The sequence below is a fragment of the Phyllobacterium zundukense genome (genome assembly GCF_025452195.1).
Taxonomy (GTDB): Bacteria; Pseudomonadota; Alphaproteobacteria; order Rhizobiales; family Rhizobiaceae; genus Phyllobacterium; species Phyllobacterium zundukense_A.
Window position 1 is genome coordinate 3785643 of sequence record NZ_CP104973.1, and the last position, 57671, is coordinate 3843313.

Consider the following 57671-nt stretch of genomic DNA (forward strand, 5'->3'; position numbering starts at 1 on the left):
GGCGTCATCGATGAAAGTGTCGAGCGGCATGACCGAGAGAATAGCACGCGCGGCTCGCGGCGCGGTCACTGCATCAATGCGCAACAACCGGCCGAGCCGTGTCTGGCGCGCAATGGAATCCCCCGGAAAATTCGTATCGCATATGACCAACCGGTCGCCGTGGCCCATGGCTCTCAGAGCATAAAGCACATCCGCATTCAGCAATGGATCCAGATTCTTGAGCATGTTTCCTCCCGATATGTCTGATTATTTCGCGCGATTTTGCAGAAATTGATTGAAATCTTCGGCCGTCGCATAGGACTTCTGTGTGCCCTCTCGCGTAATTGAGTCAGCGGCATAGAGCGCCGCTTTCCTGAGCGAGGCCTCGAGCTCCCGGCCCTCCACGTAATAGCGAGCGAAGCTGCCGATGAAAGCATCGCCGGCGCCTGTCGTGTCTTTCGGCTTGACTTTGAGAGGCTCGATCAATGTCGAGGAACTTGCCGTGATCAAGCGCGCACCGCGGGAGCCGAGGGTGACGATGACCGTGCGGATACCCTTGTCGATCAAGGAACGCGCTGCCGTTTCAATCTCGTCGTCTGTCCCGGTCGGCATGCCGGTCAGCAGCGCCAATTCGGTTTCATTGGGAACGACGAAGGTTGCCTTGGTGACCTGTTTCGGATCGAGATCGGGCGCGGCTGGCGCGGGATTGAGGATCGTTTCGATGCCATGCCGGTCGGCAAAGGCAATCGTGTAATACACCGTCTCGAGGGGCACTTCCAATTGCATCAGGATGAGGTCGCAGCGCTTCAGGTCTTCTGCGGCAGCATCGATATCGGCCGGCTTCAGATCATTGTTCGCGCCCTTGATGATAAAGATCGAGTTCTCGCCGCTTTCATCGACAAAGATCGGCGCAACGCCGCTCGATTTGCCCGTAACGGTCCCGACATGCGAGACATCGATACCGTTGCTCTTGAGGTTGTCGATGGTGCTTTGACCGAAAACGTCGTCACCAACCTTGGTGACCATCATCACATCGGCGCCAAGTCTTGCAGCAGCGACCGCCTGATTGGCGCCCTTGCCGCCAAATCCCATCGAAAACGCCGGCGCTTCCAAAGTTTCTCCCGGCGCAGGCATGCGGATGATCGATGTGACGAGATCGGTCATGTTGCTACCAACGACCGCGATGCGACGTGCCATATCTGGTTCCTCTTTGGTCAATAGTCTTTTGCCAATGATCTATAGCAATGATTAGCCGGAAAGAAACAGGTCTTGTCATGAAATGACTGGCTGGGGCGGGAGGGTTCGAACCTCCGAATGGCGGTACCAAAAACCGCTGCCTTACCACTTGGCTACGCCCCAAAATGTCAGCGTCGGTTTGAATAATCCGCGTGACAGCGCGGCCTTATAACCTCTGGTTCCAGCTTGCGCAATGTGAATGATCGGAGAGTTTGTACCTTTCCCGCAATTGTTTCCGCGTTTTTCCATGACCAAAGCCAGGACAGGGCATTGGACCTAAGTCGGGGTTCTGTTCAGAAATGCATATCGCTAGGCTGGAGCACTATTGCGTTTTGATGGCGAAGCAGCAGCACCGTGCCAGCCGGTGCAATCAGGGGGATGGGCCACCCTGGCTGAGGCATACGGCCAATATTGTCAAAACTTGGAGTGAAGCGAATGTGGTATCTGCCGCTGAGCATCACCCTGGAAGTGAAAAAGAATCGGATCAGCTGGTCACTGACAATCCGATTCTCATTTTCACTAACCTAGGAATGGGAGGTGGGTTTCGGCCTGCCTACTATCCAAGCGGGAATATAGCACTTCTCAAGGAATTTCCAAGAGTGCTAAGTGACCGCTCCGAGGTCGTCTAATTACGGGAATCAGCATTGGCCGCCATCATCGCTCCTTTTCTTGCCGCTGCCGTCGCAAGTGCCGTCTTGCTGGCGATCATCATGCGGGCTCTTCCCGCAGGTTTCCTCGGCGCGGCGGTGACCGAACGCTCCAATCACACCCAAGCGGCACGGCAATTGGGCGGCCTCGCCATCGTTCCAGGAATCATCGCCACGCTGTGGATCTTTGGTCCTGCAGCCGGCCTTGACCGGCAGTTTCTCAGCGCAACGAGCCTTGCGGCAGCTCTGCTGTGGGTTGTCGGCTTCCTCGATGACCGCCATCACCTGCCCGAGACAATCCGGCTGGCATCGCAAGTCGCAGCCTCGGCGATTGCAGTCCATGGGCTCGGGGCAGACTTTCGCCTGCTGCCGGAACTCATGCCTTTCCTTGTGGAACGTGGCCTTCTCGTTCTCGCCCTCGTCTATTTCATCAATCTGACCAACTTCATGGACGGCCTCGACCTGATGGTCGTCTCAGGCCTCGGTATTCCTCTCGCTCTCCTTGCCGGGTTTTCGATCTTCGGACTTGCCATGCTCGGGACCGGTAGCCTTGCCGCTTCGATTGCAGGAGGGCTATTAGGCTTCGCCGTCTTCAACCGGCCGAAAGCGAGTGTATTTCTCGGTGATTCCGGCAGCTTGCCCATCGGCTTGCTCAGTGGGCTTGCCTTCTTTCGGCTTGGTCATGATCTGTCGATCTGGGCCGGGCTCGTCCTGCCGCTGTTTTTCATCGCCGATGCAACATCAACGCTGTTCATGCGTCTGGCGGCCGGCGACAACATATTCGCCGCTCACTCCAAACACGCCTATCAGGTGGCGAAGCGCTCCGGCTGGTCGGTCTGGGGCATTGTCATCAGCGTTGGCGTGCTCAATGTCGTACTTGGAGCCTGCGCTGTTGCAGCGGCACAACACGGTCTATTCCGTGCCGCGGGTATTCTCGCGGCGCTGATGGGCGTCGGGTTCGTTTTGCTCCGGTTTCGAGCCAAACCACGTTAGAAGCCTGAACGAAAGTTTCGTCAGGGGCTGGCGAAAATGGTGGTTTTCGAGCACCGAAGCGCAGCGTACATTTAGGTACGTGAGCATCGGAGCGCAGAAAAACTCCATTTGCAGCCCTCCATGGCGAACTTTCGCTCAGGCTTCAGGATCTGGCGTACTCGAACAGGAGCTTGCGCACAGCATCCGCATCCTGCTTTTCGATCAGTTGCCGCAACTCCGTAATCGCTTCGGGCAAATGGTTCACGGAATTGGCGCCGCGCTTGGCGCGCAGGATTTTGGAATGATTGGTCGGCGACACGCCGGTCGGATCGTAGAACAGCTCTTCATGCAGCTTCTCGCCATCGCGTATGCCGACGGTGACGATTTCGATATCACCCTCGGGATGGAGGGTGTCCTTGATCGAAAGACCAGCAAGAAGAATCATGTTTTCCGCAAGATCGCGGATGCGCACGGCCTCGCCCATTTCGAGCAGCAGAATATCCCCGCCCTCGGAAAGCGCGCCCGCCTGGATGATCAGTTCCGCAGCTTCGCGCACCGACATGAAATAGCGGGTCATGTCGTCATGGGTGACCGTCAGCGGACCGCCATGGGCAATTTGCTCGCGAAACAGCGGCACGACCGAACCGCTCGAACCGATCACGTTGCCGAAGCGAACCGAAGCGAATACCTGCCCGCTGCCCTGCCTACTCGCTTCATCGCCATGATAGCGTACGATAAGCTCGGCCCAGCGCTTGGTAGCGCCCATGACATTGGATGGCCGCACGGCTTTGTCGGACGAAATGAGGACGAAATTTCTGACCCCTGCCTCGCGCGACAAAGCGGCAAGCACCTCGGTGCCGACGACATTGTTTCTCGCGCCCTCGACAACATTTTCCTCCACCAGCGGCACATGCTTGTAGGCGGCACAATGATAGACGTTCTCGATCTTGTGCGCTGCAAGCACGGTTCGGATCAACGGCGCATCGGCGATCGAACCGAGCACGGGGATGATCAGGCAATCGCTGACCGCGGCAAGCTCGCGATGGAGTTGATAGATACTGTGCTCATTGACGTCGAAAATTACCAGCTTCGCCGGCGCCAGCTTGACGATCGTGCGGCAAAGCTCCGACCCGATCGATCCGCCAGCTCCGGTCACAAGAATGGCGCGGTCTTCCACGGTCTTGTCGAGCAGTGCCGGATCAGCCGGTACAGGCGAGCGGCCGAGCAGATCGTCGATGTCGATATCGCGCAAATGGCTGATCAGGTATTTTCCTGCGGTCAAATCCGAAATCGCCGGAAGAATTCGGACCTTTACATCCAGAGATTTCAACCTGCCGATCAGACGGCGGCGCTGGATACCGCTCAGGGCGGAGGTCGTCACGATCAACTCGTTGATGCCGAAATTGTCGATCAGCGTTTCGAGCTGCGACGTCGGGTAAACGCGGATGCCAAGAATATCCATGCCATGCAGGCCCTTGTCATCATCGACAAAACCCGCGACGAAGACTTCGTTCTGCGACCTCAAGGCGTTTGCCAATTGGCGGCCGGCATCGCCCGCCCCGAATATGAGACACTGCCGCGCCAGCAGCTTTTCACGTAGAGGGCTCCATAGAAGCCATTTTGCGGCAAAACGGCTGCCGCAGATGAGTCCGATGCTGAGCACCCAATAGAGAAACGGTATGGCGCGAGGCACGCCTTCGGCGCCGGTCATCAGCGTCAGGAAGGCGAGGCAGACCCAGAGAATGACGGAGATCGTTACGGCCTGGATCATCGTCCAGATTGCCTTGTCAGGAAGGTAGCGGATGACAGACCGATACAGCCCGAAACGCACGAACACCGGCAGACCGATAAGCGGCGCAGCGACCATCAACAAGGCTTGCTCGCTGTTCGGGATAAAAAATTCACCAAATCTCAGCAAATAGCTGAGCCAAATAGCGAAAGTCAGCGTCACCATGTCAAAAATGACAAGGAGTATCTGCTTGTAACGACGCGGCATCATCGAGACGCTTTGCCGAAAGATTTCCAATTTCATTAATCCTCAGTGCTCGGAGAATAAAGACCTGCCGGTTCGGTGTGTATCGCACCTGATATAAACGCAAGACCAGTAACATAGGGCGTTATAAATGCAATGCCGGTTTCAACCGTCAACCAGGACGTGCTTGGAAATCAACAGAAACTCGGCTATATTGAGAGCTGGAGTAAGGGGCAGACTTTCGCCCACCCCTCCTTTCCTAGCTGATGAAATGGACCCGGATCACGAGATGCCAACTCGTCCGGGTCTTTTTTCACTTCTAGGGTGATGCTCAGTGGTAGATACCACATATCGCTTTCACCTCCGGTTTCCTGGCGAGGCCCTCGCCTCGGTCGAAGCGGCCTATCCCCTTCGAATGCACCGGCTGGCTCGATGCTGCTGCTTTCGCCTGAAACCTTCAAACCATGGTTGGATTGTTCGCCTGGCGCAACGAATGCAGGGTTGCATCGATCTGCGAAAAACACGTTGCAAGGTTGTTGGAGCTGCTTCCTCGCTGGCGTTTTATCCACCACCTAGCAGGTGGCCTTAGAGTCTGTGGTCTTGATGCAGCTGAAAGGACAGCCAGATGGACCAGACGACGACAAACCTCAAATTGCCGTATATAGCGCCGTCGCAGGCGCAGAAACATGTCACCCACAATGAGGCTATCCGCGCGCTCGATGCGCTGGTGCAGCTCTCGGTGATGAGCCGCAAACTGAAAAATGCCCCGCCTGAGTCTTCGGAGGGCGACCGTTACATCATCGCGTCCGAGGCCGTCGTACCGTGGGCGGGCAAGACGGACCAGATCGCCGCGTGGCAGGATGACGCCTGGGCGTTCTTGCAGCCGCAGGAGGGCTGGCATGCCTGGGTTGCAGAAGAGCAAACCTTCGTCGTTTTCGAACGCAATTCCTGGAGAAGGGTAACGACCGGCACCAACCCGGTAGATTCCGTCGGTATCAACACGGTCGCCGACGAGAACAACCGGCTGGCGTTAAAAAGCCCTGCCTCGTTGTTCGATCATATTGGTGGCGGGCATCAGCTGAAAATAAACAAGGCGGATGACGGCCATGCCGCCTCGTTGCTTTTCCAGTCCAATTATCAGGGCAGGGCCGAGATGGGCACAATGTGGGGCCGTGATTTTCATATCAAGACCAGCTCAGACGGCGATCATTGGCAAGACGCCGTGGCCGTCGACAGCACCACAGGGATTGTCCGTTTTCCCTCGGGCATCGCTCATTCGGCAACCGGCAAGAAGCAGTCCGGTCTGATTTTCGTCCCTCCAAGCGACACCGGCACGGTGATTTTCCAGCCGCTGGGGGTTCGCGCCCAAGCCCTGAAGACCGCCAAACTGGCTTCGATCAGCGCTGATATCGTGACTTTCACCAGCAATACCGCCGGCGAATTCTTCGGCGCCGCCATGCGCGGCCTATCGATGGTTCGCATCTGGAATGCAACCAAAACACCTGCGCTACCGGCCTTCGCCAAATGGGATACTGCAGCCAATCAGCTGCAAGTGAGCAACGCCGACGACGTCAAGCTATGGTCCGAGGGGGATACGATCCAGCTTGGCGATCCGGTTACCAACCTCATTGCCATTGATGTCTCGCCGCTGATGCAGAAACTTCTGGGTAGCGTATTCCGGCAGGACGGCCTTCTTCTCGATGCGGGAAACACGGGGACTATCACCGTCGCCTGCAGCGATCACTCCCCTGCATCCGCATCCAACCTCGTTTACTTCAAAATGGATGAGACTCGTAGCTTCAGCCTGATTGGCGTTTATGGGTGAGCAACTCTACTGTGCGTGGTTCGACAAGCTCACCATGAGGGATGTGAGTTGATTGCCTGATCGTCACTCAGCCTCGGTGTTCGTGGCTCCTGCAAAACCACAAACCTCCCTCATGGTGAGCTTGTCGAACCACGCACAGCAGCAATGCAGGAAGAATTCTCTCAGCTTCCCCGATAGGTCGAATAACCCCAAGGCGTTACCAGCAGGGGCACATGATAATTGCCATCGGCATTCGCTATTGAAAACCGGATAGGAATATCGTCAAGGAACGGAGGCTCGTCACGGGCAATTTGCGACGCCTTGAAATAATCCTCGATGAAGAACGTCAACTCGTACTGCCCCACCCTCATCTCATCCGGCGATAGCAGCAGCGCATCTGTCCTGCCATCGGCATTCGTAACCGCAGTCTTGAGCAAATGACGACCGGTTTCGTCGATCCGGTGCAGTGTCAGCGCCATGCCGGCGGCCGGCTTTCCCGCCGCCGTATCAAGCACATGTGTGGATAACTTTCCCATCAAGAGCTCCTCATGCAAATAAATCATCGAGACGAAAGCGTGCGATCAAAGCGATCTGCCGCAGCGCTTCGATCACCTCTTCTCCCGAATTGTGGTTCAGGCGTTGGCGGAACGCCGCCATGATCGAGTGCTTGTCGTGCCCCCGGACCGCAAGAATAAACGGGAAGCCGAAACGGCTCTGATACGCGTTGTTCAGCCGATGAAACTCTTCGAACTCAGCGTTCGTCAACCTGTCGAGACCCGCGCCCTTCTGCTCGCTCGTCGATTCCGCGGTTAGATTGCCCTGCCGTGCCGCCTTGCCCGCGAGATCGGGGTGTGCCCGTATGAGCCCGAGTTGCGCCACCTGCCCTGAGGCGTTCACGGCATTGACCATCGCAGCGTGCAGGTCCGCGGTGCTGGCAAAAGGCCGTAACTTCGCGACAGCCTCCGGAACCCAAGGCGAGTGCTCGAATATGCCGCCCAGCGCTGCAACGAAATCCGTGGCATCGAGGGAGTTGAGCTTGTCTAATGTCATATGCTGCATAGAGGTTCCAATATAACAAGATAGCAATGCTGCTGTGCGTGGTCGACAAGCTCACCATGAGGGAAGTGGTGGATTGCACGATACTCACCTCCATTGCCGAGCTGACTCTCTGCAACTCACTTATCGCCCTCATGGTGAGCTTGTCGAACCACGCACAGCGGCATTGCAATCGATCATACGCCAATCACTCCCTTTGCATGCCGTACCGAGCGCAACACCGCCTCGGGTGTCGCCGGGGAATCCAGCTGCGGCACCCCGCCACGGATCGAAGCGATTGCATCGCGAATGGCCAGCCAGACCGAGATGCCAAGCATCAAGGGCGGCTCACCGATCGCCTTGGATCGAAACACCGTTTCTTCCCTGTTGGGCATATTGTCGAGAATGCGCACATTGAACTCAGGCGGTACGTCGCGCGAACCAGGTATCTTGTAGGTCGATGGCCCAACAGTCCGCAGCTTGCCCGCTTTATCCCACCATAGCTCCTCGCACGTTACCCAGCCCATGCCCTGCACGAAGGCGCCCTCGATCTGGCCAAGGTCAATGGCAGGATTGAGCGGTGAGCCCACGTCCTGAAGGATATCGGCGCGCAGGCAACGCGTCTCGCCCGTAAGCGTGTCGACAGCAACTTCCGCAACCGCAGCGCCATAGCTGAAATAGAAGAAAGGCCGGCCTTTCATCGTCTTGCCGTCCCAGTGAATCTTCGGCGTTGCATAATGTCCGGCTTCCGAGAGCTGGATGCGCTTGGCCCAGGCCATTTTCGCCAGTTCACCGAAGGATACCGAGCGATTGTCGGCGTGGACGCGGCCTTCGCGATAGACGATCACGTCTTCTTCGACATCGAAATGCTCGGCAGCCACCCGTGTCATGCGCGCCTTGATGGCCATCGCGGCCTTGAACGCCGCCATGCCGTTGAGGTCCGAGCCGGTAGAAGCCGCAGTCGCACTGGTGTTCGGCACCTTGCCTGTCGCGGTGGACGAAATGCGGACCATGTCGAGCTCGACCTGAAACACCTCGGCCACCACCTGCGCGACCTTCACAAACAGGCCCTGCCCCATTTCGGTGCCACCGTGATTGAGGAAGATCGACCCATCCAGGTAAACATGGACCAGCGCACCCGCCTGATTGAGCGAGGTCAGATTGAAGGAAATGCCGAATTTGATCGGCATCATCGCCAATCCGCGCCGGATGACAGGACTGGCAGCATTGTGCGCGTCGATTTCAGCGCGGCGATAGTCCCACTCGGCGGAGCCAAGCACCGCATCCGTCACCTCGACCAGACGATTGTCCTCGACCTGCTGGCCATAGGGCGTCATGTCGCCGGTCTCGTCGCCATAGTAATTGACCGCCCGGACCGCATTGGGGTCGAGCTTCAACTCGCGGGCGATCGTATCGATAACGGCCTCGATGGTGATAATTCCCTGCGGTCCGCCAAAGCCGCGAAACGCCGTGTTTGACACGGTATTGGTCTTGCAGGCATGCCCGATGAAGCGCGCGTTCGAAATAAAATAGGAATTGTCCGTGTGAGTCAGCGTGCGCGTGATCACCGGTCCCGTCAAATCCGGCAGATTGCCCGCCCGCGCCAGATACTCGACGTCGAGACCGAGAATGCGGCCCCTGTTGTCGACACCGGCCTTCCAGTTGGCGATGTAATCGTGGCGCTTGCCGGTCGCTACCATGTCATCGCGGCGTTTCAGCCGCATCTTGCAAGGTTTGCCGGTCTTGGCTGCGACTAGCGCGGCAGCTCCGGCAATAATCGTCGGCTGACTTTCCTTGCCGCCAAATCCGCCGCCCATGCGTCGCACCTGACATTCCACAGCGTTGGCGTGTACGCCGAGAATACCGGCAACATGGTGCTGTACCTCGGTCGGGTGCTGGGTCGAGGAATGTACCAGCATTTCACCGTTCTCGCCGGGAATGGCATAGGCGATATGGGTCTCGAGGTAGAAATGGTCCTGCCCGCCGATGTGCAGCTTACCGGAAATGACATGCGGCGCGCCTGCAAGAGCAGTTTCGACATCGCCCTCGATGACCTCCTGCGGCGGCAGAACGTAGCTTTTTCGCCGGTGCGCCTCTTCGATATCAAGCACGGGCTCGAGCGTCTCGATATCGAGCTTCACCTTTTTGGCGGCGCGATACGCCGTTTCAAAATCCCTCGCGGCAACGACCGCGATCACCCGTCCTTCGTGATCGACAATATCTTCGGCAAAAAGCGTCTCGCCGTGAAGTATTGGCCCGACTTCATTGTGGCCGGGCACATCCTTCGCCGCCCAGACACCGGCAACACCATCCATCGCCAGCGCTTCGGAAGCGTCGAAGCCGTTCAGCTTGCCATGCGCCACCGGCGAGAGGACGAAGGCCGCGTGGAGCGTGCCAGGCAGTTCCGGCATATCGTCGATGTAGTTCGCCTCGCCAGCGACATGGCGCGCGGCCGAATCGTGCGCGATGCCTTTACCGACAATGCTGCGCTGAACGATCTTGGCGTCGACGTTCATAGCGCCATGACCTCCACTGTCTCGCCAGCCACATCACGCCAGAACCGCTCAGCAAGGTTCGCGGCAACCTGCAAACGATATTCGGCACTGCCGCGCCAATCGCTCAGCGGTTTAAACTGCGCAGTGATGGCACTTGCGCATGTTTCGATCGCTCTCTGGTCAAACATACTGCCGACCAACGCCTGTTCAGCCTTCGGCGCGCGCTGCGGCGTTGCTGCCATGCCGCCAAATGCGATGCGAGCGCTGCGAACCTGACCTTCTTCACGGACAATCGAAAATGCCGCACAGACAGTCGAAATGTCCTGGTCGTAGCGCTTGGAAATCTTGTAGACGCGGAACTCCTGGCCCTCCACGGGCTTCGGGATCGATACCGAAGCAATCACCTCATCGGCGCGCAGTTCGGTCTTGCGATAGTCGAGGAAAAAATCTTCGAGCGCCAGAAAACGATGCCCGCTCAAGGATGCAAGTTCGATCTCGGCCCCAAGCGCAATCAACGCCGGCGGCCCGTCGCCGATCGGGCTTGCGGTGCCGATATTGCCGCCGATGGTTCCCATGGAGCGTATCTGGGTCGAACCGAAACGCCGGATCAAGGTCGCGAAAGAGGGGTAGTACTCAATGATACCGGCGAGAATCTCTTCCCACGTTACCGCCGCGCCAAAGCTCAGATGATTTTCGGTCTCGCGCATGGCACGCAGTTCGCGCACGCGGGCAAGTGAGATCACTTCGCTCCAGTCGGAATGATAATCCGCCAGCGCGACGCCAAGATCGGTGCCGCCACCGAGCAATATGGCGTCGGGCATCTCCTTGCGCAGTTGCAGCAGATCATTCAGCGACTGTGGCTGATGGAATGTCGAACCGGCGGCCGAAATCGTCTTACGTGGTTCGATCTTGGCAAAGGCGGCGACATGTGGGCCCGCAATCGTCGCATTTCCAACCTTGCGCGCGGCCTCGACGATCGGCCGGTACCCGGTACAACGGCACAGATTGCCCGCCAGTGCATCGTGGATGTCGGAATCCGTGACTTGTGTCTTGCGAGCCGCAAGACCTGCTCCCGCAGCACTTCCTTGGGCTGAAAGACCTGCTCCCGCAGCGCTTCTTTGCGCTGCAAGACCCGCGAGCGAAATCACGATACCCGGCGTACAGAAGCCGCACTGGGACGATCCATTTTCCGCCATCGCAGCTTGTACCGGGTGCAGCTGCTCAGTCTTCAAACCCTCGACCGTGACCACAGCGCGGCCGTCGATCTGCCCCATGGCGAGAATGCAGCTGTTGGCCGCTTGATAGTGCACGGCCCCCTCATGGTGAGCGTCGTCGAACCAAGGGTCGCCGATCAGCACCGAGCATGCCCCGCAATCGCCCTCGGCACAGCCCTCCTTGGTGCCGGTCAGCCGCGGCCCGCTGCGCAGCCAGTCCAGTACTGTCGTATCCGGCCGAACCGAGGCTTCCTGCTTTTGACCATTCAGAAAAAAACGTATCGTTTGTGACATGTTGCCAGCTTCAACCGGCTGGGCTTGGGCGTCAAGGGAAATGCCATTTATCTCCCCCTTGTGGGGGAGAAAGCGATTTCAGCATCTTAGCCTCTTTGCTAAGTGCTAGAAATCGCCAGAGAGCGGATTTGCTTCACTGAACTACCCCCTCACTTGGATTTTCTAAGAATTTAGCAAAGAGGCTAAATTCAAGAAAATCCTTTCTCTTCCACAAGGGGAGAGATAGACGGCATCCGACGTTGCGGATAACTACAGTTTTTCAATCCTGTAGACCACGTCGTCAAAGAAAAACTCCTCGATATTGTTACCCTCGCCACCACGATCAACGACGAGAAAATCCGACGTTTCTTCCAGTGAGATCAGTGGATGATGCCAGGCGTTGCGGGCGTAGTTGACGCCTTGATTGCCTTGGCACAGAAAGGCGACAGGCGTTCCCGGCTTGCCGCCGTCGTCCTCGGCCACCGCAACCAGAAACGGCCGGTTCTGCAGCGGTATGAATGCCTGGCTGCCAAGTGGATGACGTTCCAGCATTCTGATATCGACCGGCAGCGTAAACGCCTTGCCCCGGAAGATATTCACGAGCACCCGCGCGCCATCGCCCGTCACATCGACATTGGCGAGATCGTGGTAGCGCTCTGTCGTGCCTCCATTGATCAGGCGCAATTCAGCGTCTTGCGTCTCGATCACATCACCGAACTGCGCAAACGATGCCTTGGTTAGTGGTCGGACATCAAGAGCGATAGTTTCCATCGTGGAGACCTTGTGAAAAATTCAGCCTGATCGGCCAGTTGGTGTGATTTTCGAGAACCGAAGCGCAGTGGACATTTTCGTCCACGAGCACCGGAAGCGCAGAAAGTCGCATCAGATGGCCATCAGGGTGGATTTGTCAAAGGTCTCGATGGTTTTCATGCCAGTGTTTTGCAATGTCTATACGGCGTGTGATCCACACATCCTCGTGGTGCTGGATGTAGTCGAGAAACCGCTCCAGCGCCGCCGCCCGTCCCGGACGTCCTGCCAACCGGCAATGCAACCCGACCGACATCATCTTTGGCGCGCCGTCCTTGCCTTCGCGAAGCAGGCAATCGAACGTATCTTTCAGATAGGTAAAGAACTGATCGCCGGAGTTGAACCCTTGCGGCGTTGCAAAGCGCATGTCATTGGCGTCGAGCGTATAGGGCACGATCAGGTGCGGTCCCTTTGGCCCTTCCACCCAATAGGGCAGTTCGTCGGCGTAACTGTCAGCAGAATAGACGAACCCGCCCTCCTCCATGACGATTTTCAGCGTGTTGTCGGAGGGCTTGCCCTGATAGATCCCGAGCGGCCGCGAGCCGGTGATTTCCGTGTGCAGGCGCACAGCCTCGAGGATGTGCTGGCGCTCCAGGTCTTCCGGGAAATCCTTGTATTCAAGCCAGCGCAGGCCATGGCTGGCGATCTCCCAATCAGCCTCTTTCATGGCTGCAACCGCTTCCGGATTGCGTGCCATGGCGAGCGTCACGCCATAGACTGTCACCGGCAGGTTACGACGCGTGAACATGCGCCACAGCCGCCAGAAACCGGCGCGTGACCCATATTCATAGATCGATTCCATGTTGAGATTGCGCTGGCCCGGCCAGGGTTGTGCGCCGACTATCTCCGAAAGCAGGCATTCGGATGCCGCATCATTGTCGAGGATCGAGCTCTCTGCGCCCTCTTCGTAATTGACAACGAATTGCACAGCCAGCTTCGCGCCACCCGGCCATTTCGGGTCGGGCGGATTACGGCCATAGCCAATGAGATTGCGGGGATAGTCTGGCATTGAGGAATGGTGTTACTTGGAATGCTTTGGCTTGTCGTCGCGACGCTCATCGCGTGTGACGAACATCACAAAGGCTACCATGAGCAGCCCGCCAACCGGCATAATCATGAAGAGCATAAACTGTTCCAATGTCACGGTTTTAACCCTTTCAACGTTCGTCTCGCATACAAATGTAATGCAGTCGCAAACATAATACAAATAGCTGTGCCTAGGCCGATTAAAGCACTTGGCGCACTTTGCGTTATAGATGCTTGAGGTAAGAGGTGCCAATCCGCCCACGGCATACGAGGCAACGGATAAGCCGTTTAGCCAAGTCGCCGTGAGCTTTTTTTGCTCATTATAAACAGTCGCCAAAACGTCCAATATGACACCAGTCAAAAGCAATAATCATGAAAACTACATAGTAAAAAACGGCGGACTATAAATGAAGCGCCGGTTTTCGCCGGCGCTCTGACAAGTATCACCGGCGCTTGAGCAGGGATCCAACGGCCGGAACAACCGCTGCCGCCAGCGCGAGCTTCAACATATCGCCGACGATGAAAACACCGACGCCATAGGCCAGCGCCTTTTCGAAGCCGAAGAGATAAGCCATCCACAGGAAGCCCATGCCGAGGATAATCACCTCGCCCGCCAGCATGGCGAGACCAAGGACAATCGGGTTGCGGGTAAAGCCGTTGTCGGCAGCGCGGCCGACGATCCAGGCGGCAGCGATATACGACAGGAGATAGCCGCCCGTCGGTCCAACCATGTAGGCCAGCCCGATGCCCTTTTCCGGTGTCCCGGTGAACACTGGCATGCCGAGCGCACCCTCGAGCAGGTAAAGCGCCATCGTCGCAACCGCGAGCCGCGAACCATAAGCCGCCGAGATCGCGAACACCGCAAATGTCTGCATCGTCACGTTGACAAAGACCATGTCGACCTTGGTCTTGGCGGCAAGCGTCATCAGCGCAGTACCGACGAGGGCGAGCGAGACAAACCACACGGCTTTGGCGAGCTGGCCTTCCGGCTGGAACGTCTCGGCGAGAGAACGAGTTTGGGCAGCAATCATTTTCTTATCCTCCGGAAGGCCGTGAATTCCTGTAAATTCACGCCTCAAGCTTTCACCATTTCATGAAAAATGTATATTGAGGATCATGCCGCACTGCAATACGTCGAAAGCCGCATAACCAGGTGTATCCGAATAAATGAATCTCGTTTTCGACAAGGTATTTGCGCCGCACTACGGCGAAGCCATTGATATTGCGCCGAATGTCAAACGTATCACGGTCAACAATCCAAGCCCGTTCACCTTCCACGGTACGAACTCCTATCTGATCGGCAAAGATACGCTCGCGCTAATCGATCCAGGTCCCATCGACGAAGCGCACAAGGCGACGCTCCTGCGCACCATCGCCGGCCGGCCGGTCAGCCATATTTTCGTCAGCCACACACACCGCGATCATTCGCCCCTGGCAAGCGTGTTGAAGGATGAACTCGGCGCAACTCTCGTGGCTGAAGGTCCGCACCGCCCCTCCCGCCCGCTGCACACGGGAGAGATCAATTTTCTCGATGCGAGCGGTGACACCGATTTCGTGCCGGACATACATGCCGCCGACAATTCGCTTATCGAAGGAGACGGCTGGGGGCTTCGAAGCATCCATACTCCCGGCCACACGGCAAATCACGTCGTTTTCGCGCTCGAAGGTACGGATATCCTGTTTTCTGCAGATCACGTCATGGCCTGGGCAACCACCATCGTCGCGCCGCCCGATGGCTCGATGTCGGACTATATGGCGTCGCTGGACCGCCTGCTTGAGCGCCACGACAAGGTGTACTTTCCTGGCCACGGCGGCCCGGTTACCAAACCGAAAACCTTCATGCGCGGCCTGAAAGCGCACAGGAAAATGCGCGAGCGCGCAATTCTGGAACGGGTGCGTGCCGGAGACCGCACCATTCCTGCCATGGTCAAGGTAATCTACCGCGAGACCGACCCGCGCTTGCACGGCGCCGCGGCCCTCTCCGTGCTGGCGCATCTTGAGGATATGGTCGCGCGGGGCCTCGTGCAGACCGAAGGTAGCCCGGCGATCGACTGCGTTTATTGGGCGTGACGTAACCAGGAACAGCACCAATGGTCGATCCCCCTTGTGGGGGAGAACGGATTTTCTTGGATTTAGCCGCTTTGCCCCCTCTCTGGCGATTTCTAGCACTTAGCTAAAGCAGCTAAGATGCTGAAATCGTTTTCTCTCCCACAAGGGGAGAGATAAGGGCAGCGCAACCTACTGCGCCGGTTCGGTTGTTTCCTCTTCGGGCCGGGCGCTCTGCACTTCGGCATCGAGAGCGGTCATGAAGGCAATGATGCGGTCGGCATTCTCGCCCAGATCGTGGATGCCGTAGCGTGAGACCGAGCGCATGTCGACATAGGTGGTTTCGCCCTCATCGGAAAGGCGGATAACCGCATCGCTGGTGAAACCGAGCAAAAAGGTTCGGGCCACCACTTCGAGCAGGATTTCCTCATCAACGCCAGGCTCGCCTTTTTGGGCAACAACCGTCCAGCCATTGGCGGCGATGACCTTGTTGATTGCGGTCAGAATACGATCAGGCGAGCCATCATAGCGACGGCCGGTCACCTGCGGGTAGGCGCTGGATTGAAGCGCGCGGCTGTCCTCGTCATTCACGACCGGGTTCATACGCTCGCCCCTTTGCCCTGCCGCGAACAGCTCGGGCGGATCGGTGATGTCGGTCGAAACGTCGTAGATCCTCGGCAGCAACAGCGCCTGGTAGAGCGTCGTGGCAAAGGGCGCCAGCACCACGAACGCGATCACCATACCCCAGAATGCACTTGGAAAGCCCATATCGCCCCGGCGCCAGACGCTGGTGAAACCCTTGAGACTGAGCAACAGCGCCAGCAGCGCGAGACCGGCGACGATGGCGAGCAGCCAGAGAAATTCCGGCGTTTCGATACGTTCGAACCGATGACCAAGTCCCGAAAGAACAAACAGAATGAGGCCAAGAAACGCAATGCGTACCGACCATCTGGCGGAAATCGATCGGCGGCGTCGAATATGCGGTCGCATGAGATTCCTGATTGCTGCTGACTGCGCCACAGCTAATCGGAATTTCACGCGGAGACAAGCATTTGAACTGCAGGCGCCGGTGGGTGGTTCAACAAGCTCACCATGAGGGACGTCGGGGACTGCATGGATAGCCGCCAACCTTGCAGATATTGATACCCTGCCACAAACACTTCCCTCATGGTGAGCTTGTTGAACCACGCACCATCGACCTGCAATTGCCTCTACGCCACCATACCGATATAGGCCCGCTTCTTCGCATCATATTCCAGGCCGATGGCCGGATCGCTCTTGCTGATCTTGCCGTTTTCCAGATGCCCGGCATAGCGGCGCAGGAAATTGTTGCCGTTACCCGCATCGACAAAGGCCACATCGTACCAGCCATCCTTCGTTGCGATCTCGACCGTCGTCATTCCACTGACTTCCTTCGCCTGGTCGATAACCTGTTCGGTACCCGAATAGGCATCGATCAGTTTCAGCCTGCTATTCGCCGTTTGCCATTTCTCAAGCACGATCTGCAGCTTCTTGCCGTCGTCCGCCGATTTCATCTCGATGATGTTCGGAAGCTGCGTTTGCTGCGTGTCCAGCGAATTGCCCGAGAACTCAAACAGATAAACCATCATTATAGCCGTGGGCCAATCCGAACGACTTGTAATCGCCTGCCGATTCCACTCCGCGTCTTATCTGAAACGGCTTGATGTGGCCGCCGTTGAGCTTGACCTTCCCTTTCGGCTGGTTGAAAACGCTCTCGCCGTTTTTTAGCCGCAGCGGTCGCGGATCGCCGAAGCCACGCACGCCGCGCACCGTGCCATAATAATGATCGAAGGAGCGGTTTTCCTGCATCAGGAAAATGACATGATCGATGTCCTTGAGCGAGCCGAGCTTGCAACCGGCCGAAGCGGTCAGGAGATCATCGATCACAGTCGATTGCGCCAATGCCTCCTGCATATAGGTGGAACAAGCCGCATAGGCTGTAGCGCTCGTGCCGGCAATACCCAGCATCTTGATGAACTCACGTCTGTCCATAATCAGTTCCGTCAAAAAAGAATAAAATAAAATTCGAAATGGGCGAGCTTCACTGATCCGCAGACGCCTCCCGCAACGGGAGACGGCTGCAGGTCAGACCGTCAAGCCCTCGTAGATTCTCGTTTTCTCGTCATATTTCCTGCCGATAGCCGGGTCGGTCTTGCTGATCTTGCCGTTTTCGATATGCCCGGCGTAGCGGCGTAGATAACCGCTGGTGCTGATCTCCAGAACGTTTTCCGACATATTGTCGATAAAGGCTACATCATACCATCCATCCGTGGTGGCGATGGTTATCGATGGAGTTCCGGTAGCAACGGCCACATTCTCCTTCGTATAGGCGTTGATCATCAGCAGAGTATCGGTAGCGTCAGCCGGCCACTGGCTGAAATCGATGCGGACATTTTTGCCATCATCCAAGGCCGTTATGTTCACGATATCGGCGATCAAATTATGGTTGTAGTCCTGGGCATTTCCCTTGAATTCGCTCAAGAAGCCATTAGGGCCATGCACTGCAAACTGATACTGCCCCTGGCCCGCGGCCAGATCATAGTCGTCGGTCAACGTGACCGGCGTGCCGTCCTTGCCCGCCTTTTCCAGTGCATAGAACGAGGCGCCACGCCCTTGGTCAAACTTTCCATAGGTATAGACATTCAGCGCCACACCAATACTGCCTTTGTTGCTGAAGGCAAGGCGCAGCGTATCAGGCTGGTCGCCGCCCTGTGGCGTCATCAGGCGTGAAACCACGGTAAAATCATAGCCAATCGGCAAAAGATCGGCCTGCCCCTTATCCTGTTTTTTCCGGGTTTCATCGGCAAGATCCTTGGCTATATCCGCGCTCACGCCTTCATATTTGGGCTGACTGGCCTTGAGCCCATCCTGCTGCGTCTTCGTCAGGCCAAGATAGTTTGAAATAGGATTGTCGGTGATCATCTTTGCCGCCGCGTCAAGCCCATCCTTGCCGTCCTTTGCCACCATATCGAGCTTGTGGGTGAAGTCGAAAGCGCTGGTCATGTCCCCGCAAATGGCACGGCGCCATGAGGAGATATTCTCAAACGTCGTATCAGCCGGTTGCAAACCCCGGGCGCTGAGCCACGCATCGAGAAAGCGCAAGGTCGATGTGTGGTCGAAAAGCTCGGAGCAGACCCTGCCACCCACTGTCCAGGGCGAGATGATCAGGCAGGGCACGCGATTGCCGAGACCCATTGTCGATTGATCCCTCGGCGTATCGGGCAAGAAACGCTTGTCCTCAGGGTCCAGATCCTGCACCAGCTTGACGGCATGCTCGGCATCGGGGTTTTTCGGATCATTCGAAAATACGATACCCTTCGAAACCTTGCCTGCGCCCTTCATCGTCGGCAGCGGGGGCAAGGGTGGCGGAACATGGTCGAAAAAGCCGTCATTCTCATCGTAGTTGATGATGAACACGGTCTTCCGGAAGACTTTCGGGTTGGCCGCGAGCACCTTCAAAATCTCGTTGACATAGTATTCGCCGAAATGCGGCGAGATGCCTCCTGGATGTTCGCAAAAGACCTGCGGCGCATTGATCCATGACACGGCGGGCAATGTGTCATTCCTGACATCCTGCTCGAATTGCGAAGGAACGCTGGCAGAGGTGCGCAGCACCGTGTTGACACTCATCGCTCGCTTGGCGATGTCCGTGGTGTCATCCTGATACTGCTTGAAATAGGGCAATATATTATCGCCGAAATTGCCGAAAAACGGATCGCCATCAAGTCCGTTCTGGTAGAATTTCCAGTCAACCTTCAATTCCTGCAATTTTTCCGGATAGGTTTTCCAGTCCGGCCGCTCTCCGGTAAGGCCGCTGAACAAGGCGTTGTCTGTCCAGCCGCCCCCCGTGCCGGTATAGAAATGCGCGCGGTTCGGGTCGGTTCCAGCGTGCGACGAACAATGGTAGCCATCGCAAATCGTGAAGGCCTGCGCGAGCTTGTGATAAAAGGGAATGTCCTTGGCGGTATCAAGATGCGCCATGGCATCTTGACCCTTCGTCAGCATCCATTGGTTATTCCAGCCGTGGTTGATAGCGTCTCTCGCGTCATCATAGGTGTGGGGGAGACCGAACGACTGGTATTCTCCCGCCGACTTGTCTCCGCGGCGGATCTGGAACGGCTTGATATGACCTTTGCCCACCAGCCAATCGACAATTTGCGGATAGTAGGTCTCGATCTGATCCTTTTTGATGAATTTGAAAATGTCACCGGGCAATATCTTGAGAAACAGTTCGGGAGTTAACATCGGTAGCAGCCCAGGGATTGCCCTTATCGGCGCGGAATAAAGACTCTCTATCGGGAATGGTAAACCGGGAATGGTCTTCGGTAGCAAATGTGCGATATCGGCAATGGTGGCTGTCTCGTACCAGTGGGCGTATTCACGGATCTTGTAAAAAACTTCCGCCGGCTTCGGCAGTCCCGTCTTTAGCGAAGGCAAGACCTTCTCGGCAGCCGGCCAGGCTTTTTTCACTTCATCGATGTTGATAATCTTCGCCAGCATCGGCAGCAGCATGCCGAGGAGTTGCTGGCCCGAAAATGATGAGATTAAAGTCTTGATCGTTGCAATATCGAACCCGCCGCCAGCTCCCTTCAGCTGTTCGGCGATGAAACCCGCCACCGCAGCATTGTCCAATAGAGAGACGAGGTTGGCTTTGACCAGAGCAGCAAAATCCGCGTCGACATCCTGCGGCTTGAACAATATCAGGCCGTTCTTCAAATCCTCGAGCAGTTCCGGAACGGCTTTTCCCACCATTGCCGGTGGCAAAATACTGTTCCATTCGCCCTTGACAATATGAGCAAAGAAATCGTCCCGGAGCCCATCGATTTGCAGGTTTATTTGCACCGCATATTTCGGCAGAGCATCGCTGATCTTTTGCTTCAACTCGCGCTTTATGGTTTTGGCATCTGCTGTCGTAACTATAGACTCCATTCCACCCCAACTGGCATGGTTGAGAAGATAGCTTGCACGGGCGATTGGCTGCGCGTTGGGCTGCTGGAAAACGGAAGTGCCGTCCCGGAGTTTCAAAGGCCGCGGGTCGCCAAAGCCGCGCACCCCGCGAAACGTGCCGTAATAATGGTCGAAGGAGCGGTTCTCCTGCATGAGCAGGATCACATGCTCCACATCCTCAAGCGATCCCGGCTGACAATGCGCAGCAGAGCTCAGCAGATCCTCAATAGAGGTGGATTGCGCCAGCGCCTCACTCATGTAATTGGAGCAGGCCGCGTAGGCAGCTGCGCTGGTGCCGGCAAGTCCCAGCATCTTGATGAAATCACGTCTTTCCATGGAACAATCCTAAAATATCAAATAATTGATTTTATTGAATTTATTTAAATGAAAATATTCAAATACGTTGTTGGCAAACTTCATGCCTCCAGTTCCAATATCGGGATTGCATGAAATTTGGATGACAATCCATAGGACACATCGGCATTCAACCCTCGCCTGCATTTAAGCCGTTTACACTTTATGAGTGGATCGGGTGTCACAGTGCTGACATGATCACCGTCCTGATTTGGACAATCGTTTCGGGAAACAGAGGGCGGAATGCAAACCGCATTTCAAATATGAAGATAACGAGGCCTGACAATATGCCCGAGGCTGGCAAAGCGGTTTCGCTTGAAGTTGTGGAAATCGAGCTTGCGCTCGGTGCCCAGGATATCGTCGCCGACGGTTTTGAGGGAGCGCTGCAGAAGGCAGCCGACCTCGTCAACGGCGAAGTCATCTTCAATATCAGAGCACCTGAAAACAGCGATCAGCAGCGGATCGCCGCCATCTCCGTGTCGGACGGTACGACCGACCAGACGGTGTTCGTGATGCTCGGTAACGACGGAACAAGTTTGACCGTAACCACGGATCAACCCGAGACCGCACCACAAAGTAAACTCGGGATGGATTTCGCCGCGCTCATCAAACGTTTTCGAACTTAGAGCGGCGCTCTTCTATTCCGGCAGGATTTTTGCGCAACAATACGCGCAAATGGCACAAGGACCTGACGATTCCCATGCAAGAATAATCGATTCCGGGATGCTTTTTTGCACCCTGAGTTGAAATTTTGGTTAGAAAGGTTGCAGGCAGCTTTCTTGGCGTAGCGCTTTGCACTTTCAAACGAGTCTGGCTAAGGTCACAAATCTTTCAAAGCCGGAGTTACCCCATGGCGAATGGCCATCCCCTTACCAATGTCCAGCAGCGCGATATCAACGCGGTTTTGCACCCTTATACCCCCCTCCACAAGCTTGCAGAAACCGGACCGCTGGTCATGGGGCATGGCAAGGGCGTCTACCTCTACGACACGCAGGGCAAGGAATATATAGAGGGCATGTCGGGCCTGTGGTGCGCGGGTCTCGGCTTCGGCGACGAAGAGATGATCGAGGCGGCCAATGAGCAGATGCGCACCCTGCCCTATTACCATCTCTTCGGTGGCAAGGGTATGGAGCCTGCTATCGAACTGGCTGAAAAGCTTAAGGAAATCGCCCCTGTACCAATCTCGAAGGTGTTCTACACGTCCTCCGGTTCCGAGGCCAACGACACGCAGGTCAAGCTTGCCTGGTACTATAACAACGCCCGTGGCCGGCCGGAAAAGAAGAAGATCATCTCCCGTGTCAAGGCCTATCATGGGGTGACCGTAATGGCCGCATCTTTGACCGGCCTGCCCGGAAACCACAAGGGTTGGGATTTGCCAGTGGACCGCGTGCTGCATACGGATTGCCCGCATTATTACCGCTTCGGCCTCGAAGGCGAAAGCGAAGCGGAATTCGTCGTGCGTCTTGCCAAGTCATTGAAAGATATGATCGAACGCGAAGGACCCGAGACGATTGCAGCCTTTATCGCCGAGCCTGTCATGGGTGCTGGCGGCGTCATCGTTCCGCCTTCGGGGTACTTCGCCGCCATCGAACCGATCTTGCGCGAGCATGATATTCTCATTATCGCCGACGAAGTCATCAACGGTTTCGGCCGTACGGGCAACTGGTGGGGCAGCCAGAGCGTTGGCATGACGCCGACAACGATTTCAGCCGCCAAACAGTTGACAGCGGCCTATGCGCCGCTCGGCGCCGTGCTCGTCCCCGAGGACGTCTACCAGGCTTATGTCGACCACAGCGCCCAGCTCGGCAGTTTCGGCCATGGCTTCACCTATGGCGGTCATCCGGTCGGGTGCGCGCTCGGCGTGAAGGCAATCGAAATTTACCAGCGCCGGAATATTGTCGAGTATGTTCGCAGCCTGACGCCAGCCTTTGAAGCCCGATTGAACAAGGTCAAAGATCATCCACTCGTGGGTGAGGTTCGTTCCTGCGGGCTTGTTGGCGCGGTCGAATTGGTTGCTGACAAGGCAACAAAACGTTCTTTCGATCCGGCGCACGGTGTTGGATCAAATCTTGCCAAGTTCCTGGAGGGACATGGCGCGATACTTCGAGCTCTGGGCGATACGATCGCCTTCTGCCCACCGATGGTCATTACTGAGGACGAACTTAACGAACTCTTCAACCGCTTCGAATTGGCTCTGGCCGACACCGAAGCGTTCGTTTCGAAAAACAATCTGCGCGCGTTATAATTTCAATAACTAGGACATGAAAGGGCAGTCCGAAAACTGCCCTTTCATGATGTTGTCACTGGGTCGTCAGCGTAACGCTTTGCTTTGCCTGGGCTTTTATCCGGACGTAGGTCACAGGTATATTGCCATGGGCTGCGTCATTGCCAGAAAACCAGCCTTCGCCGGTCAGAGCGACAAGGTTTGCAACCTGATCCAGATTCACCCCATTCATGTCGACGCTCGTGGCAGCGGGACCATGAATTTTCACGGTATAATATTCGAGTTCTGGCTTGAAAACCCCTTCTGGCACAGCTGCTTCGAATAGAACGGTGTTTCCTGTTCTTTGCACGGACAATGTTTGCAGGAAATAGGCGCCCTTCTCATAGTCATACGTCTTGCCGTCATCATCATAATACTCGAAGGATGTACGTTTTGTGTCCGGGAAAACTTCGACGTCCAATTCCTTCAGCGGCTTTTCTCCCACATACTGCACTTCTTCGTGCATCAGCGGGATAATCGCGCCCTGGCGTACGAAGAGCGGGAAATTTCGCTCCCATGTTTGCGTGTTAAAGTTGATCGTTTGGCCGCCCGTATATACGGTGCCGGAATTCCAAGCAGTCCAGGTTCCTTGCGGCAGATAGATAGTCTTTGTTTGCTGTCTTTGCTCCACGACAGGAGATGCCAGCAGCCATTCGCCGAACAGCCAGCTATCGACATTATTGCGAACGTTCACATCCGCTGGCCAATCGAAATTCAACGGGCGGACAATACCGACACCGGTCTTGTTGCGCTGGTGTTCATAGCTGTAAATATAGGGGATCATTGTATAGCGCAGCCGGATTGCCTCGACAGCCGCCGTATTCTCCAGGATTTGGCCGTTTGGCACATACCACCATGGCTGGCGCTGCACGCCGTTATCGCCATGAACGCGGAAGATCGGAGTGAAAATCGCAAACTGCATCCAGCGCGCGTAATCCTCAGTCCCCGTGCCAATCACGCGGCCGTCTTGCGTACGGTTATGAAATCCGCCCGTATCCATGGTCCATTGCATCGCCCCGGCATTGATGGCACTGAGCATTTTGCCGCGCTGATTAGCCATGCTTGCAAAACCGTTGTCGATATCGCCCGACCAAAGTCCATAGGCGTAACGCTGCGCCCCGAGATAGAAGTTGCGGTTGATCGACCAGACTCGCTTGTTTGAATAGCCGCGCTGTCCTTCATAGACTGCGCGTTGCATGTTGGTGCCTTCCGTCTCGTTACCATCGTCCGTGGCATCGCTGGAATCCGCCTCATCATTCCACCAGCCCTCGACGCCGCTGTCGAACCCCCCTTGATTTGATCAAAATACCAGCTGCGAACCTTCTGCTTGGAAAAATCAATATGCCGCATCATGGTGGGGGTGAAAAAGTCCCTTGCTACCCGGGTATTTGGCATCCAGCTATCATTGTCTTCCATAAAGCGAGCTTCGACAGAATATTCTGGCATGCGCGGTTTCAAGATGGTTGTCAGCTTGATTCCGTTTTGCTCGGTAAACATCTGCAGATTTTGGGCTACATTCTTCGGCGCACCGGCGCTCATGCCGGGGAATCGCTCAGTGTTCCATTAAACTGGCCGTAGGGGACGTTGGTTCCGCTACCGTCCGTACCACCCCAATACATCCAATCGAGATCAAAGGTGAAGGCATCGATTGGAATGTTACTGTTACGATATCTTGCAATAATATTACGAAACTTTTCCTCCGTCATGCCGGCCAAGCGACCGGCCAGCGGACCAGCTTGAGGACCATACCTCAAACTGGTCCAAACGTCATCCGCACCCCACTGACTATTGGTAAAGCCCATCGCCCATTTTGGAAAAAGCGGCGTGCGACCACTTATTTTGGCAACGGCACCGAAAAGTTCCGTCGGTCGTCCAACGAGCAAGTAGGCATCGATATCCTTCTTCGAGGTGTCCGTGAACTTGATACGGTCTTGGTTGCGCAATTCAATTTTTCTATCCCTCGAACCCATTGTGTCGACGAGCACGCCATAACCGCCCGTGCTCCACACCAGGGGGGCGCCAGCATGACCCTGAGCACCAGTACTCAAACCCACTTCCTGGTCTCGATAGATCGTTGCGGCATCATCATATCTGGCAGCTCCCCCGATACCGTAGAGCGTATCCGTATCTTTATGCCGTATAACCAGCTGACCTTTCTTCAGATCATCGGTTTTGAGCCACATCACCGATTCATTTTCCGCATTGTTAATGGTCAGCAATGAGGCCACCGCATCCCAGGATGCGCTGAAATGTGCCGATTTCATCTGCGTGGACTTGCCATCGGCACCCGAGTCGAGCTGAAATGCTGCATCCATTTTCAGGTTGGGGTCGATGACTTGCGTCGGCGCTGTCGCCTTCCCCTTGGGAAGAAAATGCACGCGCAGTGCATTTGATGCCGCGGCGCGGACTTCAAGAACGTCCTCCTGCAGCTGCACATCAAAACCACCCGGCCTTGGTGTGACGGTACCGTCTTTTACCGGCTCGACCTTGCGCGTAATGGGATCGCCAGTCGATCCACCCTTTTCGCCAACCGGCCCCTTTTCGCCAACCGGCCCCATTTCGCCGACGGGGCCTTTATCGCCGTTCGCGCCCTTGTCACCGAGAGCGCCCTGGGGCCCGGGCAAGCCAACAAATGTGCTGCTATCCGGTGTCTGTTTTGAATCGTCGCAACCGGCGAGACCGGGCAATAACATCAAGCTCAGAATAGAAATTTGAATGCGGTTCAAGATAACTCCTCCTCAAATCAAGGTGAGCAAAACCAGATATTTCGGTGTAACATCAATGACATGCGCGGCTACATCCAGCCGTGCGCCGTCGTTACACAATCGGCCAGCTTGCCAATTGCGTATCAAACAATTGATCCCGCTTTGGTGTGGTTTTGTCTCTAAAATTGGTTCGCCAAAAAAATGAATTGCGCGGACGCCGCCGCAATAACCATATGTACTTTTAGACCTTCATGCGGATGAACCCCTCCCAAGGTGTCGCTCAATGAGCGTTCCGCAACGAACACAAAACGTTCAAGCCTGTCAATTATCCCAAAGTCTAAATATTTCGATAGTCGGATAAAATCGCCGATATATGAAACCCGCCTTAGACGCCTGGCGTTACTGGCTGCTCGCTTTCCTGAACGTCTTCAAGCCGCACAAAATGGAAGCCTTTTTGCTTGAGGGCGAGAATGCCTTTTACAACCCCCTCTCCCGCCACCCGCGTCGGCTGGTTGACATGGGCGATGATCACGTCGCCGTCCTTGGCAGCTGAAATGCGCTTTTCAACCTGACCGGCCAGCAACGAGGCACCCACGTCGGCATTCAGGGAATAACCGGCCACCCGATACCCCATCTGATGGACAAGCGTGATTGCATCGTCACTGTAGCGCGCCGTTGCGTCGCGATACCAGACCGGCTTCGTGAGCGTCGCCGCGGTCATGGCATTCGCACCGCCTTCAATTTCCGTGCGGATGGCAGACAGAGACCCTGCCGTTTTGAGTCCGAACATCCTGGGTTGGTTGTCTATGGCCGGAATATGGTTAAGTCCATGATTTTCCATCTGAAACAGCTCTGGATGCGCCTTCATGATTGCCACTGAGGGGGGCATTGCGCCTGAGCCAGCGGCCGGTGACAAAGATTGTCGCCGGAATGTGATTTTCCACGAGTGCATCGAGGATACGCTGATCTGTCTGGCCGGAACAGGCATCCAACGTCAAGGCGACCTGCGGCACTGCATCGCCGCCTTTGGTGATGAAGAGCTTTGGTTCTATGAAGTGGGGATGTTCCCTGGCTGCTGCCGTGACGATGGAGGCGCAGAGAAAAATTGCAGTGATGATTGCAGACGTTGAGCGCACGATTTTCGCCATATTTTGAGAGCCAGCCCTTCACGGCGAATTTGCGTTTGGGCTCTAAGGAATTTCGCGCGGACAAGGCGCGCGAAACCAAGCATATTTGTGGCAGACGTTCAGGCTCTGCTCGCCTTTGCCGACGCCTGCGCCGCCGCAAGCCGGGCGATCGGAACGCGGAATGGCGAGCAGGAAACATAATCGAGCCCAACCTCCTCGCAGAAGTGGATGGACGCCGGATCGCCGCCATGTTCGCCACATATGCCGAGCTTGATTCCGGGCCGCGCTGCCCTGCCCTTGTCGGCGCCGATCCGTACCAGTTCGCCAACGCCGTCAATATCGATCGTAACGAACGGATCCTGTTCGATGATGCCCTTCACCTGATAGCTCATCAGGAAGGATGAGGCGTCGTCGCGCGAGATACCGAAGGTCGTCTGCGTCAAGTCATTGGTTCCGAACGAGAAAAACTCGGCAACTTCGGCAATCGAATGGGCACGGATGGCGGCACGCGGCAGCTCGATCATTGTCCCAACCAGGTAATTGATCTTGATGTCAGCCTCTTTCATCACATCGGCCGCAACCGCATCGATGCGCGCCTTGACGAAATCGAGTTCGGCGCGCAGTCCGACCAGTGGCACCATGATTTCCGGTTCGACGGGGGCGCCTGTCGATTTCGCCGCTGCCACGGCAGCCTCGAAAATTGCCCGCGCCTGCATTTCCGCGATTTCCGGATAGGAAATGGCAAGACGGCAGCCGCGATGACCGAGCATCGGGTTGGTTTCGTGCAGGCTGTCGGTTCGTTCGCGCAATCTGTCTGCGTCAACATTCATGGCAGCAGCGACTTCGGCGATTTCTTCCTCGGTTTTCGGCAGAAATTCATGCAGGGGCGGGTCCAGCAGGCGAATTGTGACAGGCAGGCCATGCATTATTTCAAACAGTTCGACGAAATCGGACCGTTGCATCGGCAGCAATTTGTCGAGTGCAGCACGACGGCCTTTCTCGTTATCGGCCAGGATCATTTCACGCATGGCGACGATGCGTTCGCCTTCGAAAAACATATGCTCGGTGCGGCACAATCCAATGCCTTCAGCGCCAAATGAGCGAGCCGTACGGGCATCGACAGGTGTTTCCGCGTTGGCGCGCACCTTCATGCGCCGCGTCTTGTCGGCCCATTCCATGATCTGACCGAAATCCCCGGAAAGTTCCGGCTGCCGCATGGGCACTGCGCCCTTCAGCACCTGGCCGGTACCGCCATCGATGGTGATGATATCGCCCTTCTTCAAAACAACGCCCATCGCCAGGAGTGTCTCGTTACGATAATCGACACGCAGCGAGCCTGCTCCTGACACGCAGGGTTTACCCATGCCGCGAGCAACCACTGCCGCGTGGCTGGTCATGCCGCCGCGCGTGGTCAAGATCGCCTCGGCGGCATGCATTCCGTGGATGTCTTCAGGACTTGTCTCGATACGAACCAGAATCGCTTTGCGCCCCTCGGCCTTCAGCTGCTCGGCGTCTTCCGACGAGAATACGATTTCGCCTGTGGCCGCCCCCGGAGATGCCGGAAGGCCTGTTCCGATTATGTTGCGCTCTGCGCCTGGATCGATGGTCGGGTGCAGCAGTTGGTCAAGCGAAGCGGGATCTATGCGCAAAACCGCTTCCTCGCGTGAAATCAGGCCTTCTTCGGCCATTTCCACTGCAATCTTCAATGCTGCCTTGGCGGTACGTTTGCCGGACCGCGTCTGCAGCATCCACAGCTTGCCGTTCTCGATGGTGAATTCGAGATCCTGCATGTCGGTGTAATGCTTCTCGAGCCGTTCCGACACCGCGCAGAAATCGGCAAAGGCCGCCGGCATTATCTTCTCCAGCGAGGGCTTGTCGGACCCTGCAGCAATACGTGCGTCTTCGGTAATGTTCTGGGGTGTGCGAATACCGGCAACGACGTCTTCACCTTGCGCGTTGACCAGGAACTCGCCGTAGAGTTTCTTTTCGCCGGTGGATGGATTGCGGGTGAAGGCAACCCCGGTCGCCGAGCGATCGCCCATATTGCCGAACACCATCGCCTGGACGCTGACCGCCGTGCCCCAGCTCTCAGGAATGTTGTGAAGCCGTCGGTAGGTAATCGCGCGGGCATTCATCCAGCTGGAAAACACAGCACCGATTGCGCCCCACAGCTGTTTTTCCGGATCCTGCGGGAAGGGCTCATCGAGCTCTTCCTCGATCTTGGCCTTGTACAGCGCAATGACATTTTTCCAGTCGTCGGCTGTCAAGGCCGTATCGACCTCATGGCCGAGGTTGGCCTTGGTGTCTTCAAGAATCTCTTCGAAAACCGAATGATCGAGGCCCATGACGACGTCAGAATACATCTGGATGAAGCGGCGATAACTGTCATAGGCAAACCTTGCATCGCCTGTCTCGCGAGCAATCGCCTCCACAGTTCCGTCGTTGAGGCCAAGGTTGAGCACAGTATCCATCATACCTGGCATCGACGCACGCGCCCCTGAGCGCACGGAGACCAGCAGAGGCTTTTCCGTATCGCCAAAGTTGCGGCCCGTTATCGCGGCAATGTGGGAGAGGGACTTCTTTACATCCGTTTCAAGCGTGTCGGGATATTTGCGGCCATTGTCATAGTACCAGCTGCAAACATCTGTTGTGATGGTAAATCCGGGTGGAACCGGCAATCCAAGCGCACACATCTCGGCAAGATTTGCGCCTTTTCCACCTAACAGATTGCGATCACCGGCGGATCCTTCCGCCTTGCCGTCGCCAAATGTGTAGACCCATTTCGCCATTGCAGCCTCCCTTGCCGCTGAAACACAAGAGAGGTCTACGCGATCAATTCGTCAAGCACCATTAAAAAATGCTGCATCGCAGCATTCAAATCGATTAGCAGAGTAAATCCGCATTAAGCTTTGAAATCCTTCGTCATTTACGGATCGATCAGCTTGCCTCACGCAGCTGCTCGGCTGTCTGGAGATCGACGGAGACCAGCTGGCTCACGCCCTGTTCGGCCATGGTCACGCCGAACAGCCGGTTCATCCGTGCCATGGTGATCGGATTGTGGGTAATGACCACGAATCGCGTATCGGTGGACGCTGCCATTTCATCCATCAAATTGCAGAAACGCTCGACATTATGATCATCGAGCGGCGCGTCGACTTCGTCGAGGACGCAGATCGGTGCGGGATTTGTGAGGAATACCGCAAATATCAAAGCCATTGCGGTCAGCGCCTGTTCACCGCCGGACAGGAGCGTCATCGTCTGCGGCTTCTTGCCGGGCGGGCGGGCAAGGATTTCAAGGCCCGCTTCCAGCGGATCGTCGGACTCGATCAATTGCAGCTCAGCAGTGCCGCCACCAAAGAGGTGCGTGAACAGGCGTTGAAACTGGACGTTGACCACTTCGAACGCGGCCAAGAGCCGTTCGCGTCCCTCCCGGTTCAAACTCTGGATCGCCTGGCGCAGTTTCTTGACCGCCTCGATGATATCCTCGCGCTCGCTGATGATCGTCTCTAGCCGCGCGGAAAGTTCGTCTTGTTCTTCCTCCGCCCGCAGGTTGACCGCCCCGAGACGTTCGCGCTCGATCTTGAGACGCTCCAGATTGCGCTCCGTTGCATCTACATCAGGCAGCGGATCGTCAGGGCCGAGTCCGGTCAGCTTCATCACCTCGTGCGGTGCGCAATTCAGCGCCTCGGCAATACGGGTTTCGGCGTCCTTGCGGCGTTCTTGCGCAGCAGTGAGCCGTTCCTCGGCGCGCGCCCTGCCCTCGCGCGCCGTGGCCAAGGCCTGGATGGCTTCGGTTGCCAACTGGTCGAGTTCGCGTTGCCTGTTTTCCGCAATGGCAAGCTTGTCGGCGGCATCCTTGCGCAATGCCTCTGCTTCGGACAATTGCGAAAGCAATGTCCTATTGCGCTCGGCAAGCTCGTCGGGAGCGTCAGCGAGGTTTTCCGCCTCGCGTTCTGCTTCTAGGCGGCGTTCGTAAAGTGACGTGATCTGGCGGTCGGCATTATCAGCGCGGTTGACCCAGCTCTTGCGTTCGTGACCAATCGCTTCGAGGCGACGCATACGATTTTCGGCTTCGCGGCGCAGACCATCATGAATCGCACGGGCTTCCGCCAGTGCGGCGCGATCAAGCGTGACCTCGCTCGTCAAATTGGCGAGCCGGATATTGACTTCATCGAGGTCGGCAGCACTCGACAGCCGGGTTTCTGCCTCCAGGAATTGCTCCTGGGTTTCCTCCAGGTTTTCGGCGAGGCGCGCCCTGCCCTCTTCAAGCGCGGCGCGGCGGCTCGACAATTGCCCCGCGGCGCGTTCGGCGGCGGCCAAGGCTTCGCGCGCATCGGTGACGGAGCGTTGCATGCCACGCCATTGATCGCGTGCAGTTCGCTCCACTTCAACGGATTGCCATACGGCTGCTTCGGCGGCGACTATTCCGGCTTCCGCAGCACGCAGGATTTTCGTTGCCTCGACCACTTCAAGATCCAGTTCGGCCAACCGGTTCTTTTGTGCAAGGCGCAGCGCCGCCGGCGTCGGTGCGTCGGCGCTCGCCGTATAGCCATCCCAGCGCCACAATGCGCCGTCGCGGCTGACCAGCCGCTGACCCGGCTTCAGCGCAGACTGCAGCCGCACTCCGTCTGCCTCGGAGACAATGCCGATCTGGGAGAGACGGCGCGCCAGTTGGCGCGGAGCCCGGACAAATTCCGCCAAGGATTGAAGACCTGCCGGCAATGCCGGGTCCCCTGGACCATCTACCTCACCCCAGAAGACTGGAGCGCTTTTGTCCGTAGGTGCGTCAAGATCCTCACCCAATGCAGCGCCAAGAGCTATTTCATAACCCTTCTCGACTTTCAGCGCCTCCACGACCGCGGGAAAAAGGTCTGACCCGCCAAGGTTGATCATCTTGGCGAGCGTATTCGCTTCCGTCTCTATACGACCCAGATTGCTGCGCGCTTCCTGCAGAGGCTGGCGAAGTTCGGCCTCCCGCCGGCGCGCGGTTTCCACAGCTGCTTCGGCAGTGAGCGCAGATTCTTCGGCCTGATCGAGTGCTGCTTCAGCGGTTTCCACCAGACCCTGCTTTTCAACAGGATCGGCCAGCGCGCCGATTTGGGCGGCGACTGCAGACAGGTCGCGTTCAACATCACTCATCTGGCGCATAAGGCGCTCGCGCCGCTCGGCACTCTCGCGCAAGTTCCGCTCGACCTGCGCACGTTCGGCCGAGGCTTCTGCGCGCTCGGCAGTAACCTTGGCCAGTGCTGTTTCGCTTTCTTTCAGCTTGGCGTCTGCACGCTCGAATTCGGCGCGCGTTTCGATCTCGCGTTCACCAGCGTTGGCATTTTCTTCGTTGAGCGACCGCTCCTCCGTGTCGAGACGTGCCAGCACATCGGCGTTATCGCGCACCATCTGCTCTTCGCGCGCAATGTCGGCGATGAACTGAACGAGGCGCTTTTCCAGTTCGTTCTGGCGCGCCCGCATCCGCTCGGCTTCCTCATTGAGCTGCGAACGCGCGATGGTCAGACGCTGCAATATCGCCGCCGCCTTGGCTTCCGCTTCACGCAAATCGGGCAATTTATGTGCGCCGATCGCCTGTTCCTTGGCGGCATTCATCTGCTTTTGTGCCTGATCGCCGACCCCAACTGTCGCCACCGAGAGCGCCGATTGCGCCTCGCCTTCCTGCGCCTTGGCAACGGACCATTTCAGATGGAGAAGAATGGCTTCCGACCGGCGTATATCGGCGGACAGGCTTTTAAAGCGATTTGCCTGACGCGACTGCCGCTTGAGGCTTTCGATCTGCGTTTCAAGCTCGCCGACGACATCCTCGAGCCGCTCAAGGTTCTGTTCCGCTGCCCGTAGACGCAGTTCAGCCTCATGGCGACGGGTATGCAGTCCGGAGATCCCCGCGGCCTCTTCGAGCAAGGCCCGTCGTGCCTGCGGTTTAGCCTGGATAAGCTCACCGATGCGGCCCTGCCCGACCATCGAAGGCGAACGCGCGCCCGTCGATTGATCGGCAAACAGCAATTGCACGTCCTTGGCGCGCGCATCCTTGCCGTTGATGCGATAAACCGAGCCGGATTCGCGCTCGATGCGCCTCGAAACCTGAAGCTCGTCGGCATTGTTGAATGCGGACGGCGCACTGCGGTCCTGATTGTCGAGGAAGAGCGTGACTTCCGCAGTATTGCGCGAGGGCCGTGTCCCTGATCCGGAAAAGATGACATCGTCCATGCCGGAGGCGCGCATGTTCTTGTACGAGCTTTCGCCCATCACCCAGCGCAGCGCCTCAACGAGATTGGATTTGCCGCAGCCATTGGGACCGACGACACCCGTCAAGCCGCTTTCAATGACGAATTCTGCGGGTTCTACGAACGATTTGAAGCCGAGCAGGCGGAGCTTGGTAAAGCGCATCAGATGCCCTTTCCGACAAACACCGCACATGCAAAAGATTGGATGGCGGACGCAACGAAGCATCCGCCGAAAACCGGGTGGCGGTTACTTAAGCAGTCCGTCAATAATCGCTGACATTTCGTCAACCGAAAGGGCTCCCGAGTATCTGGCGCCATTGATGAAGAATGTCGGAGTAGCATTCACTCCAAATTCATTGGCTCCGCGCTCACGCACAGCATTCACATCATCCAGAAGTTTTTGGTTCGTCAAGCAAGCCTTGAAGGACTCCTGTGTAAAACCGGCCAATTTGGAGATTTGAAGCAAAGGTTCTTCTGCATTTGCCGCTCCTGCCCACTGTTCCTGCTGTTTGAACAGAACTTCGACCAGCGGATAGTAGCGCTCTTCAGGAGCGCAACGTGCCAGCATGAAGGCAGCCGCCGCGCGCGGATCAAACGGGAATTCGCGCAGGATAAGCTTGGCCTTGCCCGTATCGATGTATTTTTCCTTGATCGTGGGCAGGGTCGTTGTTGCGAAATGCGCGCAGTGCGGGCATGTCATCGATGCATATTCGACGATCGTTACGGGCGCTTCGGCCTTGCCCATCACGATATCTTTCAAGGTGCCTGGCGCAAGCAGCTTGGCCTCATCGACCGCCCCCGCGGCAGGCGGGACCTTTACATCATTTGGGGCAGGAGTAGCTGGTGCAGTCTCTTGCGCCCAAGCCTCCGTACCAGCGGCCAAAACGATGGCGGCCGTGGAAACCGCGGCGAGCGTCAGAATTTTTCTGCGTGTCAGCAATTCAGTCATAAGATCACCTGTCTCCGGGTTATGCAACTACAGTCTTAGGCTCGTTAATGGCTTATGCCAGTTTCTTTAAGGCACGGCATACGTTCTGTCTTTGAATTTTTCGTGATGCAACGTCAATGAGTCATGCCGATAGAATTATCGTTTCATCTTGTCGGCGTGAATGCTCTGCCCCAGCCGTTGCAGTGCCTCGCGTAGACCGTCGTCCTCGATCGGTTCGACCGAGCGGCTGATCTTGTCAGCTGTTGCCGCATCTACTGGCGGCAAGGTCCGGCGTTTTGCAACCGGCGGTTCGACAGGCTTCTGTTCGATTTTGATCCTGCCGACAGCTGCAAAGCCCAGAAATGCGTTGACGCGGCTGATGATTTCGCCCGTTTCGTGTTGAATTCGCATGGCCGTAAAACCTTGACACGCGACCACCAGCGTTGCGGGCTGGAACGGGTCATCCTCATGTGCCCGGCGCGGCCACAGAAGTTTGAGCGGTCTTGATTGCGCGCCCAGGGCTGGCCCAACGACCTCTTCCCAAGCCTGAACAAGTTCGATGGTGATGCCTGCCCGCTTGCGCAGTACAGGATCCAGAATTCCCGCAGCCGGATCGGCAAGCGGGCGAAAGCCTTTTTTACTGCGATCATCGCTCATCCGGCCGTCGCACCTGTTTCAGAGGAGTCTCAGCGGCCATTATAGCCGCGGAACCATTCAACGAACAAAGGAATACCTTGTTCCAGCGTGGTGGCAGGCGAAAAACCGAGGTCTCGCGACGCGAGGTCTATATCCGCATATGTACGTTTAACATCAGCGGGGGGCATCGGCTCAAATTGTTTGATCGCCTCTCGGCCACAGGCCTTTTCGATGGTTTCGATAAAACGCATCAAAGCGATGGGGTTGTTGTTGCCAAGATTGTAGACTGGTGCCGTTCCTTCCGGATTGGCGAGAATGCGATTTACGGCGCCATAAACACCGTTGACGATGTCATCGATGAACGTGAAATCGCGCTCCATATGGCCGTGGTTGTAAACCTTGATCGGCTTGCCTTGCAAAATCGCATCCGTAAAAAGCCAGGGGGCCATGTCAGGGCGACCATAGGGACCATAGACTGTGAAAAAGCGCAGGCCTGTCGAAGCAATCTTGTGCACGTGCCGATAAGAATAGGCAAGAAGCTCAGCCGAGCGTTTGGTTGCGGCGTAGACCGAAACAGGATGGTCAACTGGGTCGTTTTCTGAGAACGGTACTTTGGTATTGGCGCCGTAGACCGATGAGGAACTCGCATAAACCACGGGGGGCCGTTTCGGCATTTTCAACGCCTGCTCGAATATCGTCACTTGGCCATGCACGTTGGCATCGACATAGGCTGCAGGGTTTTCGACCGAGTAGCGTACGCCCGCCTGTGCTGCGAGGTGAACTATGATGTCGGCATCCGTATCAGTGCCAATCGCAGTGGAGAGCCCTTCGGCATCAGCTATATTGCCACGGACAAAACGGATGTTGGAAAGACCATCCAGCGCGGAGAGTCGGGCTTCCTTGAGTGCTACTGGATAATAGTCGTTGAGATTGTCGATCGCGATAATATCAAAGCCTTCGCTGGCGAGCCGTCGCGCAACGTGAAATCCGATAAAACCAGCTGCTCCAGTAACGATGGCCTTCATAAATTACCCAACATCATTCTAATCGATCTTCGCCATGGCGAGCTTTTGGTCGAACTCACTCAAGGTAAGCTCGTCGGCTTCGGCATGCGCGGCCAACTGCGGTATCGACAGATAGGGCGAGGTTCCGGATATCCAACAGATCATCATCGTCAGGTAAATGAAAACCGCGTCCGTCGCATCGTGACCGAACATGATACCCAGCATGCCCGTAATCACATAACTGCTCACCAGCAGTAGGGAAATAGCGATTGCGAGATCCCGGCCCGGTCCGGGCTCCTTCTTGCACGCGGCGATTATCGGAGCAGCAAGAAGCCCGAGCACCGCCAGCACACCCAATATACCGCCGTCGACAGCGGCATTCAAAAAGCCGTTGTGTACGTGCGTAAAAGACATTTTCTTGTCGGGAGGCAAATTCAGGATCTCGTTGACCCGCGACATGCGATTTTGCGGACCATAGCCGATCAGCGGCGATGCCAGAAAAGCCCGTTTGGCGGCCGACCACAACATCAGTCGCGCATTGAGAGAGTTGATACTGTCTGGCTGACGATCCAGCTGCACGATATCGCTTTCGAGCGCATGATAGCGCTCCGTCACCTTCATTGCCGCAATGGCGATAATGGCAACGATTATGACGGCTCCAACGACCTTCATGACATTGGTGATTGTCGGCAGGGTTTGTCCTCGCAAGTACCAATACAGAACGGCAAAGTTTACAGGCATGACCAGCCAGGCCGAACGCGTGCCGGAGAGAAATGCGCAGACAAGACCACATGCAAAACCGGCGATGGCAATAAATCGCTCGGTCCTGCTGTCTGAATGCGCATTGAGCAGTGAAATGCTGCCAAACAATACTGTAAACAGTCCGAACACCGCAGCATTCCCGGCGCCCCCTTCGGCACGAGGCGACAGAAAAGCGATCTGGACGATGCTGAATATGAGCGAACCGATCATGCCGATGCCAGCACCGGTGATCAAAAAGGGCACAAGACGACCGGGAAGGCTCGCTCGAAGTCGCGGCAGCACAGCCCAGATTGCGAGGAAGGGAATCATCTTGAAGATGAAGGGAATCCCCTTCGACGCATCGGGATGTACGGCTACCGAAAGTATGGTCACGAGAACGTAAAAGGTCAGACACCAGGCGACGATCTTGTCGGTTCTGCTCATCTCGAACCGGAAACGTTTTGCTGCGAGTGAAACGATTGCCCATAAAAAGGCACAGACCAAGGTCACGGACGTTCCGCTTGCCAGCAGGCCAGGAAACAGCGCAAACACAAATGTAAAGAGACGATTGTTGCGATCGATTCCGATAAAATGCCCTCTTGTGGGGAGCATTATCGCTTTGGCTAATTGATCTGGAAGCATCTAAGGTTCCGAATGATTATGAGATTCATGCTTGCAACCGTTTTTGTAAGAACCGTCAAGGCTTCGTGTAGCGCAGTTTGGAATTGATGCAACCAATAACCACCCGCCTGCTGCTATGGTATGATTCTCATCACCGGACTCTACCATGGCGCATTTCGCCGCGCGAGCGTCTCGCAGGCAGCACTGCCGATCCCTATCGGATCTGGCTTTCCGAAATCATGCTGCAACAAACGACGGTTGAAGCCGTCAAATCCTATTTCCGCGTTTTCATCGAAAAGTGGCCGACAGTCGTGGATTTGGCCGCCGCGAGCCAGGACGACGTTTTGCGCGCCTGGGCTGGTCTTGGCTATTATTCGCGCGCGCGAAACCTGAAGAAATGTGCCGATATCATCTGTGCAGAATATGGCGGGCGTTTCCCGTCCGATCTTGCCAATTTGAAGTCGCTGCCCGGTATCGGCGACTACACGGCCGCCGCGATTGCCTCGATCGCATTTGATCTGCCCATGGCCGTTGTCGACGGCAATGTGGAGCGCGTCATCACGCGGCTCTATGCTCTCGCTACCCCTCTGCCGCTGGCCAAGCCAGAGATCCGCGCGCGCATGCAGGCGCTTACACCTGACGAAAGACCGGGGGATTTTGCCCAGGCAATGATGGATCTCGGAGCGACGATCTGCACGCCCAGGCGACCCGCGTGCGTCATTTGCCCGCTCAACGACAATTGCCAGGCGTTGCGAACCACCGATCCGGAATTCTTTCCTGTGAAAGCGCCCAAGAAAGAGAAGCCCGTTCGCGTTGGGGCTGCCTTCGTCGCTGTTTCCAATGATGAGGTATATTTACGTGGTCGTGCAGAGACGGGATTGCTTGGCGGCATGGCGGAAGTTCCGACGACATCTTGGACGGCACGTCTCGATGGGGAAACCGAGTTGGATGCAGCCCCCTTTCCCGCTAACTGGATCGCCACCGGCAACATCACCCATATTTTTACGCATTTCGAATTGCGTCTTAAAATCTACAAAGCTCATGAAGTAGAGAAAGACATTGCCGCTGGCGGGTGGTGGGTCAAGGTTGATGAATTGGGAGGCGAAGCCTTGCCCACGGTCATGAAAAAAGCCATTGCTGCCGCCATTCCAGATGCGTTCGCAAGGAGAAAAAATTAGAATGACACAGGTCAAGCATATCGTTTTCGACATTGGCATGGTTCTTATACACTATGATCCACATGCCGCCTTCCTGGATGTCATTCCCGATGCCACTGAGCGCCAATGGTTCTTCGACAATGTCTGCACACATGAATGGAATGTCGAGCAGGATCGCGGACGGAAATGGCCGGAGGCTGAGGCTCTATTGATCGCCGACTTTCCCGACCGCGAGCAGCACATCCGCGCGTTCCGGCAGAACTGGCACATGATGGTTCCGCATTCGATCGATAGCAGCGTCGAGATCATGCGCAAGCTGATCGCCGATGGTCACGATGTGACGATGCTCACCAATTTCGCCTCGGATACTTTGCGCGAGGCCTGGGAGCGATACCCGTTCCTGACCGAAAGCCGCGGCGTGACGATTTCCGGCGATGTCGGCCTGATCAAGCCCGACAAGGCAATTTACGATCAACACGTCGCTACCTTTGACCTTGAAGCTTCTGCGACGCTCTTCATCGATGACAGCGCCAAGAATGTTGCCGGTGCCAAGGCCGCAGGTTGGCAGTCGGTACAATTCATCGACCCTGAAACCCTCAAGGCCGATCTTGAGAACCTTGGAATCCGCATCTGATCCCAGCTAAAAGCGAAACGCCCGAGACATGCCTCGGGTGCGCCGCTGGGCATGTTTGGATTCATGCTATGACGCGACGAAAATGGTGATTTTCGAGCACCGGAGCGCAGCGTACATACTGGTACGCGAGCACCGGAGCGGAGAAAAACGCCATTTGCAGGCCGTCATCGCATAAATCTCTAGCCGCCTGCGGAAACCATGCCCGATCGCACCTGCTTGCGCAGTTCGTCGATCGGCTTGAGCACGCCCTCGTCTTCAAAGTGCCAGAATGTCCAGCCATTGCAGGCATCGAGACCCTGCGCTTTCGCGCCCATGCGGTGGATTGATCCTGCATCACCGCCCGTCGTCACAGTGCCATCAGCACGTACGATCGCAGCATGGCGCTTGCGAATATCGCTCAGAACCGCACCCGGCTTCAACATTCCGGATTCAATGATGCTGCCGAATGCGACACGCGGTTCCGCACGCTTGCTGGTCATGACGGTTAGGTCGGCGCCGGCTAGTGGGTCCACCGCAGCGATGCGAGCCGTCGCAGCATCGATATATTTCTGTTCCCGTTCGATGCCGACAAAATGCCGTCCGAGCCGTTTGGCGACGGCGCCGGTGGTTCCCGATCCAAAGAACGGATCGAGAATGACATCCCCTGGCTTCGATGAAGCCATGAGAATCCGGGCCAGCAAGGCTTCAGGCTTTTGCGTTGGGTGTATCTTGTCGCCATTCTCATCTTTAAGACGCTCCGCGCCGGTGCAAATCGGGAAAAGCCAATCCGAGCGCATCTGAAGATCGTCGTTGGCAGCCTTCATGGCTTCGTAATTGAACGTGTAGCCCTTTGATTTCTGATCGCGCGATGCCCATATCATGGTCTCGTGGGCGTTCTGGAACCGGCGGCCGCGGAAATTCGGCATCGGGTTATTCTTGCGCCAGATGACGTCGTTGAGCATCCAGAATCCGAGATCCTGCATTGTCGCGCCGACGCGGAAAATGTTGTGATAGGAGCCGATGACCCAGATCGTGCCGTTCGGCTTCAACACGCGGCGGCATGCGAGAAGCCAGGCGCGCGTGAACGCGTCATACGCCTGGAAGCTTTCGAACTGGTCCCAATGATCGTTGACCGCGTCCACCTTCGACTGATCCGGGCGATGAAGATCTCCCTCGAGCTGAAGATTGTAGGGCGGGTCGGCGAAGATGATATCGATCGAATGATCGGGCAAACGGTTGAGAGCGGCGACGCAGTCGCCTTTGAGAATGGTGTCGATCCAGGAAGTTTGCGGCGCTGCCTGGGGCAGATCATTCACGAGACGTACTACGGACATTTGATACTCGATTACTGGAGACGCTTTACATAGCGGTATGGTTACCGCACACGGTAAATATCGCGTTAAGCGCAAACGAAATCGGTGCTTGTCTTTGACCAGATGGCCATAAACGTGTAGTCGATGCCCGACACCCCCCAAAACGACCGGAGCCGCTGCTGTTGCGGCGCTATTTTGAACAGGTATGACTAATGGAACCTCAGCTTATTATTTTCGACTGCGATGGCGTGCTCGTCGATTCAGAAATTCTTGCCGCCGAAGTCGAATCCCAGCTGCTGACACAATCCGGCTACCCCATTGAACCGGAAGATATCGCCGAACGTTTTGCCGGACTGACCTGGACGGATATTCTGCTTCAGGTGGAAAAGGAATCCGGCATTCCGATTTCAGCCTCGCTGATCGAAGAATCGGCACGGCAGATGGACCATAAGCTGTGCAACGAACTCAACGTCATCGAGGGCGCCGAACAAGTGATCGCAGCATTGAAATATCCGAAATGCGTCGCATCGAATTCGATCAGTTCTTCACTGAAGATGATGCTCGAACAAAGCACGCTCTATGATCTCTTTGCCCCGAACATCTTCTCAGCCCGAGAGGTCGGTACACAGAAGCCGAAGCCGGATCCAAACGTGTTTTTGTTCGCTGCGAAGCAATTCAACGTAGATCCGGCGCGCTGCATCGTTATCGAAGATTCGAGCCATGGCGTTCACGCTGCAAGGACTGCGGGCATGCGGGTAATTGGTTTTACGGGCGGCGCCCATACCTATCCCGGCCATGCCGACAAGCTGACTGATGCCGGAGCCGAAACGGTGATCAGTCGCCATCGCGATCTGCCGGCAGTTATCGAAGCAATGACGGTGTGGTCCGAAGCAGTGTGACCGGGCCCATTGAAATTCACGCTATGACGCGGCGAAAATGCGGTTTTCGAGCACCGGAGCGCAGCGTACTTTAAGGTACGTGAGCACCGGAGCACAGAAAAGCGCCATTTGCAGGCCGTCAGAGCGCGAATAGTGCGACGCCAACCTTTTTCACTGTGTTTTCGGCTTTGATTTTGAAGCCGCGCTTGCTGGCCCTTCGTCGAAACCTATGAACACCTGAATGTTCTGCGCCGTTGGCTTTGGGAAACTCACATTGGGATCGTTGAAAACGAACTGTGTGGCAGCACCATCCGAAGCCGATATCGCCTGCTTGTGCAGCGTCGAGTACAGCACATTTGTTCCCTGAATGACGGCGACGCGGATAGGTACTGTAATTGTCCCGGGGGTGAATTTCGGACCGGGTACGACCTTGCCGGAAACGGCCACGTTCATGGTCATGGTAGCGTCGTTTGACTGGCACGACCGCGTCTGGTTCGAGATCGAAGCTTGATAGATCAGGTTTTCAGGCGTCTTGTCTGATTTTCCATAATTCGTCAGGACCGAGGTCCCTTCGCGGATCGTCACGGTGGGGCAGAACGCTGTCAATTCGGACGCTGTTATGCGTTTTTGCGCTTCCGCGGTGGCAAGCGCCTTCTCACTATTCGGGTCGTCGCTGTTGCTGCCGCTGGTCGAGCATCCCGCAAGACCCATAGCAAAAATCATTGCACAAACCGGGGCGCAAAGTTGATAGAAGGGCAAAGATTTTTGTGCTTCTGACTTCATGAACAGAACTCTCCTTGACGAACGAACCTTAAGAGGCCAAACGAAAATTCGTCAGGAAGCGGCGAAAATGGTGGTTTTCCAGTACCGAAGCGGAACGTACGTTTTGTACGTGAGCATCGGAGCACAGAAAACCGTCATTTGCAGCCCTTCCATGACGGATTTGCGGTTGGGCTCTGACGAACGAGCGTGTTCTATACCAACGGTAAGGAAATAATGCGACGGGGCATTGCAGCCTTTTTTTGACAAGGGCAGCTACAGCACTATTGGGCAAAACACATGAGGCGACCGAGATGAAATATGTGAGTACCCGGGGAGAAGCGCCGGTTTTGGGCTTTTCCGATGCGCTTTTATCCGGTCTTGCCCGTGATGGCGGACTCTATCTTCCGGAGCAATTTCCACAGTTTTCCGCTAGCGAAATCCGCTCGCTGCGCGGCAAAACCTATGCGGAAGTCGCCATTCAGGTTCTGACGCCATTTATAGCCGGCGACATAGACCAGGCCGATTTCGAGAAGATGGTGCATGAGGCCTACGGTACGTTTCGGCACGAAGCGGTCTGCCCGTTGGTGCAGACCCGGCACAACGAGTTTGTTCTCGAGCTTTTCCATGGACCGACCCTCGCCTTCAAGGATGTGGCGATGCAGTTGTTGGCGCGACTGATGGATTATATCCTGACGAAGCGTAACGAGCGCGCCACCATTGTCGGTGCAACTTCCGGCGATACGGGCGGCGCAGCCATCGAGGCATTTGCCAACCGGGATCGCACGGATATCTTCATTCTGTTTCCGCACAACCGCGTTTCGCTCGTGCAGCAGCGGCAGATGACGACATCGGCGGCATCGAATGTCCACGCGCTGGCCGTCGAGGGGAATTTCGATGATTGCCAGTCCTTGGTCAAAGGCATGTTCAACGATTTGGCCTTCCGCGATTCCCTTTCTCTGTCGGGGGTCAATTCGATCAACTGGGCGCGGATCATGCCGCAAATCGTTTATTATTTCACGGCTGCCGTTTCGCTCGGTAGCCCGGAGCGCCCGGTATCCTTCACCGTTCCGACTGGCAATTTCGGCGATATTTTTGCAGGCTACGTCGCAAAGCGCATGGGCCTTCCGATTGACCAACTTGTCATTGCGACCAACGATAACGATATTTTGACCCGCACGATCGAAACGGGAATTTATGAAACCCGGGGCGTACTGCACACGACATCGCCTTCCATGGACATACAGGTTTCTTCCAATTTCGAGCGCCTGCTCTTTGAAGCACACGGTCGGGATGCCGCCGCAGTGCGCCGATTGATGAGCGGGTTGAAACAATCAGGCAGCTTCACGATTGCCGACACTGTACTTGCCGCAATCCGCGCTGAGTTCGCTGCAGGGCGCTCTACCAAGGCTGAAACGGCCGAGGCAATCGCAAATGTCCTGAAGCAGTCCGGTTATCTTCTTGATCCGCATTCGGCCATCGGACTGAAAGTTGCGCGGGAGAAGGCCCGGAGCGAAACGCCAAGCGTTGTACTTGCCACTGCTCATCCGGCGAAATTTCCCGATGCCGTCGAGGCAGCGAGCGGCATTCATCCACACCTTCCGCTCTGGCTGGGTGACCTCATGCAACGAAAAGAACAGTACACGGTACTTCCCAACGACCTTAAAAGTGTGGAAGAGTATGTGAGCCGACATTCAAGAGCGGCGGGTAAGGAGCATTGAATGGGCGTTGAAATCAGTCGCCTCTCCAACGGTTTGACGATTGCGACAGAGACAATGCCGCATGTGGAGAGTGTAGCGCTTGGCATCTGGGTCAAGGCAGGGTCGAGGAATGAGGCCAACCATCAGCACGGCATTGCTCATCTTCTTGAACACATGGCTTTTAAGGGAACTGAAAATCGTTCTGCCTGGAAAATTGCGGCCGACATCGAAGATGTAGGCGGCGAGATCAACGCGGCCACCAGTGTCGAAACAACATCGTATTATGCGCGCGTCCTGCGAGACGACATGCCTCTGGCAATCGATATCCTCAGCGATATCATGACCGGTTCGAAGTTCGACGCTGAGGAGCTCGAGCGCGAAAAAAATGTGGTCATGCAGGAAATCGGGGCAGCGCACGACACGCCTGACGACGTTGTCTTTGACCGCTTCACGGAAGCAGCGTTTCAAGACCAGACAATCGGCCGGACAATTCTTGGAACACCGGAAACCGTGCAATCCTTTTCTTCGGCCGACTTGCGCCGTTATATGGATGAACAATACAGCGCCGAGCGCATGGTCGTCGTCGCCGCTGGCGGTGTAAAGCACGATGAATTCGTACGCGAAGTCGAGAAGCGGCTCGGTTCGTTTCGCGCCAAATCAACGGCACCGGAACCGGATCTGTCGCACTATGTCGGTGGCGATTTCCGCGAACAACGCGACTTGATGGACGCACAGGTCGTCATCGGTTTCGAGGGACGAGCCTACCACGTTCGCGATTTCTATGCTTCGCAATTGCTGGCAATGATCCTCGGCGGTGGGATGTCCTCCCGTCTTTTCCAGGAGGTGCGTGAGAAACGCGGGCTGTGTTATTCGGTCTATGCCTTCCACTGGGGTTTTTCCGATACCGGCATTTTTGGAATTCACGCCGCAACCGGGCGCAACCATCTCAAGAAGCTAGTCCCGGTTATCATCAATGAGCTGCATGAAGCTGCCCGAAACATCAGCCAGGAAGAGCTGAATCGTGCGCGTGCGCAATATCGTGCCAGCCTGCTGATGTCGCACGAAAGTGCCGCGAGCCGGGCCGGACAGATTGCACGGCAGATGCTGCTCTACGGGCACGCGGTCTCGACAGAAGAACTGGTCGAGCGTTTATCGAAGATCACGACAGAGCGCTTGACGGACCTCGCAGGCCGCCTCTTCCTCGATACAACGCCAACGATTGCCGCCGTCGGTCCGGTTGGTTCGCTAATGAAATTCGCCGATGTCCGCCAAGGGCTTACTTCTGCAACAGCAAGTCCCCGAAAAATCGCGGTCTGACGGCCAGAGAGCCTCGACGGCCATGATCGCCCTGCCCTTTCTGAAAAGCGTCGCGCCGCCCCTGCAGGGCGAGCGGCTCTATTTGCGTCCGCCACAACTTTCCGATTACCGCGCGTGGTCCACGCTTCGCGCGCAGAGCCGCGAGTTCCTCACGCCGTGGGAACCTCTTTGGGCGGTCGACGATCTGGAACGTGGAGCCTTTCGCCATAGAATTCGTCACTATGACGAAGAGGCGGCAGCCGGAACGGCGCATCCTTTCTTTCTTTTCCGCAACAAGGATTCGCGCCTGCTTGGAGGCATTACGCTCGGCAATATCCGCCGCGGTGTTGGGCAGAATGGCATGATCGGGTACTGGATCGGCGAGCCGTTTGCCGGACAGGGTTTCATGCACGAAGCCCTGGGCCTGCTTATTCCCTATGCTTTTACCAAGGTAAGGTTGCACCGGCTGGAAGCGGCCTGTATTCCAAGCAATGAAAGATCGATCCGCCTTCTCGAAAAAGCCGGATTTCAGAGGGAAGGACTGCTACGCTCATACTTAAAGATAAATGGTATGTGGCAAGATCATCTGCTCTTCTCCATGATTGAAGGCGATGTACGGCGGTAGGGAAATAAAGGTTGTATCAGTGGCATTTTTGACGGGACGGACGCTGAAAGGCTTATCGCGGGTTTTTGCGCTCGTCATTTTGTTGATATCGATGCAGTCGGCTGCGAACGCGTTCGAGACAATCAAGATCACCAAGGAAAGCACAGCGCTCGACCTGTCAAAAGCCGTCGAAGTGTACCGGAACCAAGGCGAGACTTTCCAGATTTCCACCGCACCGGGCACCGACGGCATCGTTCGCCGCATCGAGGTGCAGGCCAACGACAAGCGTTCTACCGGTGACTGGGCAGCCTTTTCCCTTGCCAACCCGACCGACGAGCAGATCGACCGGCTGATCGTCGCGCCACACTTCCGCCTCGTCGGATCGGGTTTCATCTGGCCCGACCTCGGCTCGACCCGCATCGCATCCATTACGCCGAGTGAGGGATTCGCGCTGGACCGGCAAGCCAGCGAAGATGCCGATATTTTCCTGATTACGCTCAATCCCGGAGCCGTGATCACGCTTGTGGCCGAACTGGCGTCGCCGAACCTGCCTCAGGTTTACGTTTGGGAGCCAAATGCTTACAAGGACACGGTCAACTCCTATACGCTCTACCGCGGCATTCTTCTCGGAATCGCTGGCTTGCTCGCGTTGTTCTTGACCATTCTGTTTGTCGTCAAGGGAACGTCACTTTTTCCTGCAACAGCCGCGCTGGCATGGGCGGTACTGGCCTACATCTGCGTCGATTTCGGCTTCTGGAACAAGCTGATAGAGATAACGCCTGGTAATGAACAGATGTGGCGGGCCGGCACCGAGGTGGCGCTTGCGGCGACGCTGGTGATCTTTCTCTTCACCTATCTCAACCTCAACCGATGGCATGACAATTTCAGTTATGGCGCGCTGACATGGATTCTCGGCCTCGGCATTGTCTCCGGCGTCGCGATTTTCGACCCACCGATCGCCGCCGGTATCGCCCGCTTCTCCTTCGCCCTGACCATTATTTCCGGCATCGTGCTGATCGGTTTCTTCTCCTTCCGAAGTTATGATCGCGCGATCATGTTGATACCGACATGGATGCTCCTGCTGGTCTGGTTGATGGGCAGCTGGCTCACCGTATCGGGCATTCTGGCCAATGATATCATTCAGCCGGCCCTTGCCGGGGGCCTCGTTCTCATCGTTCTCCTCATTGGCTTCACCGTCATGCAGCACGCATTTTCGGGCGGCGCGCTGCAACAGGGCCTGTTCTCCGATGTGGAGCGGCAAGCGCTCGCTATTATCGGTTCCGGCGATATCGTCTGGGATTGGGACGTGCCGCGTGATCGCGTCGTTACCACGCCTGATCTCACCAATTTCCTTGGAGCCTCGGCGAGTTCTCTGCATGGCGCCGTGCGCAACTGGTTGCCGAGCCTGCACGCGGACGATCGCGATCGCTTCCGGACGACCCTGGACGTTATTCTCGAGAACAGGCGCGGCCGCATTTCACAAACATTCCGCCTGCGTGCCAATGACGGCCACTACTACTGGTACTCGCTGAAGGCCCGCCCTGTCATCGGTTCCGATGGTGAAATTGTCCGGTGCGTCGGCACGCTTATCGATGTCACCGAGCAGAAAAAGGCAGAAGAACGCCTGCTGCACGACGCTGTGCACGATAATCTGACAGGCCTGCCGAACCGCGAACTCTTCCTGGATCGCCTGGGCTCCGTCATCACCATGGCCCAAACCGAGAGCAGAATCCGTCCAACCGTATTCATCATCGACATTGACCGGTTCAAGCAGGTCAATGACGGCCTTGGCATGTCGGCAGGCGATACATTTCTTCTGACCATTTCACGTCGTCTGCACCGCCTGTTGCGGCCGCAGGATACGCTCAGCCGTCTGGCCGGTGATCAATTTGGCCTCATTCTCGTCTCTGAGAGCGAGCCTGCCAAAATTGCCGCATTCGCCGAAGCGGTGAAACAGGCCATTCGGGCGCCGATTGCCTTTTCCAAACGCGAGATCGTGCTGACCGCATCGCTTGGCCTGATTACCTGGACGAGCGGCAGCGCCGCCTCACCGGAAGACCTGGTCAAGGACGCCGAGCTGGCCATGTTCCAGGCCAAGCGGTTCGGTGGCGATCGCATCGAGCCGTTCCGCCCGGCCTTCCGCGCAGTGGGCAGTGACCGGCTTCAGCTGGAATCCGATTTGCGCCGCGCTCTCGAACGTCGCGAAATTCACATGGCCTATCAGCCCATCATGCGTCTGGAAGACAACAGCATTGCAGGGTTTGAAGCGCTGATGCGCTGGGATCACCCGCGCCGCGGTTCCATTCCGCCGTCGGAGTTCATTCCGATTGCCGAAAGCTCGGGCCTTATCGTGCAGCTCGGTCTTTTCGCAATGCAGAAGGCGGCGGAAGACCTCGTCAACTGGCAGCGCAATCTTGGCGCCTCGCCTCTCTTTGTTTCTGTCAATATTTCCAGCAGCCAACTGATCCGGCAGGATCTGATCGATGACGTACGATCGGTGCTCCTGCAAACCCAGATCGAGCCGGCGAGCCTGAAACTGGAACTCACGGAATCCCTGATGATGGAAAATCCGGAGCGCTCCAACTACGTGCTCTCCAGCATCAAGGCGATGGGCGTCGGTGTATCGCTCGATGATTTCGGCACGGGGTATTCTTCGCTGTCCTACCTGACCTCCTTCCCGTTCGACATGATCAAGATCGACCGCTCGTTCCTGAAGGCGGATCAACCGCAGAAGGTGACACTGCTTCGTTCCATGATCAGCATGGCGCACGATCTTGGATTGTCGGTCGTGACGGAAGGCATCGAGAATGAGAGCGATGCGCTGCAACTCCGCCAGATGGGCTGCGAATATGCGCAAAGTTTCATGTTCAGCCCGCCGCTCACGCTGGACGTCGCGACAAAGCTACTGCGTGAGCAGTTCCAGCAATCTAAAGCGTCGTAGAAATCACATCAGGTTGCCCGTCAGGGTGAACTAGCTCCGATACTGCAGTTGCAAATTCGTCAGGCTGAGGCGAAAAGGTTGATTTTCGAGCATCGGAGCGGAGCGTACATTTGGGTACGTGAGCACCGAAGCGTAGAAAATCTGCCTTTGCAGCCCGGCATCACGAAGAGTGCAACTGCAGTATTAGGCGTGTCCGGCGACAGTGGCCAGCCGCGACGGATCAACGCCCATATAGGCTAAAATCCGATCGTACTTGCTGTCGATATCGGTATCGAAAAGCAGTTCCTGCGACGCCTTGCAGGTGAGCCAGCCATTGTTGGCGATCTCGGTCTCTAGTTGACCCGAAGCCCAACCGGAATAACCCAGAGTCATCAAGGCTTTGCGCGGTCCGCGGCCACCGGAGATGGCACGCAGTATATCCACAGTTCCCGTCAGGCAAATCTCTTCTGCTACCGGCATGGTTGAATCGGTGAGATAATCGTCAGAATGCAGGACGAAGCCTCGCCGCATTTCGACCGGTCCGCCATTGCGCACCAGAAAATCGCGCGTCCGTTCAGGCATCATGATTGCCTGTTGCTCGTCGAGAACACCAAGTTGAACGAGGATATCCGAAAATTCCATGTCCTGGACACGATTGATAATCAGGCCCATAGCGCCCTTTTCGGAGTGCGCACAAACATAGATGACCGAGCGCGCAAACCGGCTGTCGTCCATTCCCGGCATAGCGAGAAGGAACTGTCCATTCAGAAATCCGGTCTCTTTGTTGGCGTCTCTGAAAATCTCCATGAGAATAAAGGTACCAAGGATTCTGTAAATGACAACGGCTTTGGGTAACGAATTGTAAATGATGCTGAAATCCCTCAGCCGCGCACGTATTGCGGGATTACTTCTCACGCAGAAATGATGCGCAAAATCAGTCACATCCTTGATAGTGCCCAAAAGGCCTGTAAAGGTCGAAAAATGAAAACAGAACTGCTCTTTCTTGCTGCCGTGATTGCGTTTACCGCTCCGGCGCATGCAAATTCCGAATGGACGAAGACGCCAGGCGGCAACGTCAGGCTCGTTATCGACAATCCTGTCCAGCCATCGCCCGAGATCCGCGGAGCGATAGAGATCAATCTCGATCCGGGCTGGAAAACCTATTGGCGAGAACCCGGTGATGCGGGTGTGCCGCCCGAACTTGATCTCACCGAAAGCACCAACATCAAAAGCTATGCGCTTTCGTTTCCAACGCCGCACCGCTTCGACGACGGCAATACCCATTGGGCAGGATACAAGAAACCGGTCTCCTTGCCGCTCACGCTCACGCTCGCCGATCCTGCCAAGCCCGCCCATCTGAAGGGCCATGCGTTTCTTGGGATTTGCGAGACGATCTGCATCCCTGTCAAAGCGGAGTTTGATTTTAGCGTCGACAACACCAAACCCACCGACGCGTTGACGAAAACGCTTATAGATGCGGCCTTCGAACAGCTGCCGGGCGAAGCGTCGGCGACATTTGGCGCGCGCAGCGCGACACGCAAGGATGATCATGTGAGAGTAACGGTCGACCTTCCTGCCGATGATCCAAACACCGACATTTTCGTCGCGGGCGATGGAGCCGTTACATTCGGCATGTCGAAACTGAAGGACCGGCAGGCAAATGAAGCTGTTTTTTCCGTGCGGATCATCTCCGGAAAGGACAAGAAAACGCCCCCTCTCAACTACACGCTGGTTCAAGGGAACAAGGCTGTCTCCGGAACCGTTGACGTGCAGGAATAACGATCAAAAATTCTCGACTTTTGCAAGTGCGCACCCTATGTGCGGAAGGTCTCATATCACATCTCACAGGGAGCTATTCATGACGATCAAGGTGGGCGAGCGTTTGCCGGACGCTGTATTCAAGACGAAATCGGATGAGGGCGTCAGTGAAGTCCGCTCCGAAACGCTGTTCAAGGGCAAGAGAATTGTTCTCTTTGCCGTTCCTGGCGCATTTACGCCGACCTGCAGCATGAACCATCTACCAGGTTATCTTGAAAACAGAGATGCAATTCTGGCAAAGGGCATCGACGCAATTGTCGTGGTAGCCGTCAATGATCCGCATGTCATGGGTGCCTGGGCCAAGGCAACAAATGGCGAGGGCAAGATTCAATATCTCTCGGACGGCAATGCTACCTTCACCAAGGCCGTCGGTCTCGATGTCGATCTCGGTGCCGGCAATATGGGCATACGCTCCAAGCGGTATTCAATGTTGGTCGAAGACGGCGTGGTGAAGCAACTCAATATTGAAGAGTCTCCTGGTCAGGCTATCACCTCGAGCGCAGCGACCATTCTCAATCAGCTTTAGGAGAAACTCGTATTGGGGTGGGGATAAGTTTTGGATACAGATTCAAAAAACCCCTCCCTGGCGCTTTGCGCCTTCCCTCCCCACAGGGGCGAGTGAAGAGACATTTTGCTGTCGGTGCTCGGTTTTGGCAATGCTGCTGTGCGTGGTTCGACAAGCTCACCATGAGGGAGGTGGGTTGATTGCAGGGAGCGAAATTCTGCAATGCTGGCGATTGTCGTTGCAACACTCTACCTCCCTCATGGTGAGCTTGTCGAACCACGCACAGCAGCATTGCCATCCGGTAAATCAAGCAGCCTTGAAGGCACCCCGATCAACCTCCAGACAAAATAATCGTGGCTGTTTATCCACGCGCCTGAAACCTGAGCTATCCTGTGCCCGTCCTTTCCATGGGGAGCTGCTTCCGGAGCCGTTCGAAAGTGGGGAAGGACGGCGTGTCAGCGGGCGGGCAACGGACCCGAGCGCTGGCCGACCTGTTCGTCTTCGGAGGTCAATCTGCGCATTCCAGGCAGATATTGCCTCCATTGTTGACGCCAACGCCAATCGTGCGGACACTGCACCGACGGCGACGACGGGCCCGGACTCCAGGCGTTCATCCACTCGCCCTTCGGAACAAGCAGAAGCTGGCCGGCAGGGGGACAACGTTAGCGGGCGGTCTTCGGATCGCATTATTTATCTACAAAGACGCGCTTCGACGACCGCCCGTCTTCCCACAATGCAAAGCAATGGCCAGACTCTGATGAGGGCGTGGCAAGGGAGAAGCACACCCGGTTCTTTGAAACTATCAATCACACAAATCCGCACCGGAGCACAGGAAAGCGCTATTTGCAGCCCGCTTGGCGAGTTGTCGGTCAGGCTCTTAAACTTGCGGCATTCGCTTCTGTTTGAAAGGCGCCATGCCAGCGCGTGCAAGCTCATCGGCACGTTCGTTCTCCGGATGGCCGGCATGCCCTTTGACCCAGTGCCAGACCACCTTGTGCCGCTTGCGCGCTTCATCCAGCGCCTGCCAGAGTTCGGCATTCTTCACTGGCTTCTTCGCGGCAGTTTTCCAGCCGTTGCGCTTCCAGCCGTCGATCCAGCCAGAAATACCGTCACGAACATAGACCGAATCCGTATAAAGATCGACGTGGCACGGCTCCTTCAGGGCATTCAAAGCCGAGATCGCCGCCATCAACTCCATACGGTTGTTGGTCGTGTCGGCTTCACCGCCAGAGAGTTCCTTTTCATTGCCGTTCCAGCGCAGAACCGCACCCCAGCCTCCCGGACCGGGATTGCCGGAGCAAGCGCCATCGGTAAAAGCCTGAATCTCCTTCACACCTTGGACCCTTCCAGGATAAGTCCGTACTCTTCTGCCGACTTGATCTGGCGGTGAAAGCGCATCCGGCGGATGTATTCCATCGGGTCTTTTTTGACAACGAGGCTGCCTTCCGGCGTGTTGAGCCAATCGTACAATCTTGTGAGCATGAAGCGCAACGCCGAACCGCGTGCAAGGATAGGCAAGCTTGCGGCTTCGTCTGCCGAGAGCGGGCGAACGGAGTTGTAGCCCCGAAGCAAGGCCGTGCCTTTGGTGAGATTGAAAGAATGATCCTTTTCAAAGCACCAGGCGTTCAGGCAAACGGCCACATCGTAGGCAAGCAGATCGGTACAGGCGAAATAGAAATCGATCAGTCCCGACAATTTGTTTCCCAAAAAGAAGACGTTGTCTGGAAAAAGGTCGGCATGGATAACACCCGAGGGCAAGTGCGACGGCCAGTTGGACTCGAAGAAGGCCAGATCGGTCTCTGTCTCGTCAGCAAGGCCTGGTTCAACCCGATCGGCACCGGCCTTGGAATTGTCCCACAGGGGCCGCCAGCCTTCTACCGAGAGCGCATTGGGGCGGCGCATGGGGAAATCCTCGCCTGCGACATGCATCCTCGCCATTGCCTCGCCCAAGGCAAAGCAATGCTGCACTGTCGGGCGGCGCATCCACATGCCTTCGAGAAAGGTCACAATCGCAGCAGGCCGACCAGCCAGTTCACCGATGCTTGATCCGGACTTCTGGTTCACTGGCAAAGGACAGCGTATCCCCTTGCCCGCCAGATGGCGCATCAAACCGAGAAAGAACGGCAGATCGTTGCTGTTCACACGTTTCTCGTACAACGTCAGAATGTACGATCCAGTGCTGGTATGCAGCAGATAGTTGGAGTTTTCGACGCCCTCGGCAATGCCCTTATACGAAAGCAGCTCGCCGATATCGTAGTCTTTGAGGAAATGCGCCAGGTCGATTTCATTGATGTCGGTGTAGACGGCCATTTGTTAGCTCTTACCGGCTGCCGTTGACGAATGCCATATCGGCGCTCGTCAGTTCCACGTCCCGCAGGTCCCGCATCACATGGAAATTTTCGGTCTCGATGGTTGTTTCGGCAAGTTCAATCGACACGATATACCGCTCCGAAAAGGACTGGATGATTTCGTCAACGATGATCTCCGGAGCTGAAGCGCCCGCGGACAATCCGACCACCGAAATGTTGCCGACCCTGCTCCAGTCGATGTCGCCGGCTCGTTGAACCAACAGAGACTGTACGGCGCCCGACCGCTCGGCGACCTCGACCAACCGCTTTGAATTGGACGAGTTCGGCGCCCCGACGACGAGAAAAAGGTCGCAGCCCGGAGCAGCGGCCTTCACAGCCTCCTGGCGGTTCGTCGTGGCGTAACAGATCGATTCCGCGGCCGGCGCTGTCAGTGCGGGGAAACGGCGCTGCAAGGTCGCGATGATCCCGGCAGTGTCATCAACGGAAAGCGTTGTCTGCGTGACAAAGCCGAGATTATCGGGATCGTCAGGGACATACGTCTCAGCATCGGCGATCGTTTCGACCAGCGTGACCGCACCTTCGGGCAATTGACCCATCGTACCGATGACTTCCGGATGGCCTGAGTGACCGACGAGAATGACATGGCGGCCGAGCCGCTGGTGGCGCATCGCCTGCTTATGAACCTTGGAGACCAGCGGGCATGTTGCATCCAGATAGAAAAGGTTCTTGCTAGTCGCATCGGAGGGAACCGACTTCGGCACCCCGTGCGCGGAAAAGACCACGGGCTGACTGCGATGCTCCGGAGGAATTTCGTCGAGTTCTTCGACAAAAACCGCTCCGCGAGCCTGCAAGCCTTCGACGACGTAACGGTTGTGCACGATCTCATGGCGGACGTAGACAGGCGCGCCATATTTCTTCAACGCCAAAACGACGATCTGGATGGCGCGATCCACACCGGCGCAAAAACCGCGCGGTCCGCACAGGCGGATTGTCAGTGGTTTCTTGTCAGCCATCGTATCGTGTCTCATCGAAGCGTTGCGGTGCTGTTGGAATTGGGCGGCAATCAGCGCGAAGTCAAGTCCGAAGCTTCAGATTGGCTCACCTCGGGCTCGTTTGAATTTTTGGGATGGTATCTCTGCCAGAGCGAAATTCCCGCGATAGCAAGAAGCGTCGCGGCAAGGCCATACCAGGTTACCGCATATTGCAGGTGGCTGTTCGGCAGATCGATGATCGTCACACCGCCGACCGGCAGGCCCCCGGGATTTGGCGTCTTGTCGGCATCGATGAAAAACGGAACCAGCTTGTCATTGGCGATACCCGACTGCCCCGCCATGGTCGTCAGGTCTTTCCAATAGTAAATATTGGTCATGAGGTCGTTATTCGGCACGATCGACGAAGGCTTGTCATAAAGCGGGTTGCGCGCAAGCCCCGTCACAACCACCTGTCCCTCGACTTCGCCTTGCGGCCGTGTCACCGAATTCTTCTTGTCATAGGGAACAAAGCCACGATTAACGAAGACCGCGCGCCCATCGTCAAGCAAAAGCGGCGTATAGATGTAGAACCCGGAAGTGCCTTCATAGGTCGCGAAATAGTGACGCTCGCGATCATTAAGCAGCTGGCCGGTCACTGTAACCGTCCGGTAGTCGACATCCTTTTCAGCCGCCCAGACCTTCTCGATTTCGGCAAGCGGTGCGGGCTTCGCATGGGTTCGAGCCTCTATCTCCGCCAGCAAGCCTTCCTTCCAGTAAAGGCGTTCGACCTGCCATGTCCCGAGGGCGATCAAGATCGCGAAAACGATTGCACCGAGGACAAATTTCATCCACGGGAAGCGGTTGCTTGGTTGAGTCGTCACGCGGTCAGTCATGGCTCTCCGGCGTATCAAGCCGACCCTCTGCGGCTTTATGCTTGTACTGCAAGGCTATCAAAATGCCCTTCATCCAGCGCAACGCCGCGAGGCAGAGCACGAGAGCCAAGGGTATCCACAGGATAAAATGCAGCCACAATGGTGGATCGAGCGTCACCTCCATCCAGAGAGCAAGGCCGACGACAATGAAGCCGATCAAGAGCATCACCAGAACTGCGGGACCCTCGCCCGTGTCGATGAATGAATAATCCAGCCCACAGCTCGAACAGCGCTTCGCCGGTGCGAGGAATCCATCGAACAACTTCCCCTGCCCGCATCGAGGACAGCGCGCCTTTACACCGGCAACTACCGGGTCAACTGGTGCGTAAAGCGCCGTATCTTGATTCATGGTCCTGTGCCTCAAGGCCGGAGGGGCTTTACTGTGAGTATATCGGATGGTTGTGCAGGAATGTGCTGAAAAAGTGAGAGCGGTCGTGTTTCCACGACCGCCCGCAAATTTCAAACTACTTCCCTTATTCCACTGCTATCGGAGCACCCCAGGAGGCCCATACATAGATCGAGAAGAACAGGAACAGCCAGACCACGTCAACGAAGTGCCAATACCATGCAGCAGCCTCGAAGCCGAAATGTTTGTTCGGCGTAAAGTCACCGCGCAGCGAACGAAGCAAGCATACGGCGAGGAAGATGGTTCCGATGATGACGTGGAAACCATGGAAACCCGTCGCCATGAAGAATGTCGCACCGTAGATCGAATCCTTGAACGCAAATGGAGCGTGAATGTATTCGTAGGCTTGCACGGTAGAAAAGAGCAGGCCGAGCAGGACGGTCAGCGTTAGGCCAGTGATCAGGCCCTTGCGATCATTGTGGATCAGAGCATGATGCGCCCATGTGACCGTCGTGCCGGACAAAAGCAGGATGACTGTATTGTAAAGCGGCAGGTGCAAGGGGTCGAGAACTTCAATACCTTTCGGGGGCCATACGCCGCCGGTGAATGCTGTCCGCGCTACTTGCGCTGCTTCTCCGGGAAAAAGGCTGGCATCGAAGAACGCCCAGAACCAGGCAACGAAGAACATCACTTCCGAGGCAATGAACATGATCATGCCATAGCGCAGATGCAGCGAGACTACGCGCGTGTGATGCCCTTCCTTGCTCTCCTTGATCGTGTCGGACCACCAGCCGTACATCGTATAGAGAATGATCATCACGCCTATAAGCAGGATCCAGGGGTTTGTGAGATTGGCGCGGAAAAGGACAAGCTCGCCGCCGGCATGGTAACGCATGAAAGCGATGCCGCCGATCGCAAGAACAAACGCCCCAACCGAGCCAAGAAATGGCCATGGGCTGGGATCGATGATGTGGTAATCGTGGTTCTTTTGGTGCGTCTCGGCCATTCTAACCCTCGCAAGGTCTGATCATTGGTTTTGACACCGGACTAAGCCGGCGCGTTTTAGAGTTGTCCTGATGTACCATTCTTCTTGCCCCCGGTATTGGCAGCAACGGGTGCTGGCATAGGGATTGGGAAGAATGTGTAGGATAAGGTGATTGTGTTGACGCCCTTCAGTTCAGGCGCGTTGACGATGTCCGGATCGACAAAAAAGACGACCGGCATTTCCAGATCTTCGCCTGGCTTGAGGACCGTATCCGTGAAGCAGAAGCACTCGACCTTGTTGAAGTAAGCACCCGCAGCCTGCGGCGTCACGTTGAATGACGCTCGCCCTGCAGTCCGCTTATCGAGGATGTTCTTCGCTTCATATTTGATCAGCCTCGTTTCGCCGATATTCATCGTGACTTCCCGCTGCACCGGCTCGAACTGCCACGGCAAACCGCCAGATGTATTGGCGTCGAAACGCACGGTGATTTTTTTGTCGAGAATGGTATCGGACATCTGCTCGACGCGCTGGGTCGTGCCACCATATCCGGTAACCTGACAGAACATGGCGTAGAGCGGGACGGCGGCAAACGCCATACCCACCATGCCAAAGAAGAAGGCGAGGCAAGAAATCGCGATCGTCCGGTCGGAAACCTTGCGTTTCTGTGCAGCTCCGCTCATTGCACGGGCCTCGTTACGGGTGCCGTCTGCGAAGAATGATTGGCGCCGATTTTGGCCCATGTCCCGACATAGACAACGACGACAAACGCAGCCAATGCCAGCGCGAGCGCCAAGGAGCGGCTGCGTTGTGCCCGCTTCTGCTTCTCCGTGAGGGTTACCATGTCGTTGCTCATATCAAACACCAGCTACCAGAAATGCCTTGCGAACCAGAATCTCGCCGAGGAGCACCGCGTATAAACTGAAAAGATAGAAAATGGAGAACGCGAACATCTTCTTGGCAGGCCTCAACATCGCATCGCCAACTGGAGCGCGCCACACAGTGAAAGCCGAAGCAAGAAAGGCACCGCCCATCGCGATGGCAAACAGGCCATATGCTGGCCCGGCGAATCCCATGATCCAAGGGAGAACGCCAACCGGTGCTACCAGCAAAGTATAGAGAAAAATCTGAAATTTCGTCGATGCGGCTCCCGCCACATTGGGCATCATCGGAATTTTCGCCTTCTCATAGTCATCAGACATGAACAGCGACAAGGCCCAGAAATGCGGCGGTGTCCACAGAAAGATGATGAGAAAAAGGACGATGCTTTCCATGCTCACAGAATTCGTGACCGCCGCCCAGCCGATCATGGGTGGAAACGCACCCGCTGCGCCACCGATAACGATGTTCTGCGGCGTGGAACGCTTCAGCCACATCGTATAAATGACAGCATAGAAGAAGATCGTGAATGCCAGCAGAAATGCCGAGAGAAGATTGACGAACAGGCCCAGCGTCACGACTGAGAAAGCCGATAGCAGAAGACCA

Annotated in this window: 48 protein-coding genes, 1 tRNA gene and 2 pseudogenes (2 of these 51 cut by a window edge); 14 read left to right on the plus strand and 37 right to left on the minus strand. The window is 56.3% G+C overall.

The genetic code is table 11. The features are described 5' to 3' along the window. From N8E88_RS31005 to N8E88_RS31015, 3 genes are all read right to left on the minus strand, one after another. Window positions 1-225, minus strand: partial view of an RbsD/FucU family protein gene (locus N8E88_RS31005; RefSeq protein WP_262293875.1) — the 5' end (the start) only. The gene continues 234 nt to the left of window position 1, outside the view; the window shows 225 of its 459 coding nt (coding positions 1-225); its start codon is at window positions 223-225; its stop codon lies beyond the left edge, outside the window. Window positions 226-246: 21 nt separating this feature from the next. Beyond that, window positions 247-1176, minus strand: coding sequence for a ribokinase (rbsK, locus tag N8E88_RS31010; RefSeq protein ID WP_262293876.1), 930 nt, complete (start codon window positions 1174-1176; stop codon window positions 247-249). 87 nt (window positions 1177-1263) lie between these two features. Continuing rightward, window positions 1264-1338: transfer RNA gene (locus N8E88_RS31015), tRNA-Gln, on the minus strand. Window positions 1339-1859: 521 nt separating this feature from the next. Between N8E88_RS31015 and N8E88_RS31020 the strand changes: the two genes are divergently transcribed. Further along, window positions 1860-2855: an MraY family glycosyltransferase gene (locus N8E88_RS31020; protein ID WP_262293877.1), complete on the plus strand. Its 996-nt coding sequence runs from the start codon at window positions 1860-1862 to the stop codon at window positions 2853-2855. 142 nt (window positions 2856-2997) lie between these two features. Here N8E88_RS31020 and N8E88_RS31025 read toward each other — a convergent pair whose 3' ends face one another. Further along, a complete protein-coding gene (locus tag N8E88_RS31025) occupies window positions 2998-4866 on the minus strand; it encodes a polysaccharide biosynthesis protein (RefSeq protein WP_262293878.1) in 1869 nt (622 codons plus the stop codon). A gap of 565 nt (window positions 4867-5431) precedes the next feature. On the opposite strand from N8E88_RS31025, the gene N8E88_RS31030 reads away from it, so the two are divergent. After that, window positions 5432-6631, plus strand: coding sequence for a DUF2793 domain-containing protein (locus N8E88_RS31030; protein WP_262293879.1), 1200 nt, complete (start codon window positions 5432-5434; stop codon window positions 6629-6631). Window positions 6632-6792: 161 nt separating this feature from the next. Here the strand turns inward: N8E88_RS31030 and uraH are convergent, their stop codons facing one another. The 7 genes from uraH to N8E88_RS31065 form a co-directional block, all read right to left on the minus strand. After that, window positions 6793-7146, minus strand: a complete 354-nt coding sequence (gene uraH, locus N8E88_RS31035; protein ID WP_262293880.1) for a hydroxyisourate hydrolase — start codon at window positions 7144-7146, stop codon at window positions 6793-6795. 10 nt (window positions 7147-7156) lie between these two features. Beyond that, entirely contained in the window at window positions 7157-7669 is a 513-nt protein-coding gene (uraD, locus tag N8E88_RS31040; protein ID WP_262293881.1) for a 2-oxo-4-hydroxy-4-carboxy-5-ureidoimidazoline decarboxylase, read from the minus strand. 173 nt (window positions 7670-7842) lie between these two features. Then, on the minus strand, window positions 7843-10161 hold the full coding sequence (gene xdhB, locus N8E88_RS31045; protein ID WP_262293882.1) for a xanthine dehydrogenase molybdopterin binding subunit: 2319 nt from the start codon (window positions 10159-10161) through the stop codon (window positions 7843-7845). Continuing rightward, window positions 10158-11648, minus strand: coding sequence for a xanthine dehydrogenase small subunit (gene xdhA, locus N8E88_RS31050; protein ID WP_262293883.1), 1491 nt, complete (start codon window positions 11646-11648; stop codon window positions 10158-10160). Before xdhA ends, xdhB begins: the two co-directional genes overlap by 4 nt. Before the next feature lie 249 nt (window positions 11649-11897). After that, complete coding sequence (locus N8E88_RS31055) at window positions 11898-12398, minus strand: ureidoglycolate lyase (protein WP_262293884.1); 501 nt, start codon at window positions 12396-12398, stop codon at window positions 11898-11900. 136 nt (window positions 12399-12534) lie between these two features. Further along, window positions 12535-13443: an allantoinase PuuE gene (gene puuE / locus N8E88_RS31060; RefSeq protein ID WP_262293885.1), complete on the minus strand. Its 909-nt coding sequence runs from the start codon at window positions 13441-13443 to the stop codon at window positions 12535-12537. Window positions 13444-13903: 460 nt separating this feature from the next. Next, entirely contained in the window at window positions 13904-14491 is a 588-nt protein-coding gene (locus N8E88_RS31065) for a biotin transporter BioY (protein ID WP_262293886.1), read from the minus strand. 136 nt (window positions 14492-14627) lie between these two features. Here N8E88_RS31065 and N8E88_RS31070 point away from each other — a divergent pair, with 136 nt between their 5' ends. Continuing rightward, window positions 14628-15530 carry an MBL fold metallo-hydrolase gene (locus N8E88_RS31070; protein WP_262293887.1) on the plus strand — a complete coding sequence of 301 codons (903 nt, stop codon included), beginning with the start codon at window positions 14628-14630 and terminating at the stop codon, window positions 15528-15530. Window positions 15531-15698: 168 nt separating this feature from the next. Here the strand turns inward: N8E88_RS31070 and N8E88_RS31075 are convergent, their stop codons facing one another. From N8E88_RS31075 to N8E88_RS31090, 4 genes are all read right to left on the minus strand, one after another. Beyond that, window positions 15699-16496, minus strand: a complete 798-nt coding sequence (locus N8E88_RS31075) for a DUF1499 domain-containing protein (protein ID WP_262293888.1) — start codon at window positions 16494-16496, stop codon at window positions 15699-15701. Window positions 16497-16717: 221 nt separating this feature from the next. After that, window positions 16718-17116, minus strand: a complete 399-nt coding sequence (locus N8E88_RS31080; protein ID WP_262293889.1) for a hypothetical protein — start codon at window positions 17114-17116, stop codon at window positions 16718-16720. Further along, window positions 17097-17519: an alkaline phosphatase family protein gene (locus tag N8E88_RS31085; RefSeq protein ID WP_262293890.1), complete on the minus strand. Its 423-nt coding sequence runs from the start codon at window positions 17517-17519 to the stop codon at window positions 17097-17099. Before N8E88_RS31085 ends, N8E88_RS31080 begins: the two co-directional genes overlap by 20 nt. A gap of 93 nt (window positions 17520-17612) precedes the next feature. Then, window positions 17613-20810: an alkaline phosphatase family protein gene (locus tag N8E88_RS31090; RefSeq protein WP_262293891.1), complete on the minus strand. Its 3198-nt coding sequence runs from the start codon at window positions 20808-20810 to the stop codon at window positions 17613-17615. A 281-nt stretch (window positions 20811-21091) separates the two neighbouring features. Between N8E88_RS31090 and N8E88_RS31095 the strand changes: the two genes are divergently transcribed. Next, on the plus strand, window positions 21092-21454 hold the full coding sequence (locus N8E88_RS31095; RefSeq protein ID WP_262293892.1) for a hypothetical protein: 363 nt from the start codon (window positions 21092-21094) through the stop codon (window positions 21452-21454). 224 nt (window positions 21455-21678) lie between these two features. Further along, window positions 21679-23073 carry an aminotransferase gene (locus tag N8E88_RS31100; RefSeq protein WP_262293893.1) on the plus strand — a complete coding sequence of 465 codons (1395 nt, stop codon included), beginning with the start codon at window positions 21679-21681 and terminating at the stop codon, window positions 23071-23073. 55 nt (window positions 23074-23128) lie between these two features. Here N8E88_RS31100 and N8E88_RS31935 read toward each other — a convergent pair whose 3' ends face one another. From N8E88_RS31935 to N8E88_RS31150, 10 genes and pseudogenes are all read right to left on the minus strand, one after another. After that, complete coding sequence (locus N8E88_RS31935; protein WP_410010711.1) at window positions 23129-23875, minus strand: glycoside hydrolase family 31 protein; 747 nt, start codon at window positions 23873-23875, stop codon at window positions 23129-23131. Between the two features lie 39 nt (window positions 23876-23914). After that, window positions 23915-24313 (minus strand): annotated as a pseudogene (locus N8E88_RS31940) (TIM-barrel domain-containing protein); the annotation flags it as partial. Between the two features lie 313 nt (window positions 24314-24626). Beyond that, window positions 24627-25817: a TIM-barrel domain-containing protein gene (locus tag N8E88_RS31115; RefSeq protein ID WP_262293894.1), complete on the minus strand. Its 1191-nt coding sequence runs from the start codon at window positions 25815-25817 to the stop codon at window positions 24627-24629. A 364-nt stretch (window positions 25818-26181) separates the two neighbouring features. Continuing rightward, window positions 26182-26944, minus strand: a pseudogene (locus N8E88_RS31120) (polysaccharide deacetylase family protein). 98 nt (window positions 26945-27042) lie between these two features. Beyond that, on the minus strand, window positions 27043-29712 hold the full coding sequence (ppdK, locus tag N8E88_RS31125) for a pyruvate, phosphate dikinase (protein WP_262293895.1): 2670 nt from the start codon (window positions 29710-29712) through the stop codon (window positions 27043-27045). 148 nt (window positions 29713-29860) lie between these two features. Next, complete coding sequence (gene smc / locus N8E88_RS31130) at window positions 29861-33316, minus strand: chromosome segregation protein SMC (protein WP_262293896.1); 3456 nt, start codon at window positions 33314-33316, stop codon at window positions 29861-29863. An 84-nt stretch (window positions 33317-33400) separates the two neighbouring features. Beyond that, window positions 33401-34102, minus strand: coding sequence for a DsbA family protein (locus N8E88_RS31135; RefSeq protein WP_262293897.1), 702 nt, complete (start codon window positions 34100-34102; stop codon window positions 33401-33403). Window positions 34103-34237: 135 nt separating this feature from the next. Beyond that, a complete protein-coding gene (locus tag N8E88_RS31140) occupies window positions 34238-34738 on the minus strand; it encodes a DUF721 domain-containing protein (RefSeq protein WP_262293898.1) in 501 nt (166 codons plus the stop codon). A 29-nt stretch (window positions 34739-34767) separates the two neighbouring features. Beyond that, on the minus strand, window positions 34768-35742 hold the full coding sequence (locus N8E88_RS31145; RefSeq protein ID WP_262293899.1) for an NAD-dependent epimerase/dehydratase family protein: 975 nt from the start codon (window positions 35740-35742) through the stop codon (window positions 34768-34770). 18 nt (window positions 35743-35760) lie between these two features. Further along, complete coding sequence (locus N8E88_RS31150; RefSeq protein WP_262293900.1) at window positions 35761-37074, minus strand: O-antigen ligase family protein; 1314 nt, start codon at window positions 37072-37074, stop codon at window positions 35761-35763. 116 nt (window positions 37075-37190) lie between these two features. Here N8E88_RS31150 and mutY point away from each other — a divergent pair, with 116 nt between their 5' ends. Together mutY and N8E88_RS31160 are read left to right on the plus strand one after the other, a co-directional pair. After that, complete coding sequence (gene mutY / locus N8E88_RS31155) at window positions 37191-38261, plus strand: A/G-specific adenine glycosylase (protein WP_262293901.1); 1071 nt, start codon at window positions 37191-37193, stop codon at window positions 38259-38261. 1 nt (window position 38262) lies between these two features. Further along, the gene (locus N8E88_RS31160) at window positions 38263-38874 is read left to right on the plus strand and encodes an HAD family hydrolase (protein WP_262293902.1); all 612 of its coding nucleotides are present in this window, start codon (window positions 38263-38265) and stop codon (window positions 38872-38874) included. Between the two features lie 179 nt (window positions 38875-39053). Here N8E88_RS31160 and N8E88_RS31165 read toward each other — a convergent pair whose 3' ends face one another. Further along, complete coding sequence (locus N8E88_RS31165; protein ID WP_262293903.1) at window positions 39054-40187, minus strand: site-specific DNA-methyltransferase; 1134 nt, start codon at window positions 40185-40187, stop codon at window positions 39054-39056. Window positions 40188-40378: 191 nt separating this feature from the next. On the opposite strand from N8E88_RS31165, the gene N8E88_RS31170 reads away from it, so the two are divergent. Then, complete coding sequence (locus N8E88_RS31170; protein ID WP_262293904.1) at window positions 40379-41065, plus strand: HAD family hydrolase; 687 nt, start codon at window positions 40379-40381, stop codon at window positions 41063-41065. A 150-nt stretch (window positions 41066-41215) separates the two neighbouring features. Here the strand turns inward: N8E88_RS31170 and N8E88_RS31175 are convergent, their stop codons facing one another. After that, complete coding sequence (locus tag N8E88_RS31175; RefSeq protein ID WP_262293905.1) at window positions 41216-41827, minus strand: hypothetical protein; 612 nt, start codon at window positions 41825-41827, stop codon at window positions 41216-41218. A gap of 290 nt (window positions 41828-42117) precedes the next feature. Between N8E88_RS31175 and thrC the strand changes: the two genes are divergently transcribed. The 4 genes from thrC (at window position 42118) to N8E88_RS31195 (ending at window position 48344) form a co-directional block, all read left to right on the plus strand. Continuing rightward, entirely contained in the window at window positions 42118-43524 is a 1407-nt protein-coding gene (thrC, locus tag N8E88_RS31180; RefSeq protein WP_262293906.1) for a threonine synthase, read from the plus strand. Further along, window positions 43525-44820, plus strand: coding sequence for a M16 family metallopeptidase (locus N8E88_RS31185; protein ID WP_262293907.1), 1296 nt, complete (start codon window positions 43525-43527; stop codon window positions 44818-44820). It begins immediately after the preceding gene. Between the two features lie 22 nt (window positions 44821-44842). After that, entirely contained in the window at window positions 44843-45424 is a 582-nt protein-coding gene (locus N8E88_RS31190) for a GNAT family N-acetyltransferase (RefSeq protein ID WP_262293908.1), read from the plus strand. 91 nt (window positions 45425-45515) lie between these two features. Beyond that, window positions 45516-48344: an EAL domain-containing protein gene (locus N8E88_RS31195; protein WP_262295702.1), complete on the plus strand. Its 2829-nt coding sequence runs from the start codon at window positions 45516-45518 to the stop codon at window positions 48342-48344. Window positions 48345-48527: 183 nt separating this feature from the next. On the opposite strand, the gene N8E88_RS31200 is transcribed toward N8E88_RS31195, so the two are convergent. Continuing rightward, complete coding sequence (locus N8E88_RS31200) at window positions 48528-49130, minus strand: YqgE/AlgH family protein (protein WP_114432193.1); 603 nt, start codon at window positions 49128-49130, stop codon at window positions 48528-48530. A gap of 174 nt (window positions 49131-49304) precedes the next feature. Here N8E88_RS31200 and N8E88_RS31205 point away from each other — a divergent pair, with 174 nt between their 5' ends. Together N8E88_RS31205 and N8E88_RS31210 are read left to right on the plus strand one after the other, a co-directional pair. After that, the gene (locus N8E88_RS31205) at window positions 49305-50102 is read left to right on the plus strand and encodes a protein-disulfide reductase DsbD domain-containing protein (RefSeq protein ID WP_262293909.1); all 798 of its coding nucleotides are present in this window, start codon (window positions 49305-49307) and stop codon (window positions 50100-50102) included. 79 nt (window positions 50103-50181) lie between these two features. After that, the gene (locus N8E88_RS31210; RefSeq protein ID WP_262293910.1) at window positions 50182-50667 is read left to right on the plus strand and encodes a peroxiredoxin; all 486 of its coding nucleotides are present in this window, start codon (window positions 50182-50184) and stop codon (window positions 50665-50667) included. 856 nt (window positions 50668-51523) lie between these two features. Here the strand turns inward: N8E88_RS31210 and rnhA are convergent. From rnhA to cyoE, 9 genes are all read right to left on the minus strand, one after another. Next, entirely contained in the window at window positions 51524-51979 is a 456-nt protein-coding gene (gene rnhA, locus N8E88_RS31215; protein WP_262293911.1) for a ribonuclease HI, read from the minus strand. Then, window positions 51976-52956 carry a homoserine kinase gene (locus tag N8E88_RS31220; protein ID WP_262293912.1) on the minus strand — a complete coding sequence of 327 codons (981 nt, stop codon included), beginning with the start codon at window positions 52954-52956 and terminating at the stop codon, window positions 51976-51978. Before N8E88_RS31220 ends, rnhA begins: the two co-directional genes overlap by 4 nt. A 10-nt stretch (window positions 52957-52966) precedes the next feature. Then, the gene (gene ispH, locus N8E88_RS31225) at window positions 52967-53968 is read right to left on the minus strand and encodes a 4-hydroxy-3-methylbut-2-enyl diphosphate reductase (RefSeq protein WP_262293913.1); all 1002 of its coding nucleotides are present in this window, start codon (window positions 53966-53968) and stop codon (window positions 52967-52969) included. A 50-nt stretch (window positions 53969-54018) separates the two neighbouring features. After that, window positions 54019-54819, minus strand: a complete 801-nt coding sequence (locus tag N8E88_RS31230) for an SURF1 family protein (RefSeq protein WP_262293914.1) — start codon at window positions 54817-54819, stop codon at window positions 54019-54021. Continuing rightward, window positions 54812-55207: a DUF983 domain-containing protein gene (locus N8E88_RS31235; protein ID WP_262293915.1), complete on the minus strand. Its 396-nt coding sequence runs from the start codon at window positions 55205-55207 to the stop codon at window positions 54812-54814. The genes N8E88_RS31230 and N8E88_RS31235 overlap by 8 nt, the downstream gene beginning before the upstream one ends. A gap of 124 nt (window positions 55208-55331) precedes the next feature. After that, a complete protein-coding gene (locus N8E88_RS31240; RefSeq protein ID WP_262293916.1) occupies window positions 55332-56210 on the minus strand; it encodes a cytochrome c oxidase subunit 3 in 879 nt (292 codons plus the stop codon). Window positions 56211-56266: 56 nt separating this feature from the next. Next, window positions 56267-56869 carry a cytochrome c oxidase assembly protein gene (locus N8E88_RS31245; protein WP_262293917.1) on the minus strand — a complete coding sequence of 201 codons (603 nt, stop codon included), beginning with the start codon at window positions 56867-56869 and terminating at the stop codon, window positions 56267-56269. Then, window positions 56866-57042, minus strand: a complete 177-nt coding sequence (locus N8E88_RS31250; RefSeq protein WP_262293918.1) for a cytochrome c oxidase system small membrane protein — start codon at window positions 57040-57042, stop codon at window positions 56866-56868. The genes N8E88_RS31245 and N8E88_RS31250 overlap by 4 nt, the downstream gene beginning before the upstream one ends. Before the next feature lies 1 nt (window position 57043). After that, on the minus strand, window positions 57044-57671 hold the 3' portion of the coding sequence (cyoE, locus tag N8E88_RS31255) for a heme o synthase (RefSeq protein ID WP_262293919.1). It continues 317 nt past the right edge of the window; 628 of the gene's 945 nt are visible here — the last part of the coding sequence; its start codon lies off the right edge, out of view — the gene reads right to left on this strand; its stop codon occupies window positions 57044-57046.

Excerpts from the sequence above, each read along its gene's own strand:
- rbsK (WP_262293876.1), bottom strand. The coding sequence starts at position 1,176 with ATGGCACGTCGCATCGCGGTCGTTGGTAGCAACATGACCGATCTCGTC.
- N8E88_RS31025 (WP_262293878.1), bottom strand. The coding sequence starts at position 4,866 with ATGAAATTGGAAATCTTTCGGCAAAGCGTCTCGATGATGCCGCGTCGT.
- N8E88_RS31030 (WP_262293879.1), top strand. The coding sequence starts at position 5,432 with ATGGACCAGACGACGACAAACCTCAAATTGCCGTATATAGCGCCGTCG.
- uraH (WP_262293880.1), bottom strand. The coding sequence starts at position 7,146 with ATGGGAAAGTTATCCACACATGTGCTTGATACGGCGGCGGGAAAGCCG.
- uraD (WP_262293881.1), bottom strand. The coding sequence starts at position 7,669 with ATGCAGCATATGACATTAGACAAGCTCAACTCCCTCGATGCCACGGAT.
- xdhB (WP_262293882.1), bottom strand. The coding sequence starts at position 10,161 with ATGAACGTCGACGCCAAGATCGTTCAGCGCAGCATTGTCGGTAAAGGC.
- xdhA (WP_262293883.1), bottom strand. The coding sequence starts at position 11,648 with ATGTCACAAACGATACGTTTTTTTCTGAATGGTCAAAAGCAGGAAGCC.
- N8E88_RS31055 (WP_262293884.1), bottom strand. The coding sequence starts at position 12,398 with ATGGAAACTATCGCTCTTGATGTCCGACCACTAACCAAGGCATCGTTT.
- puuE (WP_262293885.1), bottom strand. The coding sequence starts at position 13,443 with ATGCCAGACTATCCCCGCAATCTCATTGGCTATGGCCGTAATCCGCCC.
- N8E88_RS31065 (WP_262293886.1), bottom strand. The coding sequence starts at position 14,491 with ATGATTGCTGCCCAAACTCGTTCTCTCGCCGAGACGTTCCAGCCGGAA.
- N8E88_RS31070 (WP_262293887.1), top strand. The coding sequence starts at position 14,628 with ATGAATCTCGTTTTCGACAAGGTATTTGCGCCGCACTACGGCGAAGCC.
- N8E88_RS31075 (WP_262293888.1), bottom strand. The coding sequence starts at position 16,496 with ATGCGACCGCATATTCGACGCCGCCGATCGATTTCCGCCAGATGGTCG.
- N8E88_RS31080 (WP_262293889.1), bottom strand. The coding sequence starts at position 17,116 with ATGATGGTTTATCTGTTTGAGTTCTCGGGCAATTCGCTGGACACGCAG.
- N8E88_RS31085 (WP_262293890.1), bottom strand. The coding sequence starts at position 17,519 with ATGGACAGACGTGAGTTCATCAAGATGCTGGGTATTGCCGGCACGAGC.
- N8E88_RS31090 (WP_262293891.1), bottom strand. The coding sequence starts at position 20,810 with ATGGAAAGACGTGATTTCATCAAGATGCTGGGACTTGCCGGCACCAGC.
- N8E88_RS31095 (WP_262293892.1), top strand. The coding sequence starts at position 21,092 with ATGAAGATAACGAGGCCTGACAATATGCCCGAGGCTGGCAAAGCGGTT.
- N8E88_RS31100 (WP_262293893.1), top strand. The coding sequence starts at position 21,679 with ATGGCGAATGGCCATCCCCTTACCAATGTCCAGCAGCGCGATATCAAC.
- N8E88_RS31935 (WP_410010711.1), bottom strand. The coding sequence starts at position 23,875 with ATGATCCCCTATATTTACAGCTATGAACACCAGCGCAACAAGACCGGT.
- ppdK (WP_262293895.1), bottom strand. The coding sequence starts at position 29,712 with ATGGCGAAATGGGTCTACACATTTGGCGACGGCAAGGCGGAAGGATCC.
- smc (WP_262293896.1), bottom strand. The coding sequence starts at position 33,316 with ATGCGCTTTACCAAGCTCCGCCTGCTCGGCTTCAAATCGTTCGTAGAA.
- N8E88_RS31135 (WP_262293897.1), bottom strand. The coding sequence starts at position 34,102 with ATGACTGAATTGCTGACACGCAGAAAAATTCTGACGCTCGCCGCGGTT.
- N8E88_RS31140 (WP_262293898.1), bottom strand. The coding sequence starts at position 34,738 with ATGAGCGATGATCGCAGTAAAAAAGGCTTTCGCCCGCTTGCCGATCCG.
- N8E88_RS31145 (WP_262293899.1), bottom strand. The coding sequence starts at position 35,742 with ATGAAGGCCATCGTTACTGGAGCAGCTGGTTTTATCGGATTTCACGTT.
- N8E88_RS31150 (WP_262293900.1), bottom strand. The coding sequence starts at position 37,074 with ATGCTCCCCACAAGAGGGCATTTTATCGGAATCGATCGCAACAATCGT.
- mutY (WP_262293901.1), top strand. The coding sequence starts at position 37,191 with ATGCAACCAATAACCACCCGCCTGCTGCTATGGTATGATTCTCATCAC.
- N8E88_RS31160 (WP_262293902.1), top strand. The coding sequence starts at position 38,263 with ATGACACAGGTCAAGCATATCGTTTTCGACATTGGCATGGTTCTTATA.
- N8E88_RS31165 (WP_262293903.1), bottom strand. The coding sequence starts at position 40,187 with ATGTCCGTAGTACGTCTCGTGAATGATCTGCCCCAGGCAGCGCCGCAA.
- N8E88_RS31170 (WP_262293904.1), top strand. The coding sequence starts at position 40,379 with ATGGAACCTCAGCTTATTATTTTCGACTGCGATGGCGTGCTCGTCGAT.
- N8E88_RS31175 (WP_262293905.1), bottom strand. The coding sequence starts at position 41,827 with ATGAAGTCAGAAGCACAAAAATCTTTGCCCTTCTATCAACTTTGCGCC.
- thrC (WP_262293906.1), top strand. The coding sequence starts at position 42,118 with ATGAAATATGTGAGTACCCGGGGAGAAGCGCCGGTTTTGGGCTTTTCC.
- N8E88_RS31185 (WP_262293907.1), top strand. The coding sequence starts at position 43,525 with ATGGGCGTTGAAATCAGTCGCCTCTCCAACGGTTTGACGATTGCGACA.
- N8E88_RS31190 (WP_262293908.1), top strand. The coding sequence starts at position 44,843 with ATGATCGCCCTGCCCTTTCTGAAAAGCGTCGCGCCGCCCCTGCAGGGC.
- N8E88_RS31195 (WP_262295702.1), top strand. The coding sequence starts at position 45,516 with ATGCAGTCGGCTGCGAACGCGTTCGAGACAATCAAGATCACCAAGGAA.
- N8E88_RS31200 (WP_114432193.1), bottom strand. The coding sequence starts at position 49,130 with ATGGAGATTTTCAGAGACGCCAACAAAGAGACCGGATTTCTGAATGGA.
- N8E88_RS31205 (WP_262293909.1), top strand. The coding sequence starts at position 49,305 with ATGAAAACAGAACTGCTCTTTCTTGCTGCCGTGATTGCGTTTACCGCT.
- N8E88_RS31210 (WP_262293910.1), top strand. The coding sequence starts at position 50,182 with ATGACGATCAAGGTGGGCGAGCGTTTGCCGGACGCTGTATTCAAGACG.
- N8E88_RS31220 (WP_262293912.1), bottom strand. The coding sequence starts at position 52,956 with ATGGCCGTCTACACCGACATCAATGAAATCGACCTGGCGCATTTCCTC.
- ispH (WP_262293913.1), bottom strand. The coding sequence starts at position 53,968 with ATGGCTGACAAGAAACCACTGACAATCCGCCTGTGCGGACCGCGCGGT.
- N8E88_RS31230 (WP_262293914.1), bottom strand. The coding sequence starts at position 54,819 with ATGACTGACCGCGTGACGACTCAACCAAGCAACCGCTTCCCGTGGATG.
- N8E88_RS31235 (WP_262293915.1), bottom strand. The coding sequence starts at position 55,207 with ATGAATCAAGATACGGCGCTTTACGCACCAGTTGACCCGGTAGTTGCC.
- N8E88_RS31240 (WP_262293916.1), bottom strand. The coding sequence starts at position 56,210 with ATGGCCGAGACGCACCAAAAGAACCACGATTACCACATCATCGATCCC.
- N8E88_RS31245 (WP_262293917.1), bottom strand. The coding sequence starts at position 56,869 with ATGAGCGGAGCTGCACAGAAACGCAAGGTTTCCGACCGGACGATCGCG.
- N8E88_RS31250 (WP_262293918.1), bottom strand. The coding sequence starts at position 57,042 with ATGAGCAACGACATGGTAACCCTCACGGAGAAGCAGAAGCGGGCACAA.